The sequence below is a fragment of the Hydrogenophaga sp. L310 genome (assembly GCF_055703065.1).
Window position 1 is genome coordinate 1 of sequence record NZ_JBVPZA010000012.1, and the last position, 55,804, is coordinate 55,804.

Genomic DNA, 55,804 nt, shown 5'->3' on the forward strand with positions numbered 1-55,804 from the left:
CATGGTCTCGTGTGCAAATGGTGGGCGCCCCGTGCTGGCAACCGGCGCGGCCGCTGCAATCAGCGCAATGAGTTCGCGCCACGGCACCACCAGCTCCATCTCGTCGAGGAACACAGCCTTGCGCGTGCGCCTCGTGCTCAGGTTCAGTCCCAGTTCCGCTTGTTTCTTCATGACGCCATTGTTCCTCGCCTCGCACCTTCAGACCATCGGGGACTGCACGGGGTTTTGAACACAATCCTTAGAAATCAGGCTGCATGTACAATCAACCGACACAGTAACCGTGCATGGCGTAAATTTAATAGCTGAAAATGGCATCGAACGCGTCACGCCTTAAAATTATTGACATCTCAAAACGATTTGACTGAACAGTCACCGTAGGAAATAGAATAATGCCCATCCCATTAAGAAATGCGTCAATCGCGCATACTGATGCTTCGTTAGATTCTCAGCCATTCAACGGAGGGGACCAAGTTTGAAAATTTCGCATGGCTTGCAAGAGAACGGGGTGATCGTCGGCAATGTGTTCGACAAATACGAGTCCCGGAACCCCTTGGTGCGCGAAATCATGCGCGGGTTCAACAACGGCTTGGCCGATCTGGTCTCGCAAGCCGCTCCGGCCAACGTCCATGAATTGGGCTGCGGAGAGGGTCACTGGGTGCTGGAGTGGGCCCAACAAGGCATTGCCGCCCGGGGCAGCGATTTTTCCGAGAAGGTCATCGCCATGGCCCGGGACAACGCCGTCAGCGCCCAGTTGGACCCAAGTATCTTCTCCGTGCGCAGCATCTACGACATTGCGCCGGACACAGACAGCGCCGATCTGATCGTTTGCAGCGAGGTGCTGGAGCACCTGACCGATCCCTTGGCCGGTTTGGCCGCTATCCAGAGAGTGGCCAGTCGCCACGTCGTTCTGACGGTGCCGCGTGAACCGATCTGGTGTGCCATGAACATGGCGCGTGGCGCCTACCTGCGACACTGGGGGAACACACCGGGCCACTTGCAACACTGGTCCACCCGCCAGTTCACCGAACTTGCCAAACGCTACTTTGAGGTGATCGCGGTCAAGACCCCGCTGCCCTGGACCATGTTGCTGTGTCGGGTGAAAGACTAGGCGGGTGATCCATCGCCCTCACCTCAAACGCTGGGTTCACACCGCCAGCACCTTGCTGGCGTTGGCCGGGGCGGCTTTTGTAGTCCTGAAGATCGCAGACCACTCGGCCCAGATAGACATCACGCATTTCGGAGCCGCCTCTTGGGCCGGGCTGGCCCTTTTGGTGGTGGGGTACGGCGCCTCCAATGCCTTGTTGGCCAGGGCTTGGTGGCAACTGCTGAAATATTTCGAGCTCCAGGCGCCATGGCCGTGGACGCTGAAGACCTACGGTGTGTCGCAGATCAACAAGTACATCCCAGGCAACATTTTTCATCTGGCGGGACGGCAGGCGCTGGGCATGTCTGCGGGCATGGCGGCCCGTCCGCTGGCACAGTCGGCCCTGTGGGAACTGGCCATGCTGGCCTTGCTGGGTCTTCTGTACGGTGCGCTCGCAACCCCGCTGGGTTGGTCCCAGATGTCAGCAACCACCGCCACCGTTTTGTGGGCATCGTTGCTGGCGTTCGGATATGCGGCACTCCGCCGCCTCGGTGCCAAGCCACTTGCCCTGGCCATGGGTTGGCAAGCGGGCTTTCTGATGATGTCGGGCACCGTCTTCATTGCGGTGCTCCTGATGAGCGATCACACATCGGCGGCTGTGTCCTATTCAGCGCTGCCCGCCGTGTGTGGCGCCTATGTGCTGGCGTGGCTGGCGGGCTTGGTCACCCCAGGGGCACCCGCGGGAGTGGGCGTGCGCGAAGCCGTGTTGTTGCTCCTGCTGGGCGGGTTGTTCGCGCCAGCAGACCTGCTCGTGGCAGTGGTCCTGGGGCGAGTGGTGACGGCCTCGGGCGATCTGTTGTTTTACCTGTACGCACTTTCCATCAGGACGAAAACCCATGGCCATGTCTGAGCACTCACGCGCCATTCATTGGACCCTGACGCCATTGTTAGCGCTCGGTGCCTGGTGTCTCATGCTGGTGATACATGGCGCCGTGCCGTTTCTGCTGTCCCCCACGCTGGGCCAGGCAGTATGGTCCACCGGGTTTTCCCAGTCGTTCGTCAACCAGTCACTGTGGACGGTGTACGCGACCAATTTCGGCGCCCCCGAGCCCGCAGCCATGGCATTCGGTTTGCCCGGCGCTTGGCTGACCGCCCTCTATATCCAGTTGGGCCTGCAACCACCCGATGCCTACAGCGCCATGGTGGCCAGTTGGATGACGCTGGCCATGGGGTCGGCCTACGCCATGGCCCGGCACTTTTCTGTCAGGCCCGCCCTAGCGGTGCTGGCGGCGCTGGGGTGGATGAGCATGCCCGTCACGTGGGCACACGCAGGCTATTCCATGCTGTCCATCGGCATTGCCTTGCTGCCCATGTATTTCCTCAGCTCGCTGAAGTTGCTGGAGCACTGTGGGCCGGCCGACGGTGAACCGGTTCGCAAACAAGGCTTGTGGAAACTGATCTACCCGCTGGTGTGCATATTGGCCGTGTTCATGGACGGCTACAGCTTCATGTTTTTTGCAGTGGGTGCCAGCCTGCTCGGTGGTTGGTGGTGGCTGAGGACCAATCCAGTTGGGCGAAGGCGTCTCAACGCGGTGGTACTGCCACTGCATGTGCTCAGTCTGTTGGCGGCCTATTTGCTGTATGGAGCCTTCATGGGCAAATCGGTCTATTCGGCTGCACCACTGGACTTTTTCCGTGGCTGGGGTGCCGATCTGACGTTTTTCGCTCGGCCTACGATGGGCATGCACTGGCTGCCTGACATCTTGGGATGGAGCATCGCCCGTTCCAATCAACAGTATTTTGGTGATGCCTCAGTCTGGATTACAACCTTCTCCATCCCTGTGGTTGTTGGAGGCATCTGGGCAGCATGGCGAATGGTGCGCGTACAGAGAGCAGCTTTGGGGCTGATGCTGGTGGCGGGTTTTGGTTTTTACATGGCCATGGGGCCTTCCATTAAATTCAACTCAGTGAAAACGGAGGGACTTGCTCAGGGTCAGCTCATGCCAGCTGAAGCTGCGTTGGTGCCCACCGGCTCGGGAGTGCTGTCAAAAAAAATACCTGGTTTCAACAACATGCGGGCCAGCTATCGCTGGACAGCACTCGGTGTCTTTGGCGCCTGGGGATTGTTGCTGCTGGCGCTCTCCACACACAACAGCCGAGGTACCAAGGTGCTGGCGGCCTCGTTGATGGGTGTAGTCATCCTGCTCAACCTACCCGATCTGTCCAAAAAATGGCCTGCCTATACGTCGTACCGCTCAATGTTCTATCAAATCGAGGCCGATCTGGTAGACGACATGCGCACAGTGCTGCACAAAGGGGAACGTGTGGCGTTCCTTCCCTGGCGCAACGATTTCCTGGTCAACTACCTCGCAGCCCGCTTGAACATTGTCAGTTTCAACATTGGCGGGGACAAGAACCTGGAAAGCGCCAGAGAACATTGGCCCCGCTGGATGAGCGGTTTTTCCATGGGTCAGATCGATCCCCAGTTCGCCAGCCGCGCTGCGTTGTTGCTGGTAGAACGGGAAGCCGATGCAGTGGTATTCCCTTACTTTGACATGCTTTGGGCAGCGCACAAATGGCCTCCAGCCAACACATTCAAGACAGAAATAGAACATTCCATCGCATTCATTCGAAACTCATCTCTATTTGACATTACCCATGGCACCAACCACGTGACCATTCGCCTCAAACAGGAATACGTCAAATGGCCGACAGACACGTTGGTAGGCAAGGTCCTCTCGACCGAGTGCACGGTGTCTCCATGCCAGAGGCCCGTGAAACTCGGTGCCAATTCGCTGGCAATGCATTCGTTTCTTGTGGACGGTTGGTCAGGGCCAGAGCCCTGGGGCCAATGGTCCGAGGGGGAAGTTGCACAAGTGGTATTGAACATCGCAGGGCAACCCCGCGGCGATCTTGAACTGCTGCTGGAGGGACATGCGTTTCTCGTTCCTGAAAAACATCCAGAACAGCAGGTCGACGTCTTCCTTGGTGATCGAAAGATCGGGCAACTGGACTATAGACTACCAAACGATGCCAATCCCTCCATCAAATCCATCACCATCCCTCGCGATTCACTGATCCATTCAACAGGGCAAATAGAACCGTGGATTTTATTAACCTTTCGATTCAAGACAATCAAATCACCCGCAGATCTTGGAATATCCACCGACTCCCGAAAAATTTCTCTAGGATTGACTTCATTGAGTTTGCATGAAAAACCTTTGACAGTACCAACCAAGTAAACAAGCGACCCCAGCTGTCGCGACCCAGATGATATAATCGCTGCCAATTGAGCCAATTTTCTCATGGCCAGATTGGTCAAGAGAAAACTGGTTCAAGACCTTGCCTAATTAATTGCACAAGCCCTTCATCCTCAACATTCCCATCGTGGCCCATCAAAGACAATGCGCATCCTTCTGACCGGCTCGGCCGGCTTCACCGGTCACCACTTTCGTGTCCGCGCCGAGGCGGCGGGCCACGAAGTAGTGCCGCTCACCGCCGATCTCACCGACAGACCCGCCCTTGCAGCCGAAGTCGCCCGCGCTGAAGCCGACGCGGTGGTGCACCTGGCGGGGATTGCGTTTGTCGGCCATGCCGACAATGCCGCGTTCTACGCGGTCAACACGGTGGGCACCACCAACCTGCTGCAGTGCCTTGTTGCCGAGACGGCTTCGGCCGTGCAGCCTAGGGTGCTGATCGCGAGCAGCGCCAACGTGTACGGTAACTGCGAACGCTCGCCCATCTCCGAAGAGCAGGCACCAGCACCCGTGAACCATTACGCCGCCAGCAAACTGGCCATGGAGCACATGGCCCTCACCTACACTGACCGCCTGCCCGTTGTCATCGCTCGACCTTTCAATTACACCGGACCCGGGCAGTCGCCCAGCTTCCTGATTCCTAAGCTCGTGGATCATTTTGCGCGCAGGGCGCCGGTCATCGAGCTGGGCAATCTGCATGTGGAACGCGAGTTCAACGATGTGCGCATGGTCACAGAAGCGTATCTCCGGCTGCTGGATGCAGGTGAACCCGGCCAGACCTACAACGTGTGCTCAGGCCATCCATACAGTTTGCATTCGGTGCTGGAGCGACTCACCCAGCTGACGGATCATCGGCCCGAAATTCGAGTCAACCCAAACTTCGTTCGATCCAACGAGGTCCACCGTCTCTGTGGCGACCCCACGAAGCTGAAACGCTGTCTGGGCACACTGCCGAATTATTCGCTGGAGCAATGCCTATCTCTCATGCTCGGGCAATGGCAGCAACCCAGCCCTCTTCAAAGCGCGTGATTGCAATGATCTCAACTTGGCTCCACCGTCTGCTTCGCAAAGCGCCACCCGATCACAAAGAACCTCTGACAGCTCCTGCCTGGCCATGGGCGGATGAATTGGCCTGGCTGTATGAGCCGACTGAAACTCCCTGCGGTGAGCTGGCCCCGTATTTTTTGACCCAGCTCAACACCTTGTGGCCCGACCTGGACGATGCCAGAGGCATCAACATGAACTCTAGGCGGGGCTATGCCAATGCTGTGGCTTATTGGGAATCACCGCTGCGGCAACATTGCCCTGACATCGTCTGGCCGCGCAGCGAATTTCCGCCTGTTCTTTTTGAACCGGATGCCCAGACCGATCAGGATGGACCGTTGCCTTTCTCGCTAGGATTGGTTGCCATCCTGAATGTCCGCCCCGATATGGGCGACTTCGAATGCCACAGCCGCTTGGGGCGCATTCGAATGTTGCACTGGCGCCTGACGCTGGGAAGCAAGGAATACCGACATCTGGCGTTCACGCCCGAAGAGCTGGCCCAATTGCAAAGGCCTTGTCAACAACATGCAGGGAGACTGGCCCATCTATCTAAGCTGGCCGAGTTGTTGCCTGCGCTGTACACCCATCTGCCCGACCGCCTGCAACCGTTGCTGGAGGGAGACCGCCTCGCCTTCGACGCATGCTGGAAGGAGTCTGGAGATGGGCTCTTGGCCGCACTTCACTCCGCACCTCGGATCGGTCAATCTCTGGAATACACCCCGCCACCTGATATTGGAACCGCCGAGGCCAACGGCATCAACGTCGTGGGGTTTGCAACCGGTCAGTTCGGTGTAGGCGAAGACGCACGCATGGCCACGCGCGTGTTGATCCAGGCCGGGCTGAAGCCTTGCGTCTATGAACCCCCCATTCCTCTGGCAGTGGCCCACCGGCAGAGTGGCTGGATCGACCAGCACATGCAGCCAGAGCCTGCCTACCGCTTCAACCTGATCACGCTGCCGGCCGTAGATACGTTGCGGCTGCATTTTTTGCAGCAATCAGGGGTGCTGCACGGGCGATACAACATCTGCGGGTGGCAATGGGAACTGCCCAAGTGGCCAACACACTGGAAAGGCATGATGGCCATGCCCGATGAGATCTGGGCACAGTCCCGTTTTCTTCAGGAGATGTTCAGCCAGGCTACAGACAAACCCGTCACTTACATACCGTCCGCTGTCGAGATCCCATCGTTCATGCCCAAGCATCGCCAGGATTTCAGGCTCCCCACCGAAGCGTTTGCCTTCTTGTCGGTATTCGATTGCAACGCCTGGTACCAGCGCAAGAACCCGCTGGCAGCTGTACGCGCCTTCCAAAAAGCCTTTCCCAAGACTGAGCGTGGCGTCCAGCTGATTGTGAAGATGATGAACTCACGCCCGGAGGTACCTGAACACCAGGAGTTGATACGCCTGGCTGGTCTGGATGACCGGATCGTGATTATCGACACGTTTCTCAGCCGTGATGACATGCTGGCTTTGCTCAACTGCGCTGACGTGTTCGTGTCCCTTCACCGGTCAGAGGGTTTCGGTCGGGTGGTGGCCGAGTGCATGCTGATGGGCAAACCGGTGATTTCAACCAACTATTCGGGCAGCGTCGACTTTGCACACGAGGGTACGGCGTACGTGGTGGATGGCCCGATGATCAGCTTGAAAAAGGGTGACTACGCGGACCATGAGGGCCAGTCGTGGATGGACCCGGACATTGATCTGGCAGCAGACGCCATGAAGCGCTGCATGGACGATCCGGAAGGTACTGCAGCGATGGCCCTGCTTGGGCAGGCATACATACGGGAACACCACAGCATTGAAGCGGTGGCGAGGCTTTATGCCGAGCGCCTCAGGGCCATAGGGGTGATGTAGACACGCATGACGGGAGGTTCGGTCTTTGATCTCCGCACCCCTTAAACTAGAACGTTACCTACATCAGGTGTGTTGGCATATCAGTGCCACCGAGACCGGAGAGAAACTTGAAACTCATCATCCAGATCCCCTGCTACAACGAGGCCGAGACGCTTGGCATTGCCCTGTCTGCACTCCCGCGGGATGTGCCCGGTTTCGACAAGGTTGAGTGGCTGATCATCGACGACGGCAGTACGGACGATACGGTCAAAGTTGCGCTGGCACACGGTGTGGACCATGTGGTGCGCCACACGCGCAATCAGGGCCTGGCACGCGGATTCATGAACGGCCTTCAGGCCTGCCTTGAGCACGGGGCTGATGTGATTGTCAACACCGATGCTGACAATCAATACAACGCCGATGACATTCCTCTGCTGACCCAGCCTATCGTGGAAGGCAGGGCCGACATCGTCGTGGGTGCGCGCCCGATTCAGGCCATCGAACACTTCAGCCCTGTCAAGAAGTTGCTGCAAAAACTGGGCAGTTGGGTCGTTCGTGTAGCCAGCAAGACGGACATTCCAGATGCTCCCAGCGGATTCCGCGCCATGAGTCGGGCTGCAGCCCGCCGCCTTATGGTGTTCAGCGACTACACCTACACGCTGGAAACCATCATCCAGGCTGGTCAGAAGAACATGGCCATCACCTCAGTCCCAATCCGCGTCAATGGTGATCTACGCCCGTCTCGCTTGGTCAAGAGTATCTCCTCGTATATCCGCCGCAGTATCGTCACGATCGTTCGGGTGTTCATCATCTACCGGCCTTTCCGATTCTTCGGATCCATTGGCCTTGTCCTGTTCGCGGTAGGCTTCCTGGTTGGTCTGCGCTTTCTGTACAAGTGGCTGAGCACCGATTTTGGCTATGAAGGCCATGTGCAGTCATTGATCCTGGCCAGTTCGCTCATGGTGGTTGGTTTTCAAACCATTCTGATTGCTTTCGTTGCCGACCTGCTCTCGGCCAACCGGAAGCTGATTGAAGAAGTTCGCACCCTCGCACTGGAGAATCGGGACATCCGGCAACCATGATTGCGGTTACTGGCGCTTCCGGTTTTGTTGGCCGGGCCTTGGTCGAGCGGCTCCAATCCGATGGTCGTGCGGTACGTGCCCTCACCCGACGACAGACATCGATTCCTGGCGACCATGTGGTGCTCGGTGACATGGGTCCAGACACCGACTGGCGTTCGGCTCTCCGTGGTGTGTCCTGTGTCGTTCACTGTGCTGCCAGGGTGCATGTGATGGCTGAAGAACACCCGAATCCAGACGCAGCCTTCAACGCGGTCAATGCCGAGGGCACTCGCCGTCTCGCGGAACAGGCCGCATATGCTGGTGTGAAACGGCTGGTGTACTTGAGCACGGTGAAGGTCATGGGAGAGTCCACGCTACCCGGGCAGCCATTCACCCATACCAGCCCAGCGAACCCGCATGATGCCTACGCAAGATCCAAACTGGAGGCGGAACGGGCCTTGTGGTCCGTGGCACGACATGCCGGCCTGGAAGTGGTGATCGTTCGGCCCCCGTTGGTGTATGGCCCCGGCGTGGGAGCCAATTTTCGAGCCCTGGTCGAATGGGTCTCAAAAGGCTGGCCTCTGCCTTTCGGGTCGATTCCAAACCGCCGCTCTCTGATCGGGCTGGGGAACTTGACCGACCTTATCGCTCATTGTCTTGAACACCCCAAGGCTTCAGGGCAGACCTTCCTGGTCTCAGATGGTCGAGATCTGTCCATCGCCGATCTTGTCAAGCACATCGCTGCCGCGATGAACCGCCCTGCGCGGATGGTGCCGGCTCCACTCTGGTTGCTCAATTTTCTGGGACAGGTCACTGGAAGGGGACAACAGATCAGCCGCCTCACGGAGTCACTTCAGCTGGACATCCAGCACACTCTGCGTACCTTGGACTGGCATCCACCCCATTCCGTCCAGGAAGAGCTTGTCCGGACCATTGAAGACTTCCCGAATGAAGCGACTGTTTGATCTGATCCTGTCCCTTATGCTGAGTGTCGTGTTGGTGTTGCCCATATTGGTCATTGCCAGCCTCATCCGGCTTAACTCCCGAGGCCCCGCGATCTACTGGAGCGCCCGCGTCGGGTATGACAATCGCATTTTTCAGATGCCCAAGTTCCGATCCATGAGAACGGACACCCCTGCTGTGGCCACCCATTTGCTGGAGCAACCGGAGCAGTACGTCACCCCGATCGGGCGGTTTCTGCGCAAAAGCAGTCTTGATGAGCTGCCCCAACTGTGGAGCATCCTGCTGGGAGATATGAGCTTTGTAGGCCCCCGTCCCGCGTTGTTCAACCAGTACGATCTCATCGAACTTCGGACCAAGCAGGGCGTGCACAAACTGGTGCCAGGCCTGACCGGCTGGGCACAGGTGAATGGCCGCGATGAGCTGCCCATTCCTCAAAAAGTACAATTCGACGCTGAGTATCTGCAAAGGCGGTCCTTCTGGTTTGATCTGAAAATCATGACTATGACTGCGTGGCGCGTCTTGCGCCGAGTGGGTGTCTCCCACTGACTCTCCAACTGAATCGGAACGCTGCCATGCTGAACCGCCTTGCGGTGCCTATTCTTGTGATGCCGAGATCGGCGAAGCGCTTGATCGTGCTTTTGGTTGATGCATCTCTGTGCATGCTGACTGTCTGGCTCGCTTACTACTTGCGACTTGGCGAGTGGGTCAAGTTCTATGGGGATCCCATGTGGCAGCCATGGAGCGCGGCAATAGCTGCTCTTGCCTTTGCCCTGCCCATGTTCATTGTCCATGGGCTCTATCGCGCCATCTTCCGCTACTCGGGTTTGTCTGCACTGATGACAGTCTGTAAAGCGGTTGCAATTTATGGCCTGCTGTATGGAACGGTCTTTACCGTGATCGGGGTTCCTGGCGTCCCCAGAACCATTGGGTTGATCCAACCGCTCTTGCTGCTCGTGTTTGTGGGGGCATCCCGTTTGCTCGCTCGCTTCTGGCTGGGTGGCATGTATCAAAACCAGCTAAGGTTAGCAAACTTGCCTAAGGTGCTGATCTACGGAGCGGGGAACGCTGGCCGGCAACTGGCTGCAGCCATGTCCAACAGCCATGAAATGCGCGTGGTGGGGTTCCTTGACGATGATGACCGACTGCACGGCCATGTGCTCAACGGGCTCTCTATCTACTGTCCAACAGATCTACCCGGACTTGTGGCCACTCTCGAGGTGAGCACCGTGCTGCTAGCGATTCCGTCTATCAGTCGTCAACGCCGCAACGAGATGATTGAGGGAATGTTGAAGGCCCACGTGCAGGTTCGGACCCTGCCAGCGGTCAGCGAGTTGGCGCGAGGAATGGTGAGCACCTCCGACCTGCGCGAGCTTGATATTGACGATCTTCTGGGCAGAGAGCCCGTCACCCCAAACCACATCTTGCTGGGCAAGAATATCAAAGGCAAGGTTGTGCTGATCACGGGTGCCGGCGGCTCCATCGGCAGTGAGTTGTGCCGTCAGATCCTGGCTGTCGCGCCCATCACACTGGTGCTCGTGGACCAGAGTGAGTTTGCTCTCTATGAAATTCACCAGGAATTGCAGGGGAAACTTGGTTCCAGCGACGAAATTCTGCTGGTTCCATTGCTGGCATCGGTCCGCGACACGACGCGCATGCGCGAAATCATGTCCAGCTGGCGGCCGGAGACCGTGTATCACGCTGCTGCGTACAAGCACGTCCCTTTGGTAGAACACAACCCGATCGAGGGCATTCGGAACAACACGCTGGGGACATTGGTGACGGCTCAGGTGGCAGCCGAGGTGGGTGTGAAAGACTTTGTGCTGATAAGTACCGACAAAGCGGTGCGTCCCACCAACATCATGGGTGCGAGCAAGAGATTGGCTGAAATGGCCCTGCAAGCGCTGTCAGCCAACGCGCCCGACACCCGATTTTCCATGGTTCGATTCGGCAACGTGTTGGGGTCCTCGGGCTCTGTTGTTCCAAGGTTCAGGCGACAGATTCGCGATGGTGGACCTATCACATTGACACACCCCGAGATCACCCGCTACTTCATGACGATTCCCGAAGCTGCCCAGTTGGTCATCCAGGCTGGCGCCATGGCCAAAGGGGGAGACGTGTTCGTTCTGGACATGGGTGACCGAGTGAAAATTTACGATCTCGCCGCGCGCATGATCGAATTGTCGGGGCTCACACTGCGCAGTGAGGAAAATCCCGATGGCGATATCGAGATTGAAATCACTGGCCTGCGGCCGGGCGAAAAGCTGTTTGAAGAGTTGTTGATCGGAAATGACCCGCGGCCCACCTCGCACCCGCGGATCATGAAGGCTCACGAAGAATTTCTGGCCTGGTCGCAGCTGAAAACCGAGCTGGTGAATCTGGAACGCGCGCTGGACAGCAATGACACTGAAGTCATCAAGGCGATGCTTGTGCGCCTTGTGTCGGGCTACAAGCCACGCCCAATCGACGTCGACTCTGCTGGTCCGGAAAGCCGTTTGCGCTACAGCGTGTAGCCCCTCCCTAGGCGTTTCTTCGTAAGCGGTCATCCAACGCAAGCAATGGGATGAACGCCCCCACCCATAACGGCATCGACGTGAATACGAAGGGACTTCCCACTTTCGGGTAACGGCATCGAGTGCCAAGATTGACGTTGCTTGGAAGTGAATCTGCAACCTTTGAAAGGAGAAGTCCCATGAGCAAGATTGCACGTGTCGGCGTTGATTTGGCCAAGAATCTTATTCAGGTGCATGCCGTAGATGAGACCGGCAAGGTGGTAAGCACCCGGGTGCTCAAACGCGAAAGGTTCATAGCCTGGTGCGTCGATCTGCCCCAGGGCTGCCTTGTCGCGATGGAGGCTTGCAGCGGTGCTCATCACTGGTGCCGCAAACTGAAGGCGCTTGATCTCGATGCTCGCATGATCGCCGCCCAGTTCGTTGCCCCGTACCGACTGCAAGGCACCAGCGGCAAGAACGATGCCAATGACGCAGCGGCAGTTTGTGAAGCGGCTTCGCGACCGCACATGAAGTTCGTGCCACCCAAGACACTGGCTCAGCAGGGTATGTTGTGCGTACACCGGCTGCGCGAGGGTCTCAAGGAAGAGCGCACAGCTTGCATCAACCGGATCCGCGGCCTGCTGGCCGAGTTCGGTCTCGTGTTGCCCCAAAGCCCAGCGGTGCTGCGCCAACACTTGGGCGGATTGATCGAGGATGCCAGCAATGACATCGCCGGGGTAGCTCGCCTGGTGTTGCAGAGGGCGCAAGAGCACTGGAAGGAAATCGAAGCCCACATTGAATGGTGCGACCAGCGTATTGCCGCACATCTCAGAGACGATGAACAGGTTCAACGAGTAGCTGATCTCAAGGGAATCGGTCCTGTCACGGCTTCGGCCGTGGTAGCGGCAGTGGGAGATTTCAAGCAGTTCAAGAACGGCGCCCAATTTGGCGCCTGGCTTGGGCTGACGCCGAAACAGAATTCGAGCGGCGGAAAGATCAGTCTAGGCAGCATCACAAAACGTGGCAGTCCCTATTTGCGTAACCTGTTGATCCAGGGAGCCAAGTCCGCCGTGTTGGTTAGCAAACGCCACGACGATCCCATCTCGCAGTGGGCGCAGCGCCTTCGAGAGCGATGCGGATGGCAGAAGGCCGTGGTGGCATTGGCTAACAAAAATGCCCGCATTCTTTGGGCCGTCATGACCAAGAACGAACGCTATGACGCCCATCACGTAAGCGTTCATCCTTCAGCCATCGTGGCGGCAGCCACACCGTAGAGCATGTGAAAAGCCGACTCGAACTCGAACCTCTTTCCTTGCCAGACGTGAACTCGAAGATGCTTTGAGCAGGTCAGACCGGCAGTAGGCAAGCTCGACACTTTGGCCGTGGGCCGCTGGCACCACGAGATGTGAATGGAGCCCTACTGCGCGGTTCGTATCTGGGGCCGCACGGCTCGTGCAACAAGCCCGCCTGTAGATGTGCAGTCTGTTCCTCGTTCCAAGTCACCCGAGTCGCGTTGCCAGGCAAGAAATCATCACCCAGAACAAATATGTCCAGAACACCTCATTGACGGCGTAGGAAGTCCCCTGTAGCCAAAGTGGAGACATTGATCAACCACTTGTACCGAGAAGGGGCGTCCACCATGAAGCTTACGACTGATGGCATCGCCCTGGCGCAGAACGTGTTCCAGGTCCACGGAATCGACGAGCATGGCAAGGTGCTCGTGAAGAAGCAACGGCTGGCATAGGGGGCGTTCATGTACGTGCGACCATCCCACCCTTGAAGGCTTGGGCTGCGAAGTACGAAAAAAAGGCTGGGGTCTTGCGACCCCAGCCTTTTTATTGGCTATCCCGAATAGATCAGCGGGGCTGACGACGCGCCACCGGACGTGCCGTGCCGCCTTCGCTGCGGCGTGGGGCGAATTCGCCACCACGCATGGCAGCGCGTTCGGAGTTGCCACGGTCGCTGAAGCGGTCGCCGCCAGCGTCGCTGCGGCCGAAGCTGCCAAAGCCACCGGGTTTGCCAGCCGGACGCACCGGGGCACCACGATCGGCAAAACCACGGCTCGGAGCGGCCGGACGGCTGTCCGAACGGTTGTCGAAACGACCTTCAGGACGCGGGCCACCGCGGTTATCAAAACGCGCGGGTTCGGCTCGGTTATCGAAACGGCCTTGCTCACCACGGCCTTCGAAGCGCGGTGCATCACCACGGCCTTCAAAACGCGGGGCGTCGCTGCGACCTTCAAAGCGCGGGCCACGAGCAGGACCACGGCGCTCGGCGTAACGCTCGTTGCCACCACGACCCGCCGGGCGGCCAGGGCCGCCGCGACCGAAGGGCTCGGCCATCGGCGCACGCTGGCGCGGCTCCAGGCCGGTGACGGTTTCCACGGCGATGCGCTGGCGCGTGAAGGCTTCGATGTCGCCGATCTTGCGGCGATCACGCAGCTCGGCAAAGGTCACGGCCAGGCCGTCACGACCGGCACGGCCGGTGCGACCGATGCGGTGGGTGTAGTCCTCGGCCTTCATGGGAAGACCAAAGTTGAACACGTGGGTGATGGTGGGCACGTCGATACCGCGTGCAGCGACATCGGTGGCCACCAGGATCTGCACCTGACCGCCGCGCAATGCCATCAGGCGGCGGTTGCGGATGCCCTGGCTCAGGGCACCATGCAGGGCCACGGCCGCAAAGTTGGACTGTTGCAAGTCGGTGGCCAGACCATCACATTCGATCTGCGTGCTGCAGAACACGATCGCCTGGTTGATACCGGTGTCACGCAGCCAGTGGTCCAGCAGCTTGCGCTTGTGGTCGGCGTTGTCGGCCCAGAACAGCACCTGCTTGATGTTGGCGTGTTGTTCCTGTGGGCTGTCGATCTGGATCTTCTGCACGTGCTTGCCGCCATCGTGCATGACGCGCATGGCGAGCTGCTGGATGCGTGGCGCGAACGTGGCGCTGAACATCATGGTCTGGCGGCGCTGGCTGGTCATGTCGTTGACATCGGCCAGGTCGTCGGCAAAGCCGAGGTCCAGCATGCGGTCGGCTTCGTCGACCACCAGGAACTGCACCTGGTCGAGCTTGATCTGCTGCGAGCGCTGCAGGTCCAGCAGGCGGCCGGGCGTGGCGACCACGAGGTCGGCGTTCTGCAGCTTGGCGATCTGCAACTGGTAAGGCATGCCGCCCACCACGTTGGCGATGCGCAGACCACGGCAATGGCGCACCAGGTCGATGGCGTCGTTGGCCACCTGCTGGGCGAGTTCGCGCGTCGGGCACAGGATCAGGGCGCCTGGGGTGGCGGCCTTGAAGTTGCGCGGGTTGGTCGGGTCCTTGCGCTTGGCGCGCTTCGGAGCCACTTCGCCGCGTGCCAGGGCATCGGCAACGCTCTGATCAAACTCGGCTTTTTCATTGGCTTCGGCCTGGGCCTGTTGTTGCAGCAAGGTGTGCAGCACGGGCAGCAGGAAGGCGGCGGTCTTGCCGCTGCCGGTCTGGCTGGAAACCATCAGGTCGGCAAAACGCTTTTCGCCTTCGCCGAGCATGGCTTTGGGCACCACATTGTTCTGCACCTGTGTGGGCTGCACGTAGCCGAGGTCGGCACAGGCCTGCACCAGCTCGGGCGCCAGACCCAGCAGCTCGAAGCCATTGGGTTCTGCGGGCACTTCAGGGGTGTCCAGCTCAACGGCCAGATCCAGCAGGTGGTCGGATTCGGTGGAAAGGATTTCGGGCGAGAAATCGCCGCGGGCTTCAAAAGAGTCGCTCATGTTCGTCCTTGCGCAGATACAGCGCAATTGATCGAATAAAGCACAAGGAAGATGCCCGCCTCATGGGCGGGCGCTCCTGGGCGCTTGATCCGTTCGTGGTTACAAAACATCAACCATCAAACGGTCAACGCGCTCGGTGCCCAGCTCAAAAGCAGGAGACACCGGGAGCGAATGGCCTCATCCGCAACGCCAGCGGCTTGAACCGTGGCGGGCTGGCTGATCCCCTTCCAGAGAAGGGGCAGACAGCACAAGAATCGGGAGGCTTTGTGTGTGAGGCAGATGCACAAATCAACGCAGTTTCCTGCGCAGCCTGCGATTATGGCAGATTTTCAGGGAAAACCCTAGAGAATATTCAAAACATCAACCCAGCACTGCAGAGACGACATGAAACAGGATGGCCGCCAGCACAGCGGTAGCGGGCACGGTGATGATCCAGGCGGCCACGATCCGCAGCACCGCAGAGCGTTTGACCAGCTCCTTCTTGTAAACCTTCTTCAGCGCCTTCTGCTCCTTCTTGGCGAATACGGCGCCTTCGGCCGCTTCGTGGAGCTTCGCGCGGCGCTTCATGTCGGCCAGCATGCGCTTTTTCTCCTGCACTTCGGCCGTCTCGAAACGCTGCAGATAGGCTTCGACCTCGGCCCGGTCTTCACCCGTGTGCCCGGCGAAGACCACCGATTCCATCTTGGCGTAGTTGACCTTGAGCAACTCGCGCAGGAAGCCCACGCCGAACACGGCGCCGATGGTGATGTGGGTGGTCGAGACCGGCATGCCCAGCTGCGAGGCCATGATGACGGTCAACGTGGCGGCCATCGCGATGGAATAGGCCCGCATGTTGTCCAGTTCGGTGATCTCCTTGCCCACGGTGCGGATCAGCTTGGCACCATAGAGCGTCAAGCCCACCGCCAGCCCGAGCGCCCCCAGCAGCATGACCCACATCGGCGTCGCGGCCTTGGTGGCAATGGCCCCCGACTTCACCGCTTCATAGATCGCCGCCAGCGGACCGACCGCGTTCGCCACGTCGTTGGCGCCGTGCGCAAAACTCAACAGCGCCGCCGAGCACACCAGGGGCCAGGTGAACAAACGATTGACACCTTCCTTGCTGTTGTCCAGTCGCATGGCCGTGCGCGCGATCGGTTTTCGCACCAGCGCCCACGCAACAACGCCAAAAAGTGCACCAGCAAGCACCGACACCCAGAAGTCCACCTTCACCAATTGTCCCAAGCCCTTGAGCAGCATGTAGGTGGCAAAAGCCCAGGCCATCACCGCGATGAGCCATGGCACCGTGCGGGTGGCCGCCTCGGTCATTTCGTTGCGGTAGGTGATGCTGCGCTTGATCACATAGAGGAAGGCGGCGGCGATGGCACCGCCCATCAAGGGCGACACCACCCAGCTCACCACGATCGAACCGATGGTCGCCCAGTTGACCAGACCCCATCCCCCGGCCGCAATGCCCGCGCCCATGACCGCGCCAATGATGGAATGCGTGGTCGACACCGGCGCCCCGATCGCTGTGGCCAGGTTCAGCCAGAGCGCACCGGCCAGCAAGGCGGCAAACATCACCCAGGCAAACAGTGTCGCGTTGGTGATCTGCTGGCTGTCGATGATGCCGCCCTTGATGGTGCCCACCACCTCGCCACCGGCCACGATCGCTCCCAAGGCTTCAAAGACTGCGGCGATGATGATCGCCCAGCCCATGGTCATGGCGCCCGAGCCCACGGCCGGACCCATGTTGTTGGCCACGTCGTTGGCGCCGATGTTCATGGCCATGTAACCGCCGACCACGGCAGAAATGATCAGCAGCCAGACCGCGGTGCTGGACAGACCCAGCACGTTCGCGCCGGTGAGCGACGCATAAAGCCCCACCAAAAGCAGAAAACCGATAGCGGAACCCAGTTGCAACACGTCCATGTGACGGGCGACGAACCTTGAGCGGGATTTTTTTGTCATGAAAGCTCTCGTGAATGACACGATTTTGACATGTTGCACTGACAGCTTTGAACGCGGCGTGCGCCTGTCGAAGCGCTGTGGCCCGTCCTGCGGAATGGGCCATCGGCGCTGAATCACCGCAGGAAATGCGAGCGATAGTGCTCCAGCTCGTCGATCGATTCGTGCACATCGGCCAGCGCGGTGTGCCTCTGGTGTTTCTTGAAGCTGTTGTAAACCTCAGGTCGCCAGCGCTTGGCGAGCTCCTTGAGCGTGCTCACGTCCAGACAGCGGTAGTGGAAATACGCTTCCAGCTTCGGCATGTACTTCACCAGAAAACGGCGGTCCTGACTGATGGTGTTGCCGCACATGGGCGAGCCGTTTTTGGGCACGTAGCGGGCGATGAAGGCCAGCAGTTCGGCCTGCGCCTGCTCCTCATCCACGGTGCTGGCTCGCACCTTGTCGATCAGGCCGCTCTTGCCATGGGTTCCCTTGTTCCAGTTGTCCATGGCGTTCAGCACCGCATCGCTCTGGTGGATCACGAGCACCGGCCCCTCCACGCGCGGTGTGAGCTGCGGCCCGGTGATAACGACCGCAATCTCCAGCAGGCGCTCTTTTTCGGGGTCGAGACCGCTCATCTCGCAATCGAGCCAGACCAGATTCTGGTCACTCTTGGTCAGGAGGGGGGTATCGCTCGGCACGGCAAGTTCTGCGGCCGGCAACGAAGGGGTGGTGTGTTCGGTCATGCTGCCGATTTTCACCGATTGGCCTGTCCGCCCCGCCAGCGAGCCCGTCCGGGCCATCCCTCCCGGCACCATGTGCATGCGGTGTTGGATAGACTCCCCCTCATGGAATCCCCCGCCCTGATGCTTTCCCTCGTTTTCTGCGCCCTGCTCGTGGCCGGTCTGATCACGCGCACCGTGCTGGCCAGCCGGCAGATCCGGCACGTGGCCCGGCACCGCGCCACCGTACCGGCCGCATTTGCCCAGACCATCACACCCGAAGCCCACCAGAAAGCGGCCGACTACACCATCACCAAAGCCCGTTTCGGCCTGTTGGACACAGCCCTGGAAGCCGCTGTGTTGCTGGGCTGGACGCTGCTGGGCGGACTCGACTGGCTGAACCAGACCCTGCTCGCGGCGCTCGGTGGCGGCATGGTGCAACAGCTCACCCTGCTGGCGGCGTTTTCTTTGATCGGTGGCCTGATCGGGCTGCCATTCGCCTGGTGGTCCACCTTCCGCATCGAGGAGCGCTTCGGCTTCAACAAGATGACGCTCTCGCTCTGGCTGGGTGACCTGCTCAAGGGGGCCCTGGTGGGTGCGCTCGTGGGCCTGCCCATCGCCGCGCTGGTGCTGTGGCTCATGGGTGCTGCGGGCGCGAGCTGGTGGGTGTGGGCCTGGGGTGTCTGGATGGCCTTCAACCTGCTGGCGCTGGTGCTCTACCCCACCCTCATCGCCCCGCTGTTCAACAAGTTCGAACCGCTGCAGGACGAAACCCTCAAGACGCGGGTCAACGCGCTCATGCAACGCTGCGGCTTTGCCGCCAAGGGACTGTTCGTCATGGACGGCAGCAAGCGCAGTGCCCACGCCAACGCCTACTTTACCGGTTTTGGTGCCGCCAAGCGCGTGGTGTTCTTTGACACCCTGCTGCAGCAGCTCAACCCGGCCGAGATCGACGCCGTGCTCGCCCACGAACTGGGTCACTACAAACGCCGCCACATCCTCCAACGCATCGTACTCATGTTCGCCCTGAGCCTGCTGGGTTTTGCCCTGCTGGGCTGGGTGTCGGGCCAGATCTGGTTCTACACCGGCCTGGGGGTCATGCCGTCGCTGGATGCGCCCAACAACGCCCTCGCACTGCTGCTATTCATGATGGTGGTGCCGCTGTTCACCTATTTCCTGTCACCGCTGATGGCGCGTTTGTCGCGTAGCCACGAGTTTGAGGCCGACGCCTACGCCATGGCACAGACCAATGGCCAGGACCTCGCCAGTGCGCTGCTCAAGCTCTACAAGGACAACGCGAGCACCCTCACGCCCGACCCCGTGTTCGCGCGTTTCTACTACTCCCATCCGCCCGCCAGCGAACGCATCGCCCGCCTGCGCGCCACCGGCACCCCGGCCTGATCCGCGTTGATGCCCCCAAAGCCCATGAACCCCATCCACCAGAACCGGCAAGCCCTGTCCGCCACTGCGGTCGTGACCCAGCTCACCCAGCTCAATGGCGACGCCGCCCAGGGCTGGAAACTGATCGACGGAGCGCTGGAGAAGGATTACGTCTTTCCCAATTTCCACGACACCATGGCCTTCGTCAACGCCGTGGCCTGGATCGCCCATCGGGAAGACCACCACCCGGATCTCACCGTCAGCTTTTCCCGTTGCACCGTGCGCTTCAACACGCACGACGTGGGCGGCATCTCGGTGAGTGACTTTTTCTGCGCCGCCGCGGTCGACCTGCTGCTGAAAGACTGAATGCATCTCCTGCCTGCCAACGGAACCACGCCTTGAGCAAACACCCCGCCACCCCCGCAGCCGACGCGCTGCAGCCCGGCCTGGTGGTCGCCGCCTTCGGACGGCATTGCCTGGTGGAGAGCCCCGATGGCACACGGGGCATCTGCCATCCCCGGGGCAAGAAAAATGCCGTGGTGGTCGGCGACCGGGTGGCCTGGCAGGCCACCGGTGACGAGGGCAGCATCGAACGCGTGGAACCGCGGCGCAACCTGTTCTACCGTCAGGACGAGATGCGTACCAAGTCGTTTGCCGCCAACCTCGACCAGATCCTGGTGTTGATCGCCGCCGACCCCGAGTTTTCAGAGCGCCAGCTCGCGCGCTCGCTGATCGCCGCCGAAGCCGAGGGCATTCCGGTGCTGATCGTGCTCAACAAGAGCGATCTGCAACCCGCCTTCGACCAGGCGTGGGAGCGGCTGGAGAGCTACCGCCGCATGGGCTGCGATGTTCTGCCCCTGCGTCTCAAGGGCCAGACCGCCGCCGAAACCGAACAAGGCCTGATTGAGCTGGAGCAACGCCTGGCGGGCAAGACCACCCTGGTGCTCGGTCCTTCAGGCGTCGGCAAAAGCACGCTGGTGAACCGGCTCGTGCCACACGCCAAGGCGCTGACCGGTGAAATCTCGCGCGCGCTCAACTCCGGCAAACACACCACCACCAGCACCACCTGGTACTGGGTGGACGAGACGCGTTGCACTGCCCTGATCGACTCTCCGGGGTTTCAGGAATTCGGTCTCAACCACATTGAACCGATGCAGCTCGCGCACCTCATGCCCGACCTGCGCGCCACGCTGGGCCACTGCCGCTTCTACAACTGCACGCACCTGCACGAGCCAGGCTGCGCGGTGCGCGATCAGGTGATGGGCGCCGAAGACGCAGGCGGCGCGAGCAAGGAAAAAAGCATCGGGGACAACCGCTACCGGATCTATGGCGAACTGTTCGCCGAACTCTCCGCCCGCCGCAGCTATTGAGAAGGACCGCCCCCGCAGCGCTTCGCGCTACCCCCTCACGGTGGCGACACCAGCCGCCCGGCAAAGCCGGCCCGGCGGTGTCCCCGGTTGGACCATGTCATTCAGTGCAAATCGCGCAGTTTCGAGATGAAACTGTAGCTCGCCCAACAGCTCATCCAATCAAGCGGGCCAGCGTCAGCAAGGCCAGCAGCAGCATCCACAGCACCACGCTGCGCCAGACCAGCCCCACGGCGCTCGCCAGGTGGGCGATCTGCGGTTCGGCCCTGGAACTGCCCTCCACGGATTCAACCACGCCTTCAACCTCCGCGAGCTGCGCCAGCCGCACACCGAGCGCGCCCGACGTGGCTGCCAGCAACACGCCATCGTTCCCGTGCGCAAAGCGATCGGACTCATCGCGCCAGCTGGCCACCGCCTCTTCGAAGTTGCCCACGATGGCGAAACCCAGCGCGGTCACACGCGCGGGCAGGTAGTCCACCCAGGCCCATGCGACGGCAGCCGCCTGCTGCAAGGCAACACTGGGGGTGCCATCGGGCCGGGCGCGCCAGTTGCGCGCCAGGTATTCGGCCATGCGGTAGAACACCGCCCCCGACGGCCCCAGCCCCAGCACCCAGAAAACCACAAAACAGGCCAGCACGCCAAACACATGGCGGTGGGCCGCCAGCACCGAGTGTTCGATGACCTGGCGCAGCAACTCGGCGCGCGGCAGGCTGGCCGCATCCACCCGCAGCCAGGCGGCCAGCTTCTCGCGGGCTTCCGTGTCGTTCCCGGTCTCCAGCGCCTGGCGGATGTCGGTGAAGTGGTGGCTGAACTGCCGGAACCCGACCATCACGTACAGCACCGCCACCAGCCACGCAAACGCCAGCACCGTGCTGAACGTCCAGAGTCCCCAGTACACCAGTCCGGCGACAAGCGCCGGCATCCCTGCTGCCAGCAACCAGGCCAGCCAGCCGTGGGCACTCTGCCCTGCATCGAGGTTGCGGCGCACCAGCCGCGCCCAGGCACGCAAGCCCGCATGCACCGGGTTGTCGTAGGCGAGCGGGCGCGTCTGTTCCAGCAGGAAAGCAATCAGGATGGCGAAAAAACTCATGGGGCAATGATAGTGTCAGGTTCTGCGTACGGTTGACTGGCACTCAGCGGGCGCGGCATTCAGAAGGGCGGCCCGCCCTGCACGGCCTGTCAGGCGCTGAGCAGGCGGTAAAAATTGCGCAGCATGCCGGCCGTGGCCCCCCAGATGAACCGCTCGTGCTCGCCGTCCTGGTACGGTATCGAGTACCACTCGCGCACCACACCCTCCCATTCCCAGGCATGCCGGCGGTGGTGCGCGGGGTCCATGAGGAAATCGAGCGGCACTTCAAACACATCGTCCACCTCGTATGGATTGGGCTGCAGGGTGAAGCCGGGCTGCACCAGGCCCACCACAGGCGTCACGATGAACGAGGTGCCCGTCACATAGATCGGCAGGCTGCCCAGCACCTCCACCCGATCAGGCGGCAGGCCGATCTCCTCAAAGGTCTCGCGCAAGGCCGCGGCCGTGGCATCGGCGTCCGTTTCATCAAGCTTGCCGCCGGGAAACGCAATCTGGCCCGAGTGGGTGGACAGGTGTGCCGTGCGCTGGGTCAGCAACAAGGTCGGCCGCGCGTGCATCACCAGTGGCAGCAGCACCGCAGCCTGAGCTGGGATCCGGTCGGCAAACTTCACCTCGTGCCGCAACTCGGGCGTCCAGGCGGGCGGCCGTGCAAAGCGGTCACGCAGACCCTGCGCGGTCAGGTGATCGGCGTGTGCAGGCAGCAAGTTCTCCCGGAATGCGCTGGGCACCACCGGGATCAGGCGCGGATCAAAAGCAGGCAAGGTTTGAGACATGGAGATCCGAGCATAGGACACAAGGCCCTTGCCGACCGTCCCGCCAGGAACAGCCCCAGCGGGCACAAAAAAGCCGCTCCAGGGAGCGGCATTTTGCGAAGGAAAGCAGTCGCCGATCAAGCGCCCAGCTTTTCCTTGATACGTGCCGACTTGCCGCTGCGCTCGCGCAGGTAGTACAGCTTGGCACGGCGCACGTCGCCACGGCGCTTGACTTCGATCTTGGCGATCAGCGGGCTGTACAGCGGGAACGTACGCTCGACGCCTTCACCGTTGGAGATCTTGCGCACGATGAAGTTGGAGTTCAGGCCACGGTTGCGACGGGCGATCACCACGCCTTCGTAAGCCTGGAGGCGCTTGCGCGTACCTTCGATCACGTTGACGCTGACGATCACGGTGTCGCCGGGCGCGAATGCGGGAATGGTCTTGCCAAGGCGAGCAATTTCTTCTTGCTCAAGGGTCTGGATGAGGTTCATGGTTTCCTGTTTTCACGATCATGCCCGCGCTGCACTAAAGGCCACGAATCCGGCAAAAGCCCTGTCCAGCTGGCACCGGCGAACGGCGCTTGCTGCGGGCTGGCCCGGTCATGGCGGCCGGTCAGAGGATCGAAAAGCCTTGGATTATAGCCTTTTTGGCTGGCTCAGAAAAGACTCGTCAGCCTTGCTGAGGCGGCCAGCCGCCCTCGCCCGCTCCAGCAGCTCGGGCCGCAGGCGGGCAGTGAGCGCCAGACTCTGCTCGCGCCGGTAACGCGCGATGCGTTCGTGGTGCCCGCCCTGCAACACCTCGGGCACGGCCATCGGCCCTTGAGGGCCGTTCCAGACCTCGGGCCGGGTGTGGTGCGGGCTGTCGAGCAGGCCGTCGAGCGCCGGGTTGAAGCTGTCCTGCTGGTGGCTGCCTTCATCGCCCAGCACGCCGGGCATGAGGCGCGCCACCGCGTCGAGCAAGGCCAGCGCAGCAATTTCGCCACCCGACAGCACAAAGTCGCCCAGGCTGATCTGCTGATCGACACAGGCGTCGATGAAACGCTGATCGATGCCCTCGTAGCGTCCACACACCAGCACCGCTCCGGTGCTGGCGGCCCACTGTGTCGCGCCCGCATGGTCCAGGCGCTGGCCGATGGGGGAAAACAGCACCACGGGCGCGTGTGCATCGTCGGTTTCGGCCCGGTCGGCACGGATGGCCTGCAGACACAGCCAGAGCGGCTCGGCCATCATGACCATGCCAGGGCCACCGCCAAACGGCCGGTCGTCCACGCGGCGGTAGTTGCCCTCGGCGAAATCGCGCGGATTCCACAGACGCACATCCACCTGTTTCGACTCGAACGCGCGGCGGGTGATGCCGCTCTTGAAAAACGGCTCGAACAGCTCGGGAAACAGGGTGATGACGTCAAAGCGCATGGCGGTATTGTCACCCCCCTGCGCCGCTGCGCGGCTTCCCCCCAGGGGGACGGCGCCCTTTGACCGGCAAAGCCGGATCTTCGGCGCCCGCTGGGGAAGGCACCTCGCTCGCGAGCGTGCTGTGAATTCAGTTGTCGAGGTTTCTGCGGCCCTAGGGATGGCGGCGCGCCAAGGTCCAACCCAGTAAACGCCGAGGAACCGGCTTCGCCGGGCCTAAGGCGTTGTCCCCCTGGGGGGAAGCCGCGCAGCGGCGCAGGGGGGGCTCCTAGTAATCAAGACCCCAGTCGGCGGTGATGCGGCGGGCTTTGAGATCGACGTCGTCGATGTAGGCAGCCACGAAGGGGATCAAACGTTCGGCGGTCTGCTCTTTACCGTCCACCGTTTCGGTGTATTCCATCACCAGCACCGAGTTCGGTCCGGTGGGCATGAGGTCGCGCACCACGCCCAGGTGCACGCCATCGCGGTTGACCACGGTGAGGCCGATCAGGTCGACCCAGTAGTACTCGCCGTCGGGCGTGGCCGGAAACGCACTGCGCGGCAAATAGATGCGCACGCCCTTGAGCGCTTCGGCGCCGTTGCGGTCGTCCAGCCCTTCGATCCGGGCCACGATGCCGTCGGAGTGGGCCTTGATCTCGGCCACTTTCACCCGGACGCCGCCCGCAAACGCCGAAAAGCCGCGCGCGAAGCGGGCTTCGGGCGGCTGGAGAAACCATTCGGACGATTCAAACAGTGCCGATGTGTCGGCACTGTGCGGCTGGATGCGGACCCAGCCTTTGATGCCCCATGCGTCCTGGAAGCGGCCCAGCTCGATGGCGTCGTCCGGCAGGGACGCGGTGACGAACAGGCTGTTGGACATGCAGGAAAGAGGCAAACCGGCCAGCCCTGTGAGGGCCGGCCAGGCTGATCAGGCGGCGACGGGGGTCTTGGCGGCGTGCTGCTTGACCAGACGGGACACGGTGTCCGACGGCTCGGCGCCGACGCTGGTCCAGTAGGTCAGGCGGTCCACGGCAACGCGCAGGGGTTCTTCACCACCGCGGGCCAGCGGGTTGTAGAAGCCGATGCGCTCGATGAAGCGGCCATCGCGGCGGTTGCGCTTGTCGGCAACCACGATGTTGTAGAACGGGCGCGATTTGGAACCGCCGCGGGAGAGTCGGATGACGACCATGATTTATCCTTCGGATGGAGAAGCCCCAAAATCGGGACTTCAATGGGTTTTTTTGGCTGAATAAACCCCATTCATTGCAGCGCCTGAGACACACGACTGACCACCCGGCCAGCGAAACACCACAAAACCCGCGATTATAGCCCGTGTGGTACCCCCATCAGAGCGTCATCCCCAACCATTCGCCCCCCTCACGACATGCCCCTCATCCGACCCAGCCGCGACGAAGATCTCGACGCCATCACCCGCATCTACGGCCACCACGTGCTGACCGGCACCGGCACATTCGAAACCACCCCGCCCAGCGCCGCCGACATGGCGGCGCGGCGCGCCGATGTGCTGTCCAAGGGCCTGCCCTGGCTGGTGGTCGAAGAAGGTGGCCAGGTGCTGGGCTTCGCTTACGGCAACTGGTTCAAGCCGCGCCCGGCCTACCGTTTCTCGGTGGAGGACTCGATCTACCTGGCGCCGGAAGCCGCGGGCAAGGGCCTGGGCCGTGCCCTGCTGGCCGAGCTGCTGGCGAGTTTCGAGCGCGCCGGCGTGCGCCGGGTCATGGCGGTGATTGGCGACTCGGCCAACGCCGGCTCCGTCGGTGTGCACCGCGCACTCGGTTTCGAGCAGGTCGGCGTGGTGCCATCCTGCGGCTGGAAGTTCGGCCGCTGGCTTGACATCGTGCTCATGCAGCGCAGCCTGGGCGCGGGCGACAGCAGCCCGCCCGAGTCCAGCGAAAGCTTGGCATGACCGCGCGCCCGCGCAACAAGACGCTCACGGTCTGGCTCGCCGTGCTCGGCGGCAGCATGGGACTGCACCGTTTCTACCTGCGCGGCCTGGGCGACTGGATCGGCTGGCTGCACCCCATCGCAGCGGGGCTCGGCTGGTGGGGCGTGGAACGGGTGCAGGAACTGGGGCAAGACGACAAGCTGGCCTGGGTGCTGATTCCGTTCCTCGGCGCGAGCATCGCCACCAGTTGCCTCGCCGGCATCGTCTACGCGCTGAGCGACCGCGCGAAGTGGAACGGCTGGTTCAACCCCGGCCTGGACGCCGAATCGGTGGCCGGCGGCACCAACTGGCTCACCATGGGGGCTCTGGTGCTGGCGCTGCTGGTTGGAACCATTGCCTTCATGGGCAGCCTGGCGTTCGGCATCCAGCGCTACTTCGAATACCAGATCGAGGAAGCCAGAAAGATCAGTCAATAGCGCGCAGCACGGCGGGGGTCAGTTCAGGTAAGACATGACCAGCATCACGAAGCTGAGCGTGAACAGTGCCAGCAGTGTGGACAGCCCCATTGCGGCCGTGGTGAGCTCCTGGGCCACTTCGTAGCGCTGTGCAAACAGGAACACGTTGGCGCCCATCGGCAGGGCTGCGGCCACCACCATCACCGTGAGCGGCAGGCCGGTGATGCCCACCGTCCATGCCGAAAGGCCCACCAGCAGCGGCAACAGCAGGTTTTTCGACGCCGTGATCCAGAGCGCCTGGCGCAAGTGCCCGCCCAGCGGCGTGCGCGCCAGCGTCACCCCCACCAGCACCAGCGCGATCGGTCCGAAAGCGCTGCCCAGCAGTTGCAGCGGCTTGTCCACGACCGTGGGCAGCGTCCAGCCGGTCTGTGCAAACAGCAGGCCGCTCAGGATGGGCAGCGGGATCGGGTGGATCAGCGCGCCCTTGAAGGCCGCCCAAGCGGTTTCCAGCACGTGCGGCACGCGCTCGCCACCCGCGCGGGCTTCGCGCGCCACCACCAGTTCCAGCACCACCGAACTCACTGTGAGCAGGATCAGCGCGTGCACCGACACCAGGGTCAGCAGCGTCACCAGCGCCGCCTTGCCGTAGGCCAGTTCCACCAGTGTGATGCCGATCATGACCATGTTGGAAAACACGCCGCCCACCGCCATCACCACGCTGCCGCGGTTGAAACCGCGCCATGCGATCGAAGCACCCAGCAAGCCCAGCGCCACCGGAAAATAGGCCGCCAGCGGCCGCAGGTCCAGCGCCTGCACGTCGACCGCGCTCATGGTGCGGAACAGCAGTGCCGGGATCAGCAGCAGGAACACCAGGTTGGAGAGATCTTTCACCGCGGCCTCGCGGATCCATTGCAGACGACCGGCCAGGTAGCCCAGGCCAATGAGCAGGAAGACCGGGGTGAGCGAAGCGACGACGGGGTGGGCGGTGATGTTCACCGGGCGATGGTATCGCCGCGGTGCGTGCGCCCACAGGCCAGGGGCATTCGGACTTGCCCGTTCACTTCACACCGGCGGCCCCGGTGAAACGGTAGTAAAGGCCGTAGGGATCGGCCTGCAGCACATGGAATTTTCCTTCGACCACCACCGCGGCCTGGCTGTATTTCACCGGTTTCACGGTGCGCACTTCAACCATGCTCTCCGGCCCGCCCGGCGTGCAGAACGAACACGTCAGAGGCACCGAAGCCAGCAGGAAATGGCGCTGCTGCTCGCCCGGTTCAAGCGGCATCATGAAGCCCTGCAGCCGGATCGTCTTCTGGTCCAGCGCCGTCACCGCAGCCGGGTACACCGGCACGATGCGCTTGTTGCGGATCACCGTCTTCACATCCGTCAGCACCGACCAGGCTACGACGTCGGTGCGTTGCTTGAGCGGCGCGAACGGGCTGAGCGGACTGTGTACCCCCGCGCCCTGGCCGTGCGGCACAGCCGACTGTGCACCTGCCGGAGCAGACGCAGCCGGTGACCCCAGCGGCGAGCCGAGTGTCTGTGCAAAGACGGACACCGCAGCCAGGCTCAGCAACGAAAAGACGGGGCGGGAAAAGTGATTCATGCCAACGAAGTGTCTCAAACCGTGAACGCCGCGGATCGGGCTTTGCCAATCCGCCAGCGTTGCCCCTTGAGGGGCGGAGCGGCTAAGCGAACTACCGCTTGAGGCGGCAGTTCGGGGCGCAGCGAGCAAGCGACGGGGGTGGTCAATGACTGTGCCGCATGCCGCAGTACTTGCCAATCGCCAGACCCTTGCAGGCGGCCTGAAGTTCCGCCATGCAGACCTTTTCGCCTTTGCCCGCCTCCAGGCACCTGGCCGCGCCTTCGTGGGCCGCGGCCATGGCGCGGTGGCGCGCGATGTCGTCCTGGGTCTCTTTGTCGGAGTGTTGAGCGAAAGCGGCCGAGGCGAGCAGGGCCAAAGTCAGGGACAGCAGGTGTTTTTTCATACGGTTTACCTCGTTTGCAAAAGAGAAGTCACATCCACACGGTAGGCGCTCACGGCCGGCACAGCGGCCGCGGCGAGCGCCACGCCCAGGGCGGCCACCGGCACGCCGGCCAGCGCGGTCGGCCAGTGCCAGGCAACGATGGCCAGGCCCTGGTCGGCCATCCACAACCCGCCCAGCAGAGCGGTCAGGCCCTGCCCGGCCAGCAGGCCCAGCGCGCTGGCGAGCAGCGCCAGCCACAACGCTTCGCACAGCAACAGTGCGCCCACCTTCCAGGGCGGCGCGCCCAGCAAGCGCAGCATGGCGATGTCGGCCCGGCGCTCGCGCACCGCGCTCCACAATGCGATGAACACCGAGAGCGCCGCCACCAGCAGCAACACGGCTCCCATGCCCTGCAGCACCCGCGTGCCCACGCCCACCATGCCGAGCAGGCGCGTGATCTCCATCGCCGGTGCAGCGGCCTGCATCCTGGTGGTGGCGTTGATGTAGCGCGGAAAACTGATCGCCGCCATCGGCGTGTTGTAGCGCACCAGCGCCAGCGTCACTTCGCGCTCGGCTTCGATGGCTTCGCGGTCTTCGGCCGACAGGCTCTGAAACTCGCCCGGTGCCAGCCCCTCGTGCACGTTCCAGACCGAAGCGGTGTCGGTGAGCACCAGCCGGTCCAGCACGCAGGCGCAGGGCGCGAGCACGCCCACCACGGTGTAGGGCATGTCGGCGTGTTCGTGGCCACCACCGCCCAGACCGTGGGAGCCGGTGAAACGCTGGCCCAACGGCAGCCCGGTGGCCTGCGCCACCTGTGCGCCCAGCACCGCCTGCATGGGCGCACTCCACAGCGCACCCTGCGCCAACGCGGCGCCGTAGTGCGCCGGGTAGTCGGCGTTGGTCCCAACGATGCGGAACCCCGTCACGCTGTCGCCCAGACTGAGCGGGATCACCTGCGCCACCTGCGGGTGCGAAGCCAGCGCCTGCACCTCGGCCAGCGCCACATTGCCCGGCGGCACATCCATGTGGAACACGCCCGCCAGGATGAGCTGCAACGGGCTGCCCTTGGCACCCACCACCACGTCGATGCCCGCCAGATCGCGCTCGAAGGCGTGGTCAATCTGGTCCTGCGCGATCAACACAAAAGCCATCGACGCGAGCCCCAGCGTGAGCAGCAGCAGGTTCAGCGCCGAAGCCAGCGGCCGCGACCATAGGTAGCGCCAGGAGAGCGAGAACACGTTCATGCGTCGCCCCCCATGGCCAGCACCTGCGCGCCTGGCAGGGCCTGCACCACGCGCGCGTCGTGCGTGGCGATCACCAGCGTGGCACCCGCGGCCTGCGCGCGCTCGCGCAGCAGCGTGAGCGCGGCGGCACAGGCGGCATCGTCCAGGCTGGCGGTGGGCTCGTCGGCCAGGATCACGCGCGGGCGCAGCAGCAGCGCGCGTGCCAGCGCCACACGCTGCGCTTCGCCGCCCGAGAGACGCGCCGGCTTGCGCGCGGCCAGGTGCGCCACACCGAGCGCATCCAGCGTGTGGTGCATCGCCACCTTGTCTTGCGGCAACCCGGCGGCGAAAAACCCCAGACCCAGGTTGCCCGCCACCGTGAGCGCCTCACTCAGCAGCAGCCGCTGCGGCAGGAAGCCAATGGTCCTGGCCCGCCAGGCGTCGCGCGCAGCAGGCGCCAGCGCGCCCACCGATTGCCCAGCCACCACCATCTCGCCGCCCGTGGCCGAGAGCAGGCCCGCGGCCAGCGCCAGCCAGGTGGACTTGCCGCTACCGGACGGCCCGCGCAGCAGCAGCGTGCCGCCCTGGGGCACATCGGTATCGGCGAAGCGCAGCGTCCTGCCGTCGGCAAACCGGCAGGCCAGGTCGCGGGTGTGGATCACGCGGCCGGCTCCTGCGGCAGGCAGCTGGCGCAGGTGCCGTGGATCGCCACATCCACGCGCAGACCCTGATGGCCCAACCCGGCCAGCGTGCGCAAGAGATCGCTGGCCACCGCCTGCGTGGGTGCGCTGCCCTCGATCAGTCGGAACTGGCGATGGCAGGCGTCGCACTCAAAGCGCGGCGCCAGGCCCTCGTCGGTGTCGGCCAGACCGTAGCGCCAGGTGCGGGCGTCGTCGTTGGCGTGGCGCTGCAGCACACCACAGGCGGCCAGCCGGTCCAGCAGGCGGTAGAGCGTCACGCGGTTGATGTCCAGCCCGCGTGCGGTGAGCGAGGCCAGCGCCTGCGCGTGGCTCAGCGTGCCTTGCGGATTCGCCAGGAACAGGCCCAGCACGGCGCGTGTGGCCAGGGTGCGGCGCAGGCCCGCGCGCTCCAGGCGGGCCTGGATCTCGGCAGGCACCATGACGGATTCTTTGGGCTGGCATGTGGACACGGGCATGGCTCCATTATCGCAACAAAGTTGCGTTAATATCATCGTTACTGCAATTCAGTTGCGATAGTTTATCGCCCGCCCACCATGCACAAAGCCCTACCCCAACCCGCTGTCCCGGCGATCGAACTGCACGACCTCACGCTCGGCTACGACCGCCACCCGGCCGTGCACCACGTGAGCCTGCGCATCGCGCCAGGTTCGCTGCTGGCGCTGGTCGGCCCCAACGGCGCAGGCAAGTCCACGCTCATCAAGGCACTGGCTGGTGAGCTCCGCCCCATCAGCGGCACGGTGAGCGGCCTGGCCGGCCAACGCATCGCCTGGCTGCCGCAGCACAGCGGGCTCGACCGCAGCTTCCCCGTCACCGTGCACGACATGGTGGCTCTGGGCCTGTGGCACCGCGTCGGCGCGTTCGGGCGCCTCACCGCCGAACACCGCCGCCTGTGCGACGAAGCACTGGCCGCCGTCGGGCTCACGGGCTTTGAACAACGCAGCCTGGACGCGCTCTCGGGCGGCCAGTTGCAGCGCGCGCTGTTTGCCCGCCTGATCCTGCAGGACGCACCGGTCGTGCTGCTCGACGAGCCGTTTGCCGCGGTGGACAACCGCACCACCAGCGACCTGCTGGCCCTGCTGCACCGCTGGCACCGCCAGGGCAAGACGGTGATCGTGGTGCTGCACGATCTGGCGCAGGTGCACGCGCACTTCCCGCTCACGCTGCTGCTGGCGCGCGAGCTGGTGGCCTGCGGCCCCACCGCCGAGGTGCTGACCGACGCGCACTGGGCACGCGCCCAGCGCATGCACGAGGCGTTCGACGAAGACGCCCCGCTCTGCGCGGCCACGCCGGACACGCACCCCCACACCCATGCAGCGGAGGCGTTCACATGAACGACATCGCCGATTCACCACTCATGGTCTGGTTGCTGGCCAACCCTTTGCTCGGCCCGTTTGCCGAATTCGGCTTCATGCGCGACGCCCTGCTCGGCTGTGTGGCGCTCTCGCTGAGCGCGGCGCCGGTGGGCGTGTTCCTGATGCTGCGGCGCATGAGCCTGACCGGCGACGCCATGGCCCATGCCATCCTGCCGGGCGCCGCCATCGGCTACCTGGTGAGCGGCCTCTCGCTCACCGCCATGACCATCGGTGGCATCGCCGCCGGGCTCACCGTGGCCGTGGGCTCCGGGCTGGTGGCGCGCAACACCGTGCTGCGCGAAGACACCAGCCTCGCCGCCTTCTACCTGCTCTCGCTCGCGCTCGGCGTGCTCATCGTCTCGGTGCGCGGCAACAGCGTGGACCTGCTGCATGTGCTGTTCGGCACCGTGCTCGCGCTGGACAACGCGGCGCTCACGCTGCTCGACGGCATATCGGCCACGACGCTGGTGGCGCTCGCCCTGCTCTACCGCCCGCTGGTGCTCGAATGCCTGGACCCGGGTTTCCTGCGCCAGGTCAGCCGCTGGAGCCCGGTGGCGCACTACGGATTTCTGGGCCTGCTGGTGATCAACCTCGTGGCCGGCTTTCACGCGCTGGGCACGCTCATGGCGGTGGGCATCATGGTGCTGCCCGCGGCCACCGCGCGTTTCTGGGTACGCCGCCTCGGCCCCCTGCTGCTGCTCGCCACCGCGCTCGCCCTGCTGGCCTGCCTGAGCGGCCTGCTCATCTCGTACCACGCCGACTGGCCCACCAGCCCGGTGATCGTGCTCACCCTCGGCGCGATGTACCTGCTTTCCCTGCTCTTCGCGCCGCACGGCGCGCTGCGCCACCAGCGTCCCGCCTCGTCCCATCTGCAAGCCTAAGGATCTTTCATGAACACCCATCTGCGCCGTCACCTCATCGCCTCCGTCATCGGCCTCGCCACCGTTGCCCTCAGCCCCGTGCTGCTGGCCCAGACCGTGGCCCCCATCAAGGCCGTGGCCAGCTTCAGCATCCTCGGCGATCTGGTGCGCCAGGTCGGCGGGGACCGCGTCGCGGTGGAGGTGCTGGTCGGCCCCGGCAGCGACGCCCATGTGTTCCAGCCCACGCCTTCGCAGGCCAGGCTGGTGGGCCAGGCGCAGATCGTGTTCTCCAACGGCCTGGGCTTCGAAGGCTGGATGAGCCGCCTGCTGGGCACGGCCGGCTACAAGGGCCGTCACGTGGTGGCCAGCCGGGGCATCCAGGCGATCCACACCGAAGAAGCCGGTGAAAAACCACGTGCCGGACACCAACACGAGGAAACCGACCCGCACGCCTGGCAAAGCGTGCCCAACGCGATGGTCTATGTGGGCAACATCGTCAAAGGCCTGTGCGAGGCCGACGCCAACGGCTGCGACAGCTACCGGCGCAACGCGGTGGCCTACAACGCCCAACTCAAGGCGCTGGACACCGACATCCGCGCCACCTGGGCCGTGATTCCGGCAACGCAACGCAAGGTCATCACCTCGCACGACGCGTTCGGCTACTACGCGCATGCCTACGGCGTGAAGTTCCTCGCCCCGCAAGGCGTCAACACCGACAGCGAAGCCTCTGCAAAGGGCGTGGCGCAACTGGTGCGCCAGATCAAGCAGGAGCAGATCAAGGCGCTGTTCGTCGAGAGCATTTCGGACCCGCGCCTGATCGCACAGATCGGCCGCGAGACCGGCGTCAAGCCCGCGGGCGAGCTGTTCTCCGACTCCCTGTCCGACGCCCAAGGCCCGGCCGCGAGCTACGTGGCCATGATGCGCGCCAACACCACCACACTCACACAGGCCATCCAGTGCCACTGAGCGTCGCGCAGGCGCGCTGCCCCAGAGCGGCACGTGGCTACACTGGCGGGCTTTTCACCGGCCGGAGCCCCCTTTGCCTCTCAACCACCTGTTGCTCGCCCTCGCGGTGGTGTTCGTCTGGGGCACCAATTTCGTCGTGATCCGCTGGGGACTGGACGGCCTGCCGCCGTTTCTGTTCGCGACGCTGCGCTTCACCTTCTCCGCTCTGCCATGGCTGCTGTTCATTCCGCGACCCACCGCGCCGTGGCGCAAGATGGCCGCGTTCGGCGTGCTGCTGGGCGTGGGCCAGTTCGGCCTGCTGTTCCTGGCCATGCGCAGCAGCATCTCGCCCGGGCTCGCTTCGCTGGTGGTGCAGGTGCAGGTGTTCTTCACCATCGGTCTCTCGCTGCTGCTCATGGGCGAGCGGGTGCGCGGTTTCCAGATCGTGGGTCTGTTGCTGGCGCTGGCCGGGCTGGGTGTGATTGCGTTGAACCTGGACGCCGCCGTGGTCACGTGGCTGGGTCTGGCCTTGGTACTCTCGGCCGCCTTCTTCTGGGCCGGCGCGAACCTGGTGGTGAAGTCGCTCGGGCCGGTGAACATGCTGCACTTCATGGTCTGGAGCAGCGTGTTTGCGGTACCACCGCTACTGGCGATTTCGTGGTTCATCGAAGGCCCAGCCCTGATGCAGAGTGCGGTCATCAACGCCACGCCGCTGGTGTGGGCCAGCGTGCTCTGGCAGGCGCTGGGCAACACCCTGTTTGGCTACGGCGTGTGGAACTGGCTGCTGGCGCGCCACCCCGCCGCCACCGTGGCGCCGCTGGCGCTGCTGGTGCCGGTGTTCGGCATGGGGGCTTCGGCCCTGTCGCTGGGTGAGTCGCTGCCGGGGTGGAAGCTGGGCGCTGCGGCGCTCGTGCTCAGCGGCCTGGCCGTGATCGTTCTGTGGCCCCGGCTGCGAGCCCGCCTGAACTGAGTCGAGTTACCTGGCCAGGCGAGCGAAGGTCTTGCGGAACTTGGCCACCTTGGGCGCCGCCACGGCCATGCAGTAGCCCTGGTGCGGGTTGCGCTCGAAGAAGTCCTGGTGGTAGTCCTCGGCGGGCCAGTAGTTTTCCAGCGGCATCAGTTCGGTCACGACCGGGCGGCCAAAGGCGTTGTCGTGCGCCAGTTCGTCCAGCAGCGCCCGCGCGGTCTCGCGCTGTTCGTCAGTGGTGAAGTAGATGCCGCTGCGGTACTGCGTGCCCACGTCGTTGCCCTGGCGGTTGAGCGTGGTCGGGTCGTGGATCACGAAGAAGATCTCCAGGATCTCGCGCGTGCTGATCACGGCCGGGTCGTATTCGAGCTTCACGACTTCGTTGCAGCCGGTGCGGCCGGTGCACACGTCTTCATAACTCGGCCGTTCGGCCTGACCGTTGCTGTAGCCGGACTCGACGTCGGTGATGCCGCGCACTTCTTTGTAAACGGACTCGGTGCACCAGAAGCAGCCGCCGCCGAGCACCAGGGTTTGGGATTCGCTCATGGGTTTTCTCCGGTTCTGTCATCCATCATGGGCTACATGGTGCACCGGAGGGGCCGTCGCGCGCACGGCCGCCAGAAATGCCCCCAGCGCCGACTGGTCGCGCCCGGTGCGCCAGAGGCAATGCGTGTCGTAGGGTGCCAGCGGCTGGGCCAGCGGCACGAAGGCCACGCCGGGCAGGCCGGCCTGTTGCAGCGCGGCGGGCACCAGGCCCACGCCCAGCCCCTGCGCGATGACCGACACCACGCTCAGCCAGTGCCGCAGTTCAAACGCCAGAGATGGCTCAAACCCCGCGTCCGCGCAGGCCGCGAGGATGCGGTCGTGGTAGTCGGGCGAAACGGCGCGCATCACGATGGCGAAGGCCTCGCCCTTCAACTCCTGCAGCGACAACACCGCCTCGCCCGCCAGCGGGTGCGATGAAGGCAGGCAGGCCATGAACGGCTGACTCGACACCAGGATCTGAGAGAACCCCGCCGGCACGCGCGTGGTGTGCACAAAACCCAGGTCCAGCCGGTCGTGCACCAGCTCGACCAGCTGCTCGCTGCTGGAGAGTTCCCGCAGCGCCAGCCGCAGTTTCGGGTGCGCCGCCGCAAAGTCGCGCAGCACCTGCGGCAGGCCGCGATACAGCACCGTGCCGGCAAAGCCGATCTGCAACTGCCCGGCCAGCCCCTGCCCCACGTCGCGCGCCTCGCGCGCCGCCAGGGCGGCCTGCTCCAGCAGCGCCTGCGCGCGCGGCAGAAAAGCCAGCCCGGCAGCCGTGAGCGCCACGCCCCGGCTGTTGCGCTCAAACAGGCGCGCGCCCACCGAGGCTTCGAGCTGCTGGATGTTGAGCGAGAGCGGCGGCTGCGTCATCGCCAGCCGCTGGGCCGCGCGGCCAAAGTGCAGTTCCTCGGCGAGCACGGCGAAACAGCGGAGGTGGCGGAATTCCATGAATATGTAATGTGTATTGATCAATCGGCAATCAATATTAGACAGCTATTCATGGGGCGCCGACAATCACTGTCAAACCCCTCTTCCAACCCGCCCCGGAGACACCCCATGGCCAGCCCCAAAAACACCTTCAACTGGGAAGACCCGTTCCACCTGAGCGCGCAGCTCACCGACGACGAGCGCCAGGTGCAGGACGCCGCGCGCGCCTACTGCCAGGAAAAGCTGCTGCCCCGCGTGACAGAGGCCTTCCGCCACGAGAAGACCGATGTGGCCATCTTCCGCGAGATGGGTGAACTCGGCCTGCTCGGCCCCACCATCCCCGAGGCCTACGGCGGCAGCGGCCTCAACTATGTCTGTTACGGCCTGGTGGCGCGCGAGGTGGAGCGCGTGGACTCGGGCTACCGCAGCATGATGAGCGTGCAGAGCTCGCTGGTGATGGTGCCGATCAACGAGTTCGGCTCTGAAGCACAGAAGCAGAAGTACCTGCCCAAGCTCGCCACCGGCGAGTGGATCGGCTGCTTCGGTCTGACCGAACCCAACCACGGCAGCGACCCCGGCAGCATGGTCACCCGCGCCAAGGCCGTGCCTGGCGGCTACTCCTTGAGCGGCGCCAAGATGTGGATCACCAACAGCCCGATCGCCGACGTGTTCGTGGTCTGGGCCAAAGACGACGGCGGCCAGATCCGCGGCTTCATCCTGGAAAAAGGTTTCAAAGGCCTGAGCGCGCCCGCGATCCACAGCAAGGTCGGCCTGCGCGCCAGCATCACCGGCGAGATCGTGATGGACGAAGTCTTCGTGCCGGAAGAAAACGCCTTCCCCGACGTGCGTGGCCTCAAGGGCCCGTTCACCTGCCTGAACAGCGCGCGCTACGGCATCGCCTGGGGCGCGCTGGGCGCGGCCGAAGACTGCTACTTCCGCGCCCGCCAGTACGTGATGGACCGCCAGCAGTTCGGCCGCCCGCTGGCCGCCAACCAGCTGATCCAGAAAAAGCTGGCCGACATGCTCACCGAAATCAGCCTCGGCCTGCAAGGCTGCCTGCGCCTGGGCCGCATGAAAGACGAAGGCACCGCCGCCGTGGAGATCACCAGCATCTTGAAGCGCAACAGCTGCGGCAAGTCGCTCGACATCGCCCGCATGGCGCGCGACATGATGGGCGGCAACGGCATCAGCGACGAATTCGGTGTCGCCCGCCACCTGGTGAACCTGGAAGTGGTGAACACCTACGAAGGCACACACGACGTGCATGCGCTGATTCTGGGGCGGGCGATCACTGGCATTGCGGCGTTTGCGAACTGACCGGGTTCTCTCCGGAACAAGAAGGGCTGCCGTGGGCAGCCCTTCTTGTTTTCCGCATCACGTCAGGGCGTCACGCGTTTCCCGAAGTTCCGGACGTCGCCCAGTTCACCCCTGCATAGATCAGGGCCGCGACGTACAGGGGCCCGAACAGGTGCTTGTTGTACCTCGCCAGCCAGACCGGAAGGTAGATGTCGAAGTTGCTCTCGCGGTCTTCCGTGTACCTGGCTGCCACCGCCGTCAGCGGGCATGTCCACCCGTTCAGGGCCAGGATGATGACCTCGACCAACACCAGCATCGCCAGCAGCCCGGCCAGGTGATGCCGACCCGCCCAGGACGCGATCGGCATCGCGAAGATGCAAGCGGCGAAAAAGGCCCAGGCCAGCGTGTGGATGAGCTTCACCGCCACCAGCCGAAGGTGGCTGGCGTCACGGTGTTGTGGAGCTGGAAACATGTGGGGTTGAGACGTTCAAGCAGTGGTTTCCCGCCGAACCCGCACAACGGTGCGGGACGGTCCGTTTTTTTCGGGCGCCTGCTTGCCGCAAAGTGCCTGGCCTCTCACGCACCGGGCACGGGCAGATCGAAGTGCACCACGCCCTCCCGTGTGCCGGGCTTTGTGTACAGCGCCACGGCGGGGCCGTCGCCGTGGTCGGCCTGCACGAACACCACCCAGGCGCCGCGCTGCGCTGCCAGGGCCTGCAGATGCCGGATGAGACACCCTGTGTCAACCCCCCGCCGATTCTGAACCAGCTTGTTCCAACTCGCAGCGCAGGGTGTCGAGGCGGGCATGGCAGCCCGTCCCGTAGCGCCCTACGGCAGGGCCAACCCGACCACCCAGTACACGGCAATCCCCATCTGCACACCGAAAGCGGTGAACCGTGCCGTCACGGCGGCGGGTGAGGTCGAGGCGAGGTGGATGAGCGACTGCACGATCCGGGCGGCGAGCAGCGCCCAGGCCAGCGGGTCGGTGACGGCGGAGCGGTCCGCGACAACGGCAACGAGCATGAGCCCGCCGAAGATGGGCAGGCCTTCGAGGCAGTTCGCGTGCGCCCGGGCCAGGCGCTGCATGAAGGGCGAAAGGTTCGAATTCTCGGGGTCGAACCGGTTGGCGGGCACGGCGCCCTTCAGCACAAGCCAGGAGCGGATGCCCTCCATGAGCACCAGAAGGCACAGGGTCCAGGCGATGAATCCGAGAAGGGCTTGCAGTGTGATGCTCATGAAACGGCTCCCGGCTGATGGCGTGGGTGACCTGCCACGGGTGACCATGCAGCCTGACGCAATGTATCCCGCAGGCCTCCCATTGGCACGCTTTCTGTTAGCTTCAGCGCATGGCTCTCTCACTCGACTTTCTCACCCTCCCTCTCCTGGCTGCTGCTGCGCTGGTGTTCATCAGCGTGCTGGCCGGTGTGTTTTCGGCACGTGTCGGTTTCTCGTTCTTGCTGGTGTTTCTGGTGGTGGGCACCCTCGCGGGCGTGGACGGGCCTGGCGGACTGGTGTTCAACGACTTTCGCCTCAGTTTCTGGGTGGGCAACGTGGCGCTGGCGGTGATCCTGCTGGACGGCGGGCTGCGCACCGACATGCGCACGTTTCGCACCGGTTTGAGGCCTTCGCTGCTGCTGGCCACGGTGGGCGTGGTGCTGTGCACCGCCATCACCGGCGCGGCAGCGCACTGGCTGCTGGGCCTGTCGTGGCCGCTGGCCTTGCTGGTGGGTGCCATCGTCGGGTCGACCGATGCGGCGGCGGTGTTTTCGCTGCTCAAGTCGTCGGGTGTGACGCTCAACGAGCGGGTGGCGGCAACGCTGGAGATCGAGTCGGGCATGAACGACCCGATGGCGGTGTACCTGACACTGATGTTCATCGGCATTGCACTGGCGCTGGGCGGGGGTGGCAGCGGCACCGTCGACGCCGGCGATGTGCTGCTGTCGCTGCTGCAACAGTTTGGCTGGGGTGCGTTGCTGGGCCTGGGCTGTGGCTGGGCCCTGGCCGAGCTGCTCAAGCGCCTGGGTCGCGGCTCGGATGGCGGCGGCGGCATCCGCGCGCTGCTGGTGGTGTCTGGTGGCCTCACGGTGTTTGCAGGCACCACCTGGGTGGGCGGCTCGGGTTTCCTGGCGGTGTACATGATGGGCGTGGTGGTGGGCAACCGGGCGCGGCGGCAGGTCAGGCCTTCGCTGTCGGCCATGGACGGCTATGCCTGGCTTTCGCAGGCGGGCATGTTCCTGCTGCTGGGCCTGCTGGTCACGCCCAGCGACCTGCTGCGCACGCTGTGGCCCGCGCTGGGTGTGTCGCTGGTGCTGATGCTGGTGGCCCGGCCCATTTCGGTGTGGCTGTGCCTGGCGCCGCTGCACTTCAAGCCGCGCGAGATCACCTTCATTTCCTGGGTGGGCCTGCGCGGTGCGGTGCCGATTGTGCTGGCGGTGTTTCCGCTGATGGCCGGGGTGCAGGGCGCGCAGACCTTTTTCAATGTGGCGTTTGTGGTGGTGCTCACCTCGCTGATGCTGCAGGGTTCGACCATTGCCTGGAGCGCCCGGCGACTGGGCGTGACCCTGCCCGACCCGGAGGACACGGCCCAGGCACGGCTGGTTTATGGCGACTTCGTGCTGGACGCCAGCACCTCGCTGGACAACCTCTGCGCCTTTTATGGACTGCCCGTCCCGGCGGATTCCACCCAGGACATCGCCAGCTGGCTGCTCAATGAATTGCAGCGTCCGCCGGTGGTGGGCGACAGCATGCTGCTTGGACAGGCCGAGGTGAGCGTGCGCGAGATGGCGGGCCATCGCATCACACGCGTGGGCATCAAGCTGGGCTGAGCATTTCGGCGCCCGCAGGGTGTCTGGCATGGGCCCGGTCGGGCCGGCTGTACCGGTGATGGGTTATATTAATAACCAGTCGGTCATTAAACCCATGCCACCCTCCTCTCTCCCCCTCACGCCCCCCATCGAAGAGGCCCCGCGCCAGCGCCGCGAACGCCGCAAGGAAGCGCGCCCGGGTGAATTGCTGGACGCGGCCTTGTCCCTGTTCGTTGAAAAGGGCTTTGCCGCCACGCGGGTGGAAGAGGTGGCCGCGCGCGCGGGGGTTTCCAAGGGCACGCTGTTCCTGTATTTCCCGAGCAAGGAAGACCTGTTCAAGGCGGTGGTGCGGGAAACCATCGCCGGGCGCTTTGGCGAGTGGAACCAGGAGCTGGACGCGTTCGAAGGCAACAGCGCCGAACTGCTGCGCCACTGCCTGCACGCCTGGTGGGAACGCATCGGCATGACGGCGGCCTCGGGCATCACCAAGCTGGTGATGAGCGAGGCCGGCATGTTTCCCGAAATCGCGGCGTTTTACCAGCAGGAAGTGATCGGTCCCGGCCACGACCTGCTCAAACGCATCCTGCAGCGCGGCATCGACCGCGGCGAGTTCCGGCCCATGGAGCTCGAATACGCGATCTACAGCCTGATCGCGCCCATGATCTTTCTGCTGATGTGGAAACACTCCATGGCGCCGTGCTGCCCGGCCTCGCAGCAGATCGAGCCTGTGGCCTTCATCGACACCCAGCTGGACCTTCTGCTCGGCGGCATGCTGGTGCAGACCGCTCCATCCACCAACACCACCCCGCTCTGACCATGTCCTCCCACCGTTCTCCCTGGCTGAAATGGCTTCTGCTGGCCGCCCTGGTGCTGGCCATTGCCCTGGGTGTGGCGCGCGCGCTGAACAAACGCAAGCTGCAGGGCGAAGCCGCCAGCACGGCCGCCGCGGCCATGCAGCAGGCACCGGTGTACCAGTTGACGCCGCAGGACGTGTTGACCGTGCAGGCACTGGATCTCGCGCAGACGGTGGGCGTGTCAGGCGCGCTCAAGGCACTGCAGACCGCGGTCATCAAGGCCAGGGTGGCCGGTGAGCTGCAGGGCCTTCAGAAGCGTGAAGGCGAGAGCGTGCGCGCGGGTGAGGTGGTGGCGCGCATCGACAGCACCGAGGCGCAGGCGCGCGTGCGCCAGGCCGAACAGCAGGCGAAGTCGGCCATGGCGCAGGTGAGCATCGCACGCCGCGCGCTCGACAACAACCAGTCGCTGGTGAAGCAGGGTTTCATCTCGGCCACCGCACTGGAAACCACCAGCAACAACCTGGCCGCAGCCGTTGCCAACCACCAGGCGGCCCTCGCGGCGCTGGACATCGCGCGCAAGACCCTGGGTGACACCGCGCTGCGCTCGCCGCTGACCGGCCAGGTGTCGGCCCGTCTGGTGCAGAACGGCGAACGCGTCGCCGTTGACGCCCGCGTGCTGGAGGTCGTGGACCTGTCCGGCTTCGAACTTGAAGCCGCCCTGGCTCCTGCCGGCGCCATGGCAGTGGCACCTGGCCAGACAGCACAACTCACGGTGGAAGGCCTGGCCCAGCCGGTGGACGCCACCGTGGCGCGCATCAACCCCAGCGTGCAGGCGGGCAGCCGCAGCGTGCTGGTGTACCTGCGGGTGCCGGCGGTCGCGGGCATGCGCCAGGGCCTGTTTGCCCAGGGGCAGATCGTCACCGGGCGCATCAGCGCGCCGGCGGTACCACTCTCGGCGGTGCGCAACGACAAGCCGCAGCCCTACATCCAGACCGTGCAGGACGGCAAGGTCGCCCACGTGCCGGTGGTGCCGGGCCGCCAGGGCCTGCACAACGGTGAGCCCATGCTGGTGATCGACGGCCTGGCGCAGGCCCCCGTGGGCACCACGCTGCTGCGCGTGCAGGCCGGCCTGATCCGCGAGGGCACGGCGGTGACGCTGACGGGCACGATCGCTGCGGGCACCGCGCCAGCGCAACCCACCCCATCGCACTGAGCAGCGCACCATGTGGTTCACCCAGATCTCGCTGCGCAACCCGGTCTTTGCCACCATGGTGATGGTGGCCTTCGTGGTGCTCGGGCTGTTTTCGTTCCAGCGCCTGAAGGTGGACCAGTTCCCCAACATCGACTTCCCCGTGGTGGTGATCACCACCGAGTACCCCGGCGCTTCGCCCGGCATCGTGGAGAGCGAAGTCACGAAAAAGGTGGAGGAAGCGGTCAACGCGATCGCGGGCGTGAACACGCTCACCTCGCGCAGCTACGAAGGCCAGTCGGTCGTCATCATCGAGTTCCAGCTGCACATCGACGGGCGCAAGGCGGCCGAAGACGTGCGCGAAAAATTGCCATCCTGCGACCGACTTTCCGCGATGACGTGAAGGAACCGCGCGTGCTGCGCTTCGACCCGGCGGCGCGTTCGATCTGGTCGGTCGCTGTCCTGCCCGAAGCTGTCAATGGGAAAGCACCCTCGGCGGTTGAACTCACCACCTGGGCCGAGCAGACGCTCAAGAAGCGCATGGAGAACGTGCGAGGTGTGGGCTCGGTCACGCTGGTGGGCGGCACGCGGCGCGCGGTCAACATCGACCTCGACCCGGCCGCCATGGAGGCGCTGGGCATCACCGTCGAGCAGATCACCACCGCGGTGCGCAACGAAAACCAGGACCTGCCGGTGGGCACGCTCAAGACCACCGAGCGCGAACGTGTGGTCCAGGTGCTCTCGCGTCTGCAGAATCCGAAAGACTTCGAGGCCATCATCGTCGCGCGCCGCGGCGGCAGTGCGGTGCGCCTGGCCCAGGTGGCGCGCGTGAGCGATGGCACCGAAGAGGTGGAGAGCCTGGCGCTCTACAACGGCCAGCGCACGCTGCTGCTGCAGGTGCAGAAGGCGCAGGACGAAAACACGATCGCCGTCACCGACGGTCTCAAGGCCACCATCACATCGCTCCAGGCCGAACTGCCGCCGGGCGTGCGGCTGGAGCCGATCGCCGACGGCTCGCGGCCCATCCGCGTGTCGGTGGACAACGTGCGGCGCACGCTGATCGAAGGCGCGTTGCTGACCGTGCTGATCGTGTTCCTGTTCCTGAACTCGTGGCGTTCGACCGTGATCACGGGCCTCACGCTGCCGATCTCGGTGATCGGCACCTTCTTCTTCATGAACCTGTTCGGTTTCACCATCAACATGATCACGCTGATGGCGCTCACGCTGTCGGTGGGCCTGCTGATCGACGACGCCATCGTGGTGCGCGAAAACATCGTGCGCCACGTGCAGATGGGCAAACGCCCGTTCGACGCCGCCATGGACGGCACGCAGGAAATCGGCCTGGCGGTGCTGGCCACCACGCTGTCCATCGTGGCGGTGTTCCTGCCCATCGGCTTCATGGGCGGCATCATCGGCAAGTTCTTCCACGAGTTCGGCATCACCATGGTGGCGGCCGTGCTGATTTCCATGTTCGTGAGCTTCACGCTCGACCCGATGCTGTCGTCGGTCTGGCACGATCCGGAAATCGAAAAGCACGGAAAACACGCCGCGCCCGTGACGCTGTACGACAAGACCATTGGCCGCGTCACCGGCTGGTTCGACCGCGTGCAGGACGACCTGACCGAGCTCTACCAGGGCACGCTGCGCTGGTCGCTGAAACACAAGCTGGCCACGCTGGGCCTGGCGCTGGCCACCTTCGTGGGCAGCCTGTTCATGCTGCCGCTGCTGGGCACCGAGTTCGTGCCCAAGGCAGACTTCTCCGAGACCTCGCTCACATTCCACACCCCGGTGGGCTCGTCGCTCGAAGCCACCGAAGCCAAGACGCGGCAGATCGAGGCGATCCTGCGTGAATTCCCCGAGGTCAAGTACACGCTCTCGACCATCAACACCGGCAACGCCCAGGGCACCATGTACGCCAGCGTCTACGTGCGCCTGGTGGACCGCAAGGACCGCAGCCTGAACGCCGACACCATGGCCGCGAAGCTGCGCGACCGCCTGCGCACCGTGCCCGGCATCAACGTGACCCACGCAGGCCTGCTCGATCCGGTAGGCGGCAACAAGCAGGTCGAGTTTTCGCTGCAGGGCGAGGATCTGGCCGAACTGGAGCGGCTGACCGCTCAGGTGATGGAGCGCATCCGCCCCATCGTCGGCCTGGTGGATCTGGACGCCAGCGTCAAACCCGACAAGCCGACGGTGGACGTGGTGATGCGGCGCGAGATCGCCTCCGACGCCGGCCTGAACGCCGCCACGGTGGCGAGCAGCCTGCGCACCCTCGTGGCCGGCCAGACGGTGGGCAACTGGCGCGCGGCCGACGGCGAGAGCTACGACGTGAACGTGCGCCTGGCACCCGGGCAGCGCGCGCGCACCAGCGACCTGGAGCAACTGCCCTTCGTGGTGGGCAGCGCCGCCGATGGCACGGCGCGCGTGGTGCGCCTGGGCCAGGTGGCGCAGGTGGTGGAATCCACCGGGCCGAACCAGATCAACCGGCGCAACCTCAACCGCGAGGTGGCGATCAACGCCAACGTGTACGGCCGCTCAGCCGGTGACGTGTCGGCCGATATCCGCGAGGTGCTCGACACCATCACCATGCCGCCGGGCTACCGCTACGAGTTCGGCGGCTCGACCAAGAACATGCAGGAGTCGTTCGGCTACGCGGTGTCGGCGCTGGCGCTGGCCATCATCTTCATCTACATGATCCTGGCCAGCCAGTTCCAGAGCTTCCTGCAGCCGCTGGCGCTCATGACCTCGCTGCCGCTGACCCTGATCGGCGTGGTGCTCGCACTGCTGATGTTCGGTTCGAGCATCAGCATGTTCTCGGTGATCGGCATCGTGCTGCTGATGGGCCTGGTGACCAAGAACGCCATCCTGCTGGTGGATTTCGCCATCCGTGCCCGCCGCGGGCTGGACGGCGCTGCGCCGCTGGACCGCGAAAGCGCCCTGCTGCTGGCCGCCAGGGTGCGGCTGCGCCCCATCCTCATGACCACGCTGGCCATGGTGTTCGGCATGGTGCCGCTGGCTTTTGCGCTCACCGAAGGCTCGGAACAGCGCGCGCCCATGGGCCAGGCCGTGATTGGCGGCGTGATCACCTCGTCGCTGCTGACGCTGGTGGTGGTGCCCGTGGTGTACTGCTACATGGACGATTTCGGCCACTGGCTGCGCCGCCTGTTCGGGGCTGGACGCGCCGATGACAGCGCGGCCGTCAGGGCCGCAACGGGTGGCGCTCAGTAAAATGCATCAGGATCGGCTAATATACCCACCGGAGTATCAAACATGACTTCTCAGACCCCCATCAGCTTCGACCAGGCCCGCTTCAACATGATCGAGCAGCAGATCCGTCCCTGGGAGGTGCTCGACCGTCAGGTGCTGGAGCTGCTGGCCAGGATGCGCCGTGAGGACTTTGTGCCCGCCGCCCACAAGGCGCTGGCCTTTGCCGACATGGAGCTGCCGCTGACGCACCCCGCCGTGGAGGGTGAATGCATGTTGGCACCGCGCGTTGAAGCCCGTGTTTTGCAGGACCTCGCCATCCAGCCGACCGACAAGGTGCTCGAAATCGGTGCTGGCAGCGGCTTCATGGCCGCCCTGCTGGCCAGCCTGGCTCAGCGCGTGGTCTCGCTGGAAGTCAACGAAGCCCTCGCGCGCACCGCGCGTGAAAACCTGCAGAAGGCCGGCTTCACCAACGCCGAAGTGCGCGTGGCCGATGCCGCAGCCAACAACTTTGCCGCCTGCGCCACCGAAGCGCCGTGGAACGTGATCCTGCTCAGCGGTTCGGTGGCCGAAGTGCCGCCTGCCCTGCTCTCGCTGCTGGCCCCCGGTGGCCGCCTGGCCGCCATCGTGGGCAACGAGCCTGTCATGCGCGCCACCTTCATCACACGCACCGGCGAAGCGTCGTACGTCACCGCCCAGCCCTGGGACACCCAGGCGCCACGCCTGCGGAACTTCTCCGAGCCTTCGCGCTTCCAGTTCTGAGCCGGCACACCCGCTGAAACGCTCACAGGTCCGACCCATGATCTCCATCCACCCCGCCCAACTCACCGATTGGCTTGAACAGGCCCGCTCGAAGTCGCCGGACCTGCGCCCCGTCGTGCTCGACGTGCGCGAACCCTGGGAGTTCCAGACCGCGGCCGTCAAGCCCGATGGCTTCGATCTGGTCCACATGCCCATGCGCAGTGTGCCGGCACGCTACCTGGAACTCGACCGCAACCAACCCGTGGCCTGCCTGTGTCACCATGGCGCGCGCAGTGCGCAGGTGGTGCACTTCCTGATGCAGAACGGTTTCTCCGAGGTGGTGAACATCCACGGCGGCATCAACGCCTGGGCCCGCGAGCGGGACCCGTCCGTGCCGGTGTACTGAAACCGCCATCCTGCATTCCGCGCCTGTTATCCAAAGGAACCCTCATGACCGCCCTGTCCACCCCGTTGAAGCTGCATCCGCTTTCCCTGAAGCCGCTCGCGCTGGCGGCCTTGCTGGCACTGGGTGTGTCCGGCGGCGCACAGGCGCAGAGCCTGGTCGAGCTGTACGACATGGCGCGGGGGTTTGACACCACCGTGCAGGCGGCGCGCGCGCAGTACGAGGCGAATCTCGCCAAGGCCGATCAGGCCAGGGCGGGCTTGCTGCCCCAGGCCGGCCTGGGCGCCGGCGTCAACTGGGCGAACGTGGACAGCAGCGCAGCGGCCGGCAGCCGCAGTGCCGACAGCCAGAACCTGGCGCTTTCTGCCAGCCAGCCCCTGTACCGCCCCGCCAACCGCCTGACCCATGAGCAGGGCCAGCTGTCGATTGAGGTGGCCAAGGCCCAGCTGGACGCGGCCGAGCAGGACCTGATCGTGCGCACCGCGCAGGCGTACTTCGACGTGGTCGCTGCGCAGGACACGCTGACCTTCGTGCAGGCCCAGAAAACCGCCGTGGCCGAGCAGTTGTCTGCCGCCAAGCGCAACTTCGAGGTGGGCACCACCACCGTCACCGATTCGCGCGAAGCCCAGGCCCGCTACGACCTCGTGCTGGCGCAGGAGATCGCCGCCAGCAACGACCTGCGGGTCAAGAAGCTGGCGCTGGACCAGCTCGTGGGCAAGAACGACACCAGCCCCAGGCCCCTGGCGAGCGCTGTCACCCTGGAGCCGGTACAGCCGGCCGATCCCGAAGCCTGGGTGCTGCAGGCGCAGCGCGAGCATCCCCTGGTGCGCCAGGCCGATACCGGCTTCGACATCGCCGAGCTGGAAGTCAAGAAAGCCCAGGCCGGTCACAAGCCCACGCTGGATCTGGTGGGCCAGTACCAGGTGGCCCGCGGCCCCAGCACCACCATGCCCACGGCCGGCAACGTGCGCACCAACACAGCCAGCGTCGGCCTGCAGTTCAACCTACCGCTGTTCGCCGGCTACGCCATCGAGAACCGCGTCAAGGAAACCCTGGCCCTGGTGGACAAAGCCCGCGCCGACCGCGAGACCGCCCTGCGCAGCATCGGCCAGGCCACGCGCAGCGCCTACTTCGGCGTGCTCTCGGGTCTCAGCCAGGTCAAGGCGCTGGAAGCCGCCGAGGCCTCCAGCCAGAGCGCGCTCGATGCCAACCAGCTGGGCTACCAGGTGGGCGTGCGCATCAACATCGACGTGCTCAACGCCCAGAGCCAGCTCTTCCAGACCAAGCGCGACCTGGCCCAGGCACGCTACAACGTGCTGGTGGGCCAGCTGCGTCTGAAGCAGGCCGGCGGCCTTCTCAAGGCCGAAGACCTGCAGCCCATCGACGCCCTCCTCGCGCGGTAAACTGCGGCACCTCGCCGGCCGGGCATGTCGCCCTGGGCTGCGCGATCCAGTGAAGGGTGATTCATGCAAGCGGTCAATGTGCTGTGCATCAAATGGGGCAAGAAGTACGGCCCCGAGTACGTCAACAAACTGCACAGCATGGTCAGCCGCCACCTGCACCGGCCGTTCCGCTTCGTCTGCCTGACCGACGATGGCGCCGGCATCGACCCGGCGATCGAAGTCAAGCCCATCCCCATGGTGGGCTTTGACGAGTTCGACCAGCGCAAACCCTGGACCTTTGGCCACGGCTGGCTCAAGCTCACCAGTTTCGCCAGCCCGCTCTACGACCTGCAGGGTCGCACGCTGTTTCTCGACCTGGACATCGTCATCCTGGACAGCCTGGACCCGTTCTTTGAACAGCCCGGCGAGTTCACCGTGATCAAGGAATGGGACAAGAGCGACGGAACGGGCAACACCTCCTGCTATGTCTACACCATCGGCGCCCACGCCGACGCGCTGGAACACCTGAAGAACGACTACCCGGCCTCGATCAGCACCGTGCGCAACGAGCAGGAGTTCATCACGCTTTATCTGGCGCGCCAGGGCAAGCTCAGCTACTGGCCCGACACCTGGTGCCGCAGTTTCAAGCGCCACTGCCTGCGCGGCGGCATCATGGGCTGGTTCCTGCCACCCACCATCCCTGAAGGCGCACGCATCATCGCCTTCCACGGCAAGCCCAACCCGCCCGACGCGATCGCCGGCGTCAGCGGCAAGTGGTACCGGCGCGTGCTGCCGACCCAATGGGTCGCCGACCATTGGCGTTGAAGGCCGTCCCGCTGGCGCACCGGAGCTACCGGCTGCTGCTGAGGGGGCTGACGCTGCCGATGCTGGCCTGGCTCTGGTGGCGGGGCCGCAAGGATCCCGGCTACCGGCTGGGCTTGGCGCAACGCCTCGGCTTCATCGAACCCGCGCCCGCCTCTTTGGGCGGTCTGCTGATCCATGCGGCATCGGTCGGCGAGGTGCAGGCCGCGCGCCCCCTGATCGAGGCGCTTCGCCAGGAATGGCCCGACCACACGATCACCGTCAGCACCCAGTCGCCAACCGGCGCGCGTCAGTTGCGCAGCCATTGGGGAGGGGCCATCCAGCACGTCTTTTTTCCCATCGACACGCCGGGTGCAACGGTCCGTTTTCTGGACCGCCTGCAACCCCAGCTGGTGGTGCTGATCGAGCGCGAGCTGTGGCCGGAACTGCTGCTGCAATGCCGCCAGCGCGCGATTCCGGTGGCGCTGGTCAATGCCCGCCTGTCGCAGGCTTCCGCCCGGTCTTACCAGCGCTGGCAGGCCCTGATGCGCCCGGTGTGGGCACAACTCGCCCTGGTGGCGACCGCCGATGCGCCGACCACCGAGCGCCTGCGGGCGCTGGGCGTACCGGCTGACCGCCTGCTGGAAACCGGCAACCTCAAGTTCGACCAGCCGCTGGCGCAAGCCGGTTCACAGGCACTGCCCTGGCTGGACGGGCGCCCGGTGGTCGTGGCCGGCAGCACCCACGAAGGCGAAGAAGACGCCCTGCTGGCAGCCTGGCCGGCCTTTGCTGCGCGCCATCCTGGCTGCGTCCTGATCCTGGTGCCCAGGCACCCTGAACGCTTCGATGCCGTCGCCCGGTTGATCGATCAGACAGGACTGCCCTATGCCCGGCGCAGCCGGCAGGAAACGCTGGCGCCGGAAACAGGCGTGTACCTGGCCGACACCATGGGCGAACTCGGCCTCTGGTACGCCCACGCCAACGTGTGCTTCATCGGTGGCAGCCTGGCCGCCATCGGTGGCCACAACGCGCTCGAAGCGCTGGCCTGCGGCAAACCTGTGCTGTTCGGTCCTCGCACGCAGCATTTCCAGAGCCTTTATCAGGAGATCGAAGCCCACGGCATCGGCGAACGCGTCGCGTCGGCCCTGGAACTGCTGGAAACCGCCGGGCGCTGGCTGGACGAACCGGCCCGGCTGGCCGACAAAGGTGAACAGGCGCGCCACTTCGTCGAGCGGCAGCAGGGCAGCAGCCAGCGCAGCCTGCAGGCGCTCAAACCCTTGTGGCAACCCACGCAGCCCGGCTTGTTGACTCAGGTGTTGCAGCAGTCGCTGACGAACCAGACACTCTGGCACGACCCGGCCATGCTCACGCAATGCAGCCCCAGTCTGTTTGAACCCGAGAAAGACGCCACCGCACTGGCCACCGGCAGTGGTCGCGGTCAAGCCCACAGGCTGCAGCTTGAGGGCCAAGAGGTGGTGTTGCGCCACTACCGGCGTGGCGGAATGATGGCGCGGTTCAGCCCCGATCGCTACTGGCGCAGTCGGGCACCAGACAGCCGGGCCATGGGTGAATACGCCCTGCTGCGCCGGATGCGCGCCTGGGGGCTGCCCGTACCAGCGCCGGTGGCAGCCAGACAGCTGCTCAGCGGCTGGTGGTACACCGCCGACATTCTGGTGGCCATGATTCCGGGCACGCAGAACGTCGCGCAACGCCTTTCACAGGCGCCGCTGGGCGACGACGAGTGGCGTGCGCTGGGCCGCGCGATCCGACAGTTGCACGACCGCCAGGTGTTCCATTCCGATCTGAACTGCCACAACCTGTTGCTCGACGAAAGCCGGCAGGCCTGGATCGTGGATTTCGACAAATGCGAGGTCCGTACGGGTGAAACGTGGAAAGAGCAAAACCTCGCTCGACTGCTGCGTTCATTGCGCAAGGAACACACCCAACGTGAGATCTTCTGTTGGGAGGAAAACAACTGGAAGCTACTGACCACCAGCTATTCAGAAACACCGGTCGCCCGCCACAACCGTGCTGCGTCTTCCCACCTCTGACGCACCGAGCCACGTACACAACGCAAATCAGTGTTCTGGGGGCAATTCCCAGCTTTCGTCTTCGCCGTACCGATCGATGCCCACCAGGGCTTTGACGGTCCGATGGCGGAGTGTCTCTGCTCGAATTTCCCTGTTGGCCTCAAGCATGGATGCGGTGACGTATCCCCGACCATGATCAAGGTGAACGCAGATCGCGGAGTAGCGGACACGCCTGGCTTTAAGCCCCAGATGTTTTAGCCGGTCACCGAATTCACAATCTTCACCGCCGTATTGCATGCGCTCATCAAAGCCGTTCACGGCAAGAATGAACTCCTTGTGACAGGATGCATTGTGTCCGTTCCAGGTCAATTTGGCCGGACTCAGAGCATTCAACAGAGATGCGCTCCAGCCGCGAGCGGTCAGCTTCAGATTCTTGATTGACCTTTTCAATCCCTTCGAAGACAACCAGTTGATATCGAATATTTTCTGGGAAAGAATATCCTCATGAGATATCAACTGGCTGATGTGCATCGGCAGCTTGAAATAACCTCCGGACAAAAAAATCCCGTGGCCAGACAACTTCAAATGCTGCTCGACAAAATCTGCCCGAGGAATACAGTCTCCATCAGTGAATATCAGGTAGTCACCGGACGCAGCAAGTATGGCTTTATTCAGGATTTGACATTTCTGAAACCCGTTGTCCGGATGCCATACATGCCGGATCGGGACCGGTGATTCCAGTCGCATTCTTTCAACCACCGCCCGGGTGTCGTCACGAGAACCGTCATCGGCAATGATGATCTCAAAATCCTGGACAGTTTGGCAGAAGAACCCCCAAAGCACCTTCTCCAGCCATTCCGGTGAATTGTATGTCGTGAAGATGACTGACGCCTTCATTTTCGGATACACCTTACGCAGGGATGACTTGGGCACACGCAGGCCCAGAATGGCACTCAATCACTCCGGGATCTTGCGAGCCGCAAGAAAAAGATAGATACCAATGACAAGCTGATCATGACACTGTAGTTATTGGTTTGCGAGTTGGCGTCGGTAAAACTCATCATGAAGTGGATGTAAGCCAATCCGCCTGTCGACATGGCCATCCCCGGGTACTTTTTACGCAGATGCCATGTCAGCCAAACCAACCCGATCATATAGGTCAAAGTGCTCAACAGGCCGAACACTCCATGATCCACCATGCCGTTGATGTACTCACTGTGAAGATGGGTCTGGTCCTTGACGATATGTGCATTGGCCTCGGCGCCCCATGTTTTTATGAACTCGATCCGCTGTGCCCTGCCATAGCCCAGCCAAGGGTTTTCATGAATCTTTTCCAGACTCCGCTGCCACATGTAAACCCTCGCACCAATGGAGGTATCGACAACATTTCTGCCCGCGCCCACACCACTCAACACCGCGCGAACCTCAGAAACCGCAATGGAGATACGCTCCTTGGGAACCTCAAGCACTTTGGGTGCAAGAAACGGAACAGCGGCCACAAAAATGACGATCGTGATGATGAAACGATAAGAGACCGGTCCAGAGCGTCCATCGCATAAATTCTTGCGAAGAACCACCAAGCCGCAGAGAACAATCCAGGGAAATGCGAGATAAGCCCCTCTCGCTCCCGACATCAAAATGGCAGAAATATATACAAGGACACCGATAACCGCGAAAATTCTCCAGCGTGAATTCGCCGTCTGCGTTCCAGCGATCGGGAGCAATACACAAGACAACATGGCCAAGCCACCAGCCCAGTTGATCCGGTTTGACGGTGTTGGCCAATCGTACTGGGCATGAAGATAGCTGACGGCGATCGCTGAAAGACTTGCCAGTGTCAATGCCATCAACAACAAAAGCACTTGACCGGCAGACAACCGGATCCGTGGCACCAGAACACGGAGCGCAAACGCAATCAACAAGATTCTGAAGTCGAAATGGCGCGTCCCCCAGGGATCACTCCAATAGATCATTCCTACGGCCTTGAAGCCAAATGCGGCAAGACAAAAGTACAACCAGTATTTGACACCGGAGTACAAAACTTCCTGCCCGGATGATGCTGGCGCCATGACGGGCAGGCGCCAGACAGCCCAAGCGCCCATGCAGACGATCAGAAACCAGGCCGATCCAGCCAGCTTCGTCGACGCGGGTGCCGCGACCAGCAAAGCCAGAAAAATCAACCATGCCCATCTGGGAAAACCGTTGGAAAACTGGGAAGGCAAATGAGGTTGACTCTCAAGAGTCGTCATAGGTTTCTGTCGATCTTTATCGTCGATCTTCTTGAATCAATCAAAATACTTGCCCGGAAATAACTGCCACTCCAGATAGCCGAACAGCATCGCATGGGTTCTCGGGTTCTGCGTTCAGTGTGCGCTGGCGCCCACCACCGCGTCCGGCTTGGCCTGCCGGAGCAGGTCCAGCATGCTGGCTTCGATGCGGTGCAGGGCTTCGGGGGTATGCCCCTCAAAACGCAGCACCAGCACGGGTGTGGTGTTCGAGGCCCGGATCAGGCCAAAGCCGTCGGGCCAGTCCACCCGCACGCCGTCGATGGTGGAAATCTTGGCCGGCGCATCGAAGCGGGCCAGTTCGACCAGTTGAGCGACCACCGTGTGGGGCTCGCCTTCGGCACAGGCCACATTGAGTTCGGGGGTGCTGAAGCTGGTGGGCAAGGCGTCGAGCACGGCGTTGGCGTCCGGGCTGCGGCTGAGGATTTCCAGCAGGCGCGCACCCGCGTAGGTGCCGTCGTCGAAACCGTACCAGCGTTCCTTGAAAAAGATGTGACCACTCATCTCGCCCCCGAGCGGGCTGTCCAGCTCCTTCATGCGGGCCTTGATCAGCGAATGCCCTGTCTTGTAGATGTGCGCCACGCCGCCAGCGGCTTCGATGGCCGGCGCCAGGCGCTGGGAACACTTGACGTCGAACAGGATGTTGCCGCCCGGCACGCGCGACAGCACATCGCGCGCAAACAGGATCATCTGGCGATCGGGGTAGATGTTGTTGCCGCCCCGGGTCACGATGCCGAGGCGGTCGCCATCGCCATCGAAGGCCAGGCCGAGTTCGGCGCCGGTCTCGCGCAGGGTGCGGATCACGTCCTGCAGGTTTTCCGGCTTGCTCGGGTCCGGGTGGTGGTTCGGAAAGTTGCCGTCCACTTCGCTGAACAGCTCGATCACCTCGCAACCGAGCGAGCGGAACAGCGCCGGAGCGGATGCACCCGCCACGCCATTGCCACAGTCGACCACCACCCGCATCGGGCGCTGGAGTTTCACATCGCTGACGATGCGGTCTTGGTAGGCGGGGCCGACGTTCACCTCGCGAACCCGTCCGCCGTCCGCACGCTGCCAGTTTTCGACCTCCATCATCCGGCGCAGCGCCTGGATGTCATCGCCGTAAATTGCGCGGCCACCCAGCACCATCTTGAAACCGTTGTAGTCCCTGGGATTGTGGCTGCCGGTGACCTGGATGCCACTGGAGCACAGCGTGTGGGCGGCGAAGTACAACATGGGGGTGGTGGCCAGGCCGATGTCGATCACCTCGACACCCGCCGCGACGAGACCGCGGATCAGTGCCGCCGACAGGGCCGGTCCGCTCAGCCTGCCGTCACGGCCCACGGCCACAGTGTGTTCACCCTGCTGGAGAGCCTGCGTTCCAAAAGCCAGCCCGAGGGCTTCTGCCACCTCTTCGTTGAGGGTATCGGGAACGACACCCCGGATGTCGTAAGCCTTGAAGATGGATGCCGCGAGTTGCATGGATGGGAGCTGTGGATGGCAATCCCCGCATTGTAGGTGGCGAGGCTGATCGAGGCCGGCAGCACAGGTCCGAAAACGGCCAGTCAAAAGGCGGGCGAGGTTCTAACATCGGCGCCATGGACACCCCCGAATCCACCGACGACGACGCCCGCTACCTCGCGCTGTGTTCACACGACGCCCGGTTTGACGGCCGGTTCTTCACCGCAGTCACCTCCACTGGCATCTATTGCCGGCCGGTCTGCCGCGTGCGCACGCCGCGGCGCGAGAACTGCCGCTTCTTCGAGCACGCAGCCCAGGCCGAACAGGCGGGCTTCCGGCCCTGCCTGCGTTGCCGTCCGGAGCTCGCACCACTGCAGCGGCACTGGTCCACCGAGGACGCGCGCAACATCCTCGTGCAACAAGCCACGCAATGGCTGGACAACCCGCAGAACTGGCCCGGGGCCATCGAAGGCGGCGCCACGGTGGCGCGACTCGCCTCGCGTCTGGGCGTGAGCGACCGCCATTTGCGCCGTATTTTTGAAGACCGGCTGGGCGTCTCGCCGCTGCAATACCTGCTCACGCGCAAATTGCTGGCGGCCAAACAGATGCTCGCCGACACGGCGCTGCCCATCAGCCAGATCGCCCTGGCCAGCGGCTTCGCCAGCCTGCGCCGCTTCAACGCCGCCTTTGGTGACCATTACAGCCTGAGTCCCAGCCAGATGCGCAGACAGCCGCCCAGCACCACCGGCCACGGCGACAGCACCCCGGTTCAGCTGTTCTGGCGACCACCTTTCGACGCCGCAGCGCTCTTGCGCTTTCTCGCCGAACGGCAACTGCCCGGCATCGAAAATGCCCAGCCAGAGGCTCCCCTCAGCCTGCAACGAACGGCACGGGTCGAATCCGGCGGATCGATGCACACGGGCTGGTTCTCCGCGCGATTCGACCTCGATGCCCACCGGTTGTGGCTGCAGGTGAGCGACAGCCTGCTCCCCGTGCTGCCGGCCGTGATCTGGCGGGTACGTGCCCTGTTCGACCTCGACGCCCATCCGCAGGCCATCAACAGCGTGTTGCACGCCGACTTTCCCGAGGGCGACGGTCTTCGCGTACCGGGCTGTTTCGACGGCTTCGAATTGGCCGTGCGTGCCATCCTGGGGCAACAGATCACGGTGGCGGCAGCGCGCACCCTGGCCATCCGGCTGACCGGGCGACTGGGAGAAACCATCACCACACCGCATCCGCCGTTGCACCGCCTCTTCCCGACCGCCCAGGCACTGGCCAGCGTCAGCGCCAACACGCTGGGCGAGCTGGGCATCGTGCGCCAACGCCAGGAAGCCTTGATGTCCCTGGCACGTGCGGTGCTAGAAGGCAGCCTTGTGCTGAACGCCCATGCCGATGTGCGCACAACAACCCAAACCCTGCAGGCACTGCCGGGCATCGGCCCCTGGACCGCACAATACATCGCCATGCGGGCCCTGCGCTGGCCCGATGCCTGGCCCGAGGGCGACG

At 63.8% G+C, this 55,804-nt stretch carries 52 protein-coding genes and 2 pseudogenes (1 of these 54 cut by a window edge); 30 read left to right on the forward strand and 24 right to left on the reverse strand.

What is annotated here, in order from left to right:
- Positions 1-171, reverse strand: a pseudogene (locus AC0GNO_RS18105) (IS5/IS1182 family transposase); the annotation flags it as partial.
- A gap of 301 nt (positions 172-472) precedes the next feature.
- Between AC0GNO_RS18105 and AC0GNO_RS18110 the strand changes: the two are divergent.
- The 10 genes from AC0GNO_RS18110 to AC0GNO_RS18155 all read left to right on the forward strand — a co-directional run bounded on the left by AC0GNO_RS18110 (position 473) and on the right by AC0GNO_RS18155 (position 13,004).
- Positions 473-1,108, forward strand: a complete 636-nt coding sequence (locus AC0GNO_RS18110) for a class I SAM-dependent methyltransferase (RefSeq protein WP_472904953.1) — start codon at positions 473-475, stop codon at positions 1,106-1,108.
- A gap of 52 nt (positions 1,109-1,160) precedes the next feature.
- Entirely contained in the window at positions 1,161-1,994 is an 834-nt protein-coding gene (locus AC0GNO_RS18115; RefSeq protein WP_472904954.1) for a hypothetical protein, read from the forward strand.
- Complete coding sequence (locus tag AC0GNO_RS18120) at positions 1,981-4,326, forward strand: hypothetical protein (RefSeq protein ID WP_472904955.1); 2,346 nt, start codon at positions 1,981-1,983, stop codon at positions 4,324-4,326. Before AC0GNO_RS18115 ends, AC0GNO_RS18120 begins: the two co-directional genes overlap by 14 nt.
- 162 nt (positions 4,327-4,488) lie before the next feature.
- The gene (locus AC0GNO_RS18125; RefSeq protein ID WP_472904956.1) at positions 4,489-5,370 is read left to right on the forward strand and encodes a GDP-mannose 4,6-dehydratase; all 882 of its coding nucleotides are present in this window, start codon (positions 4,489-4,491) and stop codon (positions 5,368-5,370) included.
- The gene (locus tag AC0GNO_RS18130; RefSeq protein WP_472904957.1) at positions 5,337-7,238 is read left to right on the forward strand and encodes a glycosyltransferase family 4 protein; all 1,902 of its coding nucleotides are present in this window, start codon (positions 5,337-5,339) and stop codon (positions 7,236-7,238) included. The genes AC0GNO_RS18125 and AC0GNO_RS18130 overlap by 34 nt, the downstream gene beginning before the upstream one ends.
- Positions 7,239-7,345: 107 nt before the next feature.
- Positions 7,346-8,299, forward strand: a complete 954-nt coding sequence (locus tag AC0GNO_RS18135) for a glycosyltransferase family 2 protein (RefSeq protein WP_472889815.1) — start codon at positions 7,346-7,348, stop codon at positions 8,297-8,299.
- A complete protein-coding gene (locus AC0GNO_RS18140; RefSeq protein ID WP_472904958.1) occupies positions 8,296-9,243 on the forward strand; it encodes a UDP-glucose 4-epimerase family protein in 948 nt (315 codons plus the stop codon). The genes AC0GNO_RS18135 and AC0GNO_RS18140 overlap by 4 nt, the downstream gene beginning before the upstream one ends.
- Entirely contained in the window at positions 9,227-9,787 is a 561-nt protein-coding gene (locus AC0GNO_RS18145; RefSeq protein WP_472889813.1) for a sugar transferase, read from the forward strand. The genes AC0GNO_RS18140 and AC0GNO_RS18145 overlap by 17 nt, the downstream gene beginning before the upstream one ends.
- A 26-nt stretch (positions 9,788-9,813) precedes the next feature.
- Positions 9,814-11,751 carry a polysaccharide biosynthesis protein gene (locus tag AC0GNO_RS18150; RefSeq protein WP_472904959.1) on the forward strand — a complete coding sequence of 646 codons (1,938 nt, stop codon included), beginning with the start codon at positions 9,814-9,816 and terminating at the stop codon, positions 11,749-11,751.
- Between the two features lie 179 nt (positions 11,752-11,930).
- Positions 11,931-13,004 carry an IS110 family RNA-guided transposase gene (locus AC0GNO_RS18155; RefSeq protein WP_472904960.1) on the forward strand — a complete coding sequence of 358 codons (1,074 nt, stop codon included), beginning with the start codon at positions 11,931-11,933 and terminating at the stop codon, positions 13,002-13,004.
- Positions 13,005-13,586: 582 nt separating this feature from the next.
- Here the strand turns inward: AC0GNO_RS18155 and AC0GNO_RS18160 are convergent.
- The 3 genes from AC0GNO_RS18160 to orn form a co-directional block, all read right to left on the reverse strand.
- Positions 13,587-15,479, reverse strand: a complete 1,893-nt coding sequence (locus AC0GNO_RS18160; protein ID WP_472904961.1) for a DEAD/DEAH box helicase — start codon at positions 15,477-15,479, stop codon at positions 13,587-13,589.
- Between the two features lie 360 nt (positions 15,480-15,839).
- Complete coding sequence (locus tag AC0GNO_RS18165) at positions 15,840-17,426, reverse strand: inorganic phosphate transporter (protein WP_472889810.1); 1,587 nt, start codon at positions 17,424-17,426, stop codon at positions 15,840-15,842.
- 113 nt (positions 17,427-17,539) lie between these two features.
- Complete coding sequence (orn, locus tag AC0GNO_RS18170) at positions 17,540-18,148, reverse strand: oligoribonuclease (protein ID WP_472904962.1); 609 nt, start codon at positions 18,146-18,148, stop codon at positions 17,540-17,542.
- 102 nt (positions 18,149-18,250) lie between these two features.
- Here orn and AC0GNO_RS18175 point away from each other — a divergent pair, with 102 nt between their 5' ends.
- From AC0GNO_RS18175 to rsgA, 3 genes are read left to right on the forward strand one after another with little or no spacing between them, the layout of a single operon-like run.
- Positions 18,251-19,525: a M48 family metallopeptidase gene (locus AC0GNO_RS18175; protein ID WP_472904963.1), complete on the forward strand. Its 1,275-nt coding sequence runs from the start codon at positions 18,251-18,253 to the stop codon at positions 19,523-19,525.
- Positions 19,526-19,549: 24 nt separating this feature from the next.
- A complete protein-coding gene (locus AC0GNO_RS18180; protein ID WP_472904964.1) occupies positions 19,550-19,870 on the forward strand; it encodes a 4a-hydroxytetrahydrobiopterin dehydratase in 321 nt (106 codons plus the stop codon).
- A 32-nt stretch (positions 19,871-19,902) separates the two neighbouring features.
- Complete coding sequence (gene rsgA, locus AC0GNO_RS18185) at positions 19,903-20,874, forward strand: ribosome small subunit-dependent GTPase A (protein WP_472889806.1); 972 nt, start codon at positions 19,903-19,905, stop codon at positions 20,872-20,874.
- Positions 20,875-21,025: 151 nt separating this feature from the next.
- On the opposite strand, the gene AC0GNO_RS18190 is transcribed toward rsgA, so the two are convergent.
- The 6 genes from AC0GNO_RS18190 to rpsP all read right to left on the reverse strand — a co-directional run bounded on the left by AC0GNO_RS18190 (position 21,026) and on the right by rpsP (position 25,293).
- Positions 21,026-21,961 carry a CobD/CbiB family protein gene (locus AC0GNO_RS18190; RefSeq protein ID WP_472904965.1) on the reverse strand — a complete coding sequence of 312 codons (936 nt, stop codon included), beginning with the start codon at positions 21,959-21,961 and terminating at the stop codon, positions 21,026-21,028.
- An 89-nt stretch (positions 21,962-22,050) separates the two neighbouring features.
- Positions 22,051-22,734 (reverse strand): CoA pyrophosphatase, encoded by a 684-nt coding sequence (locus tag AC0GNO_RS18195; RefSeq protein ID WP_472889804.1) that lies wholly within the window; start codon positions 22,732-22,734, stop codon positions 22,051-22,053.
- A 116-nt stretch (positions 22,735-22,850) separates the two neighbouring features.
- The gene (rplS, locus tag AC0GNO_RS18200; RefSeq protein WP_177138265.1) at positions 22,851-23,207 is read right to left on the reverse strand and encodes a 50S ribosomal protein L19; all 357 of its coding nucleotides are present in this window, start codon (positions 23,205-23,207) and stop codon (positions 22,851-22,853) included.
- A gap of 144 nt (positions 23,208-23,351) precedes the next feature.
- The gene (gene trmD / locus AC0GNO_RS18205) at positions 23,352-24,128 is read right to left on the reverse strand and encodes a tRNA (guanosine(37)-N1)-methyltransferase TrmD (protein ID WP_472889803.1); all 777 of its coding nucleotides are present in this window, start codon (positions 24,126-24,128) and stop codon (positions 23,352-23,354) included.
- 265 nt (positions 24,129-24,393) lie between these two features.
- On the reverse strand, positions 24,394-24,984 hold the full coding sequence (gene rimM / locus AC0GNO_RS18210; protein ID WP_472904966.1) for a ribosome maturation factor RimM: 591 nt from the start codon (positions 24,982-24,984) through the stop codon (positions 24,394-24,396).
- A 48-nt stretch (positions 24,985-25,032) separates the two neighbouring features.
- Positions 25,033-25,293, reverse strand: a complete 261-nt coding sequence (gene rpsP, locus AC0GNO_RS18215) for a 30S ribosomal protein S16 (RefSeq protein WP_472904967.1) — start codon at positions 25,291-25,293, stop codon at positions 25,033-25,035.
- A gap of 195 nt (positions 25,294-25,488) precedes the next feature.
- Here rpsP and AC0GNO_RS18220 point away from each other — a divergent pair, with 195 nt between their 5' ends.
- Positions 25,489-26,028, forward strand: a complete 540-nt coding sequence (locus AC0GNO_RS18220; protein ID WP_472904968.1) for a GNAT family N-acetyltransferase — start codon at positions 25,489-25,491, stop codon at positions 26,026-26,028.
- On the forward strand, positions 26,025-26,483 hold the full coding sequence (locus AC0GNO_RS18225; protein WP_472904969.1) for a hypothetical protein: 459 nt from the start codon (positions 26,025-26,027) through the stop codon (positions 26,481-26,483). The genes AC0GNO_RS18220 and AC0GNO_RS18225 overlap by 4 nt, the downstream gene beginning before the upstream one ends.
- 18 nt (positions 26,484-26,501) lie before the next feature.
- Here the strand turns inward: AC0GNO_RS18225 and AC0GNO_RS18230 are convergent, their stop codons facing one another.
- The 6 genes from AC0GNO_RS18230 to AC0GNO_RS18255 form a co-directional block, all read right to left on the reverse strand.
- Positions 26,502-27,458, reverse strand: a complete 957-nt coding sequence (locus tag AC0GNO_RS18230) for an AEC family transporter (protein WP_472904970.1) — start codon at positions 27,456-27,458, stop codon at positions 26,502-26,504.
- A gap of 61 nt (positions 27,459-27,519) precedes the next feature.
- Positions 27,520-28,068, reverse strand: coding sequence for a DUF3299 domain-containing protein (locus AC0GNO_RS18235; RefSeq protein WP_472889798.1), 549 nt, complete (start codon positions 28,066-28,068; stop codon positions 27,520-27,522).
- A 142-nt stretch (positions 28,069-28,210) separates the two neighbouring features.
- Positions 28,211-28,450 carry a hypothetical protein gene (locus AC0GNO_RS18240; RefSeq protein WP_472904971.1) on the reverse strand — a complete coding sequence of 80 codons (240 nt, stop codon included), beginning with the start codon at positions 28,448-28,450 and terminating at the stop codon, positions 28,211-28,213.
- Positions 28,451-28,455: 5 nt separating this feature from the next.
- Positions 28,456-29,673, reverse strand: a complete 1,218-nt coding sequence (locus AC0GNO_RS18245; protein ID WP_472904972.1) for an FtsX-like permease family protein — start codon at positions 29,671-29,673, stop codon at positions 28,456-28,458.
- Complete coding sequence (locus AC0GNO_RS18250) at positions 29,670-30,314, reverse strand: ATP-binding cassette domain-containing protein (RefSeq protein WP_472904973.1); 645 nt, start codon at positions 30,312-30,314, stop codon at positions 29,670-29,672. The genes AC0GNO_RS18245 and AC0GNO_RS18250 overlap by 4 nt, the downstream gene beginning before the upstream one ends.
- Positions 30,311-30,808 carry a Fur family transcriptional regulator gene (locus tag AC0GNO_RS18255; RefSeq protein ID WP_472904974.1) on the reverse strand — a complete coding sequence of 166 codons (498 nt, stop codon included), beginning with the start codon at positions 30,806-30,808 and terminating at the stop codon, positions 30,311-30,313. The genes AC0GNO_RS18250 and AC0GNO_RS18255 overlap by 4 nt, the downstream gene beginning before the upstream one ends.
- Before the next feature lie 78 nt (positions 30,809-30,886).
- Here AC0GNO_RS18255 and aztA point away from each other — a divergent pair, with 78 nt between their 5' ends.
- The 4 genes from aztA (at position 30,887) to AC0GNO_RS18275 (ending at position 34,480) form a co-directional block, all read left to right on the forward strand.
- Positions 30,887-31,684, forward strand: a complete 798-nt coding sequence (gene aztA / locus AC0GNO_RS18260; protein ID WP_472904975.1) for a zinc ABC transporter ATP-binding protein AztA — start codon at positions 30,887-30,889, stop codon at positions 31,682-31,684.
- The gene (locus AC0GNO_RS18265; protein ID WP_472904976.1) at positions 31,681-32,586 is read left to right on the forward strand and encodes a metal ABC transporter permease; all 906 of its coding nucleotides are present in this window, start codon (positions 31,681-31,683) and stop codon (positions 32,584-32,586) included. The genes aztA and AC0GNO_RS18265 overlap by 4 nt, the downstream gene beginning before the upstream one ends.
- Before the next feature lie 9 nt (positions 32,587-32,595).
- Positions 32,596-33,531 (forward strand): metal ABC transporter substrate-binding protein, encoded by a 936-nt coding sequence (locus tag AC0GNO_RS18270; protein ID WP_472904977.1) that lies wholly within the window; start codon positions 32,596-32,598, stop codon positions 33,529-33,531.
- A 73-nt stretch (positions 33,532-33,604) separates the two neighbouring features.
- Complete coding sequence (locus AC0GNO_RS18275) at positions 33,605-34,480, forward strand: EamA family transporter (protein WP_472904978.1); 876 nt, start codon at positions 33,605-33,607, stop codon at positions 34,478-34,480.
- Positions 34,481-34,486: 6 nt separating this feature from the next.
- Here AC0GNO_RS18275 and msrA read toward each other — a convergent pair whose 3' ends face one another.
- On the reverse strand, positions 34,487-35,023 hold the full coding sequence (gene msrA / locus AC0GNO_RS18280; protein WP_472904979.1) for a peptide-methionine (S)-S-oxide reductase MsrA: 537 nt from the start codon (positions 35,021-35,023) through the stop codon (positions 34,487-34,489).
- Between the two features lie 18 nt (positions 35,024-35,041).
- Positions 35,042-35,950, reverse strand: a complete 909-nt coding sequence (locus AC0GNO_RS18285; protein ID WP_472904980.1) for a LysR substrate-binding domain-containing protein — start codon at positions 35,948-35,950, stop codon at positions 35,042-35,044.
- A gap of 108 nt (positions 35,951-36,058) precedes the next feature.
- On the opposite strand from AC0GNO_RS18285, the gene AC0GNO_RS18290 reads away from it, so the two are divergent.
- The gene (locus AC0GNO_RS18290; protein WP_472904981.1) at positions 36,059-37,246 is read left to right on the forward strand and encodes an acyl-CoA dehydrogenase; all 1,188 of its coding nucleotides are present in this window, start codon (positions 36,059-36,061) and stop codon (positions 37,244-37,246) included.
- A gap of 70 nt (positions 37,247-37,316) precedes the next feature.
- Here the strand turns inward: AC0GNO_RS18290 and AC0GNO_RS18295 are convergent, their stop codons facing one another.
- From AC0GNO_RS18295 to AC0GNO_RS18305, 3 genes are all read right to left on the reverse strand, one after another.
- Positions 37,317-37,646, reverse strand: a complete 330-nt coding sequence (locus AC0GNO_RS18295; RefSeq protein WP_472904982.1) for a hypothetical protein — start codon at positions 37,644-37,646, stop codon at positions 37,317-37,319.
- 155 nt (positions 37,647-37,801) lie between these two features.
- Positions 37,802-38,032 carry a hypothetical protein gene (locus tag AC0GNO_RS18300; RefSeq protein WP_472904983.1) on the reverse strand — a complete coding sequence of 77 codons (231 nt, stop codon included), beginning with the start codon at positions 38,030-38,032 and terminating at the stop codon, positions 37,802-37,804.
- 21 nt (positions 38,033-38,053) lie between these two features.
- Entirely contained in the window at positions 38,054-38,461 is a 408-nt protein-coding gene (locus AC0GNO_RS18305) for an MAPEG family protein (RefSeq protein ID WP_472904984.1), read from the reverse strand.
- A 110-nt stretch (positions 38,462-38,571) separates the two neighbouring features.
- Between AC0GNO_RS18305 and AC0GNO_RS18310 the strand changes: the two genes are divergently transcribed.
- From AC0GNO_RS18310 to AC0GNO_RS18350, 9 genes and pseudogenes are all read left to right on the forward strand, one after another.
- Positions 38,572-40,050 (forward strand): potassium/proton antiporter, encoded by a 1,479-nt coding sequence (locus AC0GNO_RS18310; protein ID WP_472904985.1) that lies wholly within the window; start codon positions 38,572-38,574, stop codon positions 40,048-40,050.
- Between the two features lie 94 nt (positions 40,051-40,144).
- Entirely contained in the window at positions 40,145-40,843 is a 699-nt protein-coding gene (locus AC0GNO_RS18315) for a TetR/AcrR family transcriptional regulator (protein WP_472904986.1), read from the forward strand.
- A gap of 2 nt (positions 40,844-40,845) precedes the next feature.
- Complete coding sequence (locus AC0GNO_RS18320; protein WP_472904987.1) at positions 40,846-42,036, forward strand: efflux RND transporter periplasmic adaptor subunit; 1,191 nt, start codon at positions 40,846-40,848, stop codon at positions 42,034-42,036.
- Positions 42,037-42,046: 10 nt separating this feature from the next.
- Positions 42,047-45,240 (forward strand): annotated as a pseudogene (locus AC0GNO_RS18325) (efflux RND transporter permease subunit).
- Between the two features lie 42 nt (positions 45,241-45,282).
- Complete coding sequence (locus AC0GNO_RS18330) at positions 45,283-45,978, forward strand: protein-L-isoaspartate O-methyltransferase family protein (protein ID WP_472889774.1); 696 nt, start codon at positions 45,283-45,285, stop codon at positions 45,976-45,978.
- A 37-nt stretch (positions 45,979-46,015) separates the two neighbouring features.
- On the forward strand, positions 46,016-46,363 hold the full coding sequence (locus AC0GNO_RS18335; RefSeq protein ID WP_472889773.1) for a rhodanese-like domain-containing protein: 348 nt from the start codon (positions 46,016-46,018) through the stop codon (positions 46,361-46,363).
- A gap of 44 nt (positions 46,364-46,407) precedes the next feature.
- Positions 46,408-47,763, forward strand: a complete 1,356-nt coding sequence (locus tag AC0GNO_RS18340) for a TolC family outer membrane protein (RefSeq protein WP_472904988.1) — start codon at positions 46,408-46,410, stop codon at positions 47,761-47,763.
- A 63-nt stretch (positions 47,764-47,826) separates the two neighbouring features.
- Positions 47,827-48,567 carry a glycosyltransferase gene (locus tag AC0GNO_RS18345; RefSeq protein WP_290971584.1) on the forward strand — a complete coding sequence of 247 codons (741 nt, stop codon included), beginning with the start codon at positions 47,827-47,829 and terminating at the stop codon, positions 48,565-48,567.
- Positions 48,543-50,594, forward strand: a complete 2,052-nt coding sequence (locus AC0GNO_RS18350; RefSeq protein ID WP_472904989.1) for a 3-deoxy-D-manno-octulosonic acid kinase — start codon at positions 48,543-48,545, stop codon at positions 50,592-50,594. Before AC0GNO_RS18345 ends, AC0GNO_RS18350 begins: the two co-directional genes overlap by 25 nt.
- Before the next feature lie 27 nt (positions 50,595-50,621).
- On the opposite strand, the gene AC0GNO_RS18355 is transcribed toward AC0GNO_RS18350, so the two are convergent.
- The 3 genes from AC0GNO_RS18355 to AC0GNO_RS18365 all read right to left on the reverse strand — a co-directional run bounded on the left by AC0GNO_RS18355 (position 50,622) and on the right by AC0GNO_RS18365 (position 54,319).
- Positions 50,622-51,530, reverse strand: coding sequence for a glycosyltransferase family 2 protein (locus tag AC0GNO_RS18355; RefSeq protein ID WP_472904990.1), 909 nt, complete (start codon positions 51,528-51,530; stop codon positions 50,622-50,624).
- Complete coding sequence (locus tag AC0GNO_RS18360) at positions 51,527-52,822, reverse strand: O-antigen ligase family protein (protein ID WP_472904991.1); 1,296 nt, start codon at positions 52,820-52,822, stop codon at positions 51,527-51,529. Before AC0GNO_RS18360 ends, AC0GNO_RS18355 begins: the two co-directional genes overlap by 4 nt.
- A gap of 114 nt (positions 52,823-52,936) precedes the next feature.
- Positions 52,937-54,319: a phosphomannomutase/phosphoglucomutase gene (locus AC0GNO_RS18365; protein ID WP_472904992.1), complete on the reverse strand. Its 1,383-nt coding sequence runs from the start codon at positions 54,317-54,319 to the stop codon at positions 52,937-52,939.
- A gap of 116 nt (positions 54,320-54,435) precedes the next feature.
- Between AC0GNO_RS18365 and AC0GNO_RS18370 the strand changes: the two genes are divergently transcribed.
- Positions 54,436-55,804: the 5' portion of a DNA-3-methyladenine glycosylase 2 family protein gene (locus AC0GNO_RS18370; protein WP_472904993.1), read on the forward strand. It continues 167 nt past the right edge of the window; the window shows 1,369 of its 1,536 coding nt (coding positions 1-1,369); it begins with the start codon at positions 54,436-54,438; its stop codon lies beyond the right edge, outside the window.

Excerpts from the sequence above, each read along its gene's own strand:
- AC0GNO_RS18120 (WP_472904955.1), top strand. The coding sequence starts at position 1,981 with ATGGCCATGTCTGAGCACTCACGCGCCATTCATTGGACCCTGACGCCA.
- AC0GNO_RS18125 (WP_472904956.1), top strand. The coding sequence starts at position 4,489 with ATGCGCATCCTTCTGACCGGCTCGGCCGGCTTCACCGGTCACCACTTT.
- AC0GNO_RS18130 (WP_472904957.1), top strand. The coding sequence starts at position 5,337 with ATGGCAGCAACCCAGCCCTCTTCAAAGCGCGTGATTGCAATGATCTCA.
- AC0GNO_RS18140 (WP_472904958.1), top strand. The coding sequence starts at position 8,296 with ATGATTGCGGTTACTGGCGCTTCCGGTTTTGTTGGCCGGGCCTTGGTC.
- AC0GNO_RS18145 (WP_472889813.1), top strand. The coding sequence starts at position 9,227 with ATGAAGCGACTGTTTGATCTGATCCTGTCCCTTATGCTGAGTGTCGTG.
- AC0GNO_RS18150 (WP_472904959.1), top strand. The coding sequence starts at position 9,814 with ATGCTGAACCGCCTTGCGGTGCCTATTCTTGTGATGCCGAGATCGGCG.
- AC0GNO_RS18155 (WP_472904960.1), top strand. The coding sequence starts at position 11,931 with ATGAGCAAGATTGCACGTGTCGGCGTTGATTTGGCCAAGAATCTTATT.
- AC0GNO_RS18160 (WP_472904961.1), bottom strand. The coding sequence starts at position 15,479 with ATGAGCGACTCTTTTGAAGCCCGCGGCGATTTCTCGCCCGAAATCCTT.
- AC0GNO_RS18165 (WP_472889810.1), bottom strand. The coding sequence starts at position 17,426 with ATGACAAAAAAATCCCGCTCAAGGTTCGTCGCCCGTCACATGGACGTG.
- orn (WP_472904962.1), bottom strand. The coding sequence starts at position 18,148 with ATGACCGAACACACCACCCCTTCGTTGCCGGCCGCAGAACTTGCCGTG.
- AC0GNO_RS18175 (WP_472904963.1), top strand. The coding sequence starts at position 18,251 with ATGGAATCCCCCGCCCTGATGCTTTCCCTCGTTTTCTGCGCCCTGCTC.
- AC0GNO_RS18180 (WP_472904964.1), top strand. The coding sequence starts at position 19,550 with ATGAACCCCATCCACCAGAACCGGCAAGCCCTGTCCGCCACTGCGGTC.
- AC0GNO_RS18190 (WP_472904965.1), bottom strand. The coding sequence starts at position 21,961 with ATGAGTTTTTTCGCCATCCTGATTGCTTTCCTGCTGGAACAGACGCGC.
- AC0GNO_RS18195 (WP_472889804.1), bottom strand. The coding sequence starts at position 22,734 with ATGTCTCAAACCTTGCCTGCTTTTGATCCGCGCCTGATCCCGGTGGTG.
- rplS (WP_177138265.1), bottom strand. The coding sequence starts at position 23,207 with ATGAACCTCATCCAGACCCTTGAGCAAGAAGAAATTGCTCGCCTTGGC.
- trmD (WP_472889803.1), bottom strand. The coding sequence starts at position 24,128 with ATGCGCTTTGACGTCATCACCCTGTTTCCCGAGCTGTTCGAGCCGTTT.
- rimM (WP_472904966.1), bottom strand. The coding sequence starts at position 24,984 with ATGTCCAACAGCCTGTTCGTCACCGCGTCCCTGCCGGACGACGCCATC.
- rpsP (WP_472904967.1), bottom strand. The coding sequence starts at position 25,293 with ATGGTCGTCATCCGACTCTCCCGCGGCGGTTCCAAATCGCGCCCGTTC.
- AC0GNO_RS18220 (WP_472904968.1), top strand. The coding sequence starts at position 25,489 with ATGCCCCTCATCCGACCCAGCCGCGACGAAGATCTCGACGCCATCACC.
- AC0GNO_RS18225 (WP_472904969.1), top strand. The coding sequence starts at position 26,025 with ATGACCGCGCGCCCGCGCAACAAGACGCTCACGGTCTGGCTCGCCGTG.
- AC0GNO_RS18235 (WP_472889798.1), bottom strand. The coding sequence starts at position 28,068 with ATGAATCACTTTTCCCGCCCCGTCTTTTCGTTGCTGAGCCTGGCTGCG.
- AC0GNO_RS18240 (WP_472904971.1), bottom strand. The coding sequence starts at position 28,450 with ATGAAAAAACACCTGCTGTCCCTGACTTTGGCCCTGCTCGCCTCGGCC.
- AC0GNO_RS18245 (WP_472904972.1), bottom strand. The coding sequence starts at position 29,673 with ATGAACGTGTTCTCGCTCTCCTGGCGCTACCTATGGTCGCGGCCGCTG.
- AC0GNO_RS18255 (WP_472904974.1), bottom strand. The coding sequence starts at position 30,808 with ATGCCCGTGTCCACATGCCAGCCCAAAGAATCCGTCATGGTGCCTGCC.
- aztA (WP_472904975.1), top strand. The coding sequence starts at position 30,887 with ATGCACAAAGCCCTACCCCAACCCGCTGTCCCGGCGATCGAACTGCAC.
- AC0GNO_RS18265 (WP_472904976.1), top strand. The coding sequence starts at position 31,681 with ATGAACGACATCGCCGATTCACCACTCATGGTCTGGTTGCTGGCCAAC.
- AC0GNO_RS18270 (WP_472904977.1), top strand. The coding sequence starts at position 32,596 with ATGAACACCCATCTGCGCCGTCACCTCATCGCCTCCGTCATCGGCCTC.
- msrA (WP_472904979.1), bottom strand. The coding sequence starts at position 35,023 with ATGAGCGAATCCCAAACCCTGGTGCTCGGCGGCGGCTGCTTCTGGTGC.
- AC0GNO_RS18285 (WP_472904980.1), bottom strand. The coding sequence starts at position 35,950 with ATGGAATTCCGCCACCTCCGCTGTTTCGCCGTGCTCGCCGAGGAACTG.
- AC0GNO_RS18290 (WP_472904981.1), top strand. The coding sequence starts at position 36,059 with ATGGCCAGCCCCAAAAACACCTTCAACTGGGAAGACCCGTTCCACCTG.
- AC0GNO_RS18300 (WP_472904983.1), bottom strand. The coding sequence starts at position 38,032 with ATGCCCGCCTCGACACCCTGCGCTGCGAGTTGGAACAAGCTGGTTCAG.
- AC0GNO_RS18305 (WP_472904984.1), bottom strand. The coding sequence starts at position 38,461 with ATGAGCATCACACTGCAAGCCCTTCTCGGATTCATCGCCTGGACCCTG.
- AC0GNO_RS18310 (WP_472904985.1), top strand. The coding sequence starts at position 38,572 with ATGGCTCTCTCACTCGACTTTCTCACCCTCCCTCTCCTGGCTGCTGCT.
- AC0GNO_RS18315 (WP_472904986.1), top strand. The coding sequence starts at position 40,145 with ATGCCACCCTCCTCTCTCCCCCTCACGCCCCCCATCGAAGAGGCCCCG.
- AC0GNO_RS18320 (WP_472904987.1), top strand. The coding sequence starts at position 40,846 with ATGTCCTCCCACCGTTCTCCCTGGCTGAAATGGCTTCTGCTGGCCGCC.
- AC0GNO_RS18330 (WP_472889774.1), top strand. The coding sequence starts at position 45,283 with ATGACTTCTCAGACCCCCATCAGCTTCGACCAGGCCCGCTTCAACATG.
- AC0GNO_RS18335 (WP_472889773.1), top strand. The coding sequence starts at position 46,016 with ATGATCTCCATCCACCCCGCCCAACTCACCGATTGGCTTGAACAGGCC.
- AC0GNO_RS18340 (WP_472904988.1), top strand. The coding sequence starts at position 46,408 with ATGACCGCCCTGTCCACCCCGTTGAAGCTGCATCCGCTTTCCCTGAAG.
- AC0GNO_RS18345 (WP_290971584.1), top strand. The coding sequence starts at position 47,827 with ATGCAAGCGGTCAATGTGCTGTGCATCAAATGGGGCAAGAAGTACGGC.
- AC0GNO_RS18350 (WP_472904989.1), top strand. The coding sequence starts at position 48,543 with ATGGGTCGCCGACCATTGGCGTTGAAGGCCGTCCCGCTGGCGCACCGG.
- AC0GNO_RS18360 (WP_472904991.1), bottom strand. The coding sequence starts at position 52,822 with ATGACGACTCTTGAGAGTCAACCTCATTTGCCTTCCCAGTTTTCCAAC.
- AC0GNO_RS18365 (WP_472904992.1), bottom strand. The coding sequence starts at position 54,319 with ATGCAACTCGCGGCATCCATCTTCAAGGCTTACGACATCCGGGGTGTC.